The organism is Acinetobacter sp. IK31, from assembly GCF_035615195.1.
Classification (GTDB): domain Bacteria; phylum Pseudomonadota; class Gammaproteobacteria; order Pseudomonadales; family Moraxellaceae; genus Acinetobacter; species Acinetobacter calcoaceticus_C.
This window is the reverse complement of record NZ_JANBOB010000016.1, coordinates 230,686-288,356: the sequence shown is the minus strand read 5'-3', so window position 1 is coordinate 288,356 and position 57,671 is coordinate 230,686. Positions and strand designations below refer to the sequence as shown.

Sequence of the window (57,671 nt, the reverse complement as noted above, 5' to 3'; positions counted from 1 at the left end):
ACTTGCGCATTGCGCGGTCGGAAATAATGTTTAGCCGCCAACTCTTGCCCTAACGGTGAATATAAAAAGTTCAAATAGCCTTTTGCTAAAGTTCGGTTGCCATCTTTATCTACGGTTTTATCTACAATTGCGACTGATGGCTCTGCCAAAATTGAAACTGAAGGGTAAACGATTTCATATTTATCTTTATCAGGTCCTTTAGTCGCCAATAAAGCTTCGTTTTCCCATGATAATAAAACATCACCAATGCCACGTTCGGCAAATGTTGTTAGCGAACCGCGTGCTCCTGAATCAAGTACTTTTACATTGTGATAAAGTTTTTTAACTAACTCACGAGCTTTGGCATCATTTCCGCCCGGTTGTTTTAAGGCATAACCCCATGCCGATAAATAAATCCAACGAGGAGCTCCCCCTGTTTTAGGATTGGGTGTAATAATCTCGACGCCCGGTTTGGTTAAATCATTCCAGTCACGTATATTTTTGGGATTACCTTTCCGCACTAGGAACACAACAGTAGACGTATAAGGCGCAGAATTATTTGGAAATTCTTTTTGCCAATTTGGCTGAATAAAACCAGCTTTCACAATCTCATCAATATCATTAGCTAACGCTAACGTTACAACATCGGCTTCTAGACCCGTGGCTACTGCCCGAGCTTGTTTACCAGAGCCGCCATGTGACTGTTTAAACTCAACATCCTGCCCTGTGCGCTGTTTCCAGAACTTACCGAAAGCCTGATTATATTCTTGATAAAATTCTCGGGTCGGATCATAAGAAACGTTTAAAAAAGAAGTAGCAGCCTGAGCTGCTGTTACCGCCATTCCTAAGTACACAGCTACAGCCATTATTAATATTTTTTTCATTTACAAAATCCATCATTGGTTTTAGTTTTACTATATTTTTAATTTTATAATTTACAATCAATTACTTATATTAATATATTTTTTATTAATCTCTTTAAAATATATAGATAAGGATGTCTAAGTTATTTCATTTTTGAAATTTTTTGTAATTATTCTTACAACATAATGAGGGCCTTCACTTTATCTACACATTAATTTGTTAAATAATAAAGCGCAAAGGATACATATGGCCTACATTTGGGCCGACTAGATTTAAATATAGATAATTTTTGTAAAAAGTGTGACACAGTTCCACTTTTTTATTAAGATTTATGTTTAAATCGTAGCATTACCGTAATTTTACATTTCGTTAAACTCAAAAAATAGATGAAATGTAATGAACAGAGGGGATGATTAATAATGAAAATTCATTATGGAAAAGCGTTAAGCTTAAGTTTGGTGCTGAGTTTGGCATCACAGTTTTCTGCAGCAGCGGCACTTAAAGATACTCCAAATAAAATTGGGGCAGATAAGCAGACTTCACTTATTGAAAAAGCTTTAGATCAGCAAAAACGTAATCCTATCGTGTTACCTTCTACAAATGATGAGCTTAAAGTACTCAATTCAATTCGGGTTACCCCAACTCAAAACTTTCTTGCGGCTCAACACGAACGTTTTTCACGTTTTGTTCAGGCAATCTTCCAGCCGCATGCATCTTAAATTCTGAAACACCCCTCACCGTTTCAGCTTTAGCCCAGTCTGATGTTAAATAAAACGTCAGAATACTGGGCTTTTTCGTTATAATAGTTTCAATTTTTATTTTGACCCATTAGCTATGAAAGTTCGTACTCGTATTGCACCTTCCCCTACAGGTTTTCCTCATGTCGGCACCGCCTACATCGCCTTATTTAATATGTGTTTTGCGAAACAACATGGCGGAGAATTTATTTTAAGGATTGAAGATACAGATCAGCTTCGCTCTACTCCTGAGTCTGAAAAAATGATTTTGGATTCATTGCGTTGGTTAGGTCTAAATTGGTCGGAAGGTCCAGATGTGGGTGGTCCTCATGCACCGTATCGCCAATCTGAACGTATGGGAATTTATAAGCAATACGCATTAGAACTTGTTGAAAAAGGTCATGCTTTTTATTGTTTCGCTACAGCAGAAGAACTAGACCAGATGCGTGCTGAACAACAAGCACGTGGTGAAACACCAAAATATGATGGTCGTGGGTTAAAACTTTCTCAAGAAGAAGTGACACGTCGCTTAGAATCGGGTGAACCTCATGTCATCCGTATGAAAGTACCTGAAGAAGGTATTTGTAAATTTAATGACTTATTACGCGGGGAAGTTGAAATTCCTTGGGCTCAAGTCGACATGCAAGTTCTTCTTAAAAATGATGGATTACCAACTTATCATTTGGCCAATGTTGTCGATGACCATTTAATGGAAGTCACTCATGTATTACGCGGTGAAGAATGGCTTCCATCTGCACCAAAACATCAGTTGCTTTACCAATATTTTGGTTGGGAAATGCCAACACTCTGCCATATGCCATTGTTACGTAATCCAGATAAATCAAAATTATCTAAACGTAAGAATCCGACATCAATCAACTACTACCGTGATATCGGTGTATTACCAGAAGCCTTGTTAAACTATTTAGGCCGTATGGGTTGGTCAATGCCGGACGAAAAAGAAGTGTTCACACTACAAGACATGATGGATAACTTTGATATTCAACGTGTTTCACTTGGCGGTCCGATTTTTGATGTTGAAAAATTAAACTGGCTTAACGGTCAATGGATCAAAGGTTTAACTCCCGGCCAATTGTTAGACCGTTTACTCACATGGAAGAGTGATCGAAGCACTTTAGAAGATATTGCGGCTGCCATTCAACCGCGTATTAACTTACTTTCAGAAGCTGTAAATTGGGCTGGTTTCTATTTTAATCATATGCCACAAATTACCGCGGAAATGTTTGAAAGTAAAAAATTAACTCAAGAGCAAGTTCGCCAAAGTTTACAATTTGCAATTTGGCGTCTTGAAGGCCAGTTCACTTGGAATAATGACACTGTTAGCCAAACCCTAATGGATCTTGCGAACCAGATGGACATTAAATTACGTGATTTTATGCCAGCATTCTTTATCGCAATTGCGGGTTCAACCAGCTCAACACCAGTAATGCAGTCGATGGTCACTCTTGGACCTGATTTAACTTTCGCTCGTTTACGACGCGCTTTAGAAATTGTGGGTGGACCAAGCAAAAAAGAAGTTAAAAATTGGGAAAAACTCAATGAGAGCTTAAAATTGCCGAAAAATGAAGCAACTAGCGAAGCTTAATTCATTTTTTTGTTGACGTGTGAGCGCATTCACCCTAGTATTGCGCTCACACAAACTGGGGTCATAGCTCAGTTGGTAGAGCGCTACAATGGCATTGTAGAGGTCAGCGGTTCGATCCCGCTTGACTCCACCACGCTCCTTTGTGTTTGCCTCATCAAGTCCCTATCGTCTAGAGGCCTAGGACATCGCCCTTTCACGGCGGTAACCGGGGTTCGAATCCCCGTAGGGACGCCAAATTCTGCTTTAAAAATTATTAAAAGACTCTATCGTCACCTTACTGTTTATTCTTTATCTCTTTCTAGATTGCACATTTGTCTATTTTATCTAAAATAGCGTCTTTCTTAATTCTCTCAATGTGTAATATGCAGCCATCTGACAATCAACTAGATGCTCATCAGCATCAGAACAGTACTGCACCTTTAAAAAGAGCCATGAGTACTCGCCATCTTGTTATGCTATCACTAGGCGGGGCAATCGGAACTGGTTTATTTTTAGGTTCAGGGGAAGTCATTTCACAAACTGGGGCTATTGGCGCAATTATTGCCTACATTCTTGGTGGCGCGATCGCTTACATGGTCATGCTCTGCCTAGGAGAACTTGCCGTACACATGCCTGTTTCAGGCTCTTTCGGTGCCTACGCCAAAAAATATATTAGTCCTAGTACAGGCTACATGATTTCTTGGATGTACTGGTTGACATGGACTGCAACGCTTGGAACTGAATTTACAGCTGCGGCATTACTCATGCAGGAATGGTTCCCTCATATTTCAATGTGGATCTGGACAATTGTTTTTGCAATCACTATTTTTGGTTTAAATATTAGTTCAACTCGCATTTTTGCTGAGTCTGAATTTTGGCTAGCGCTTATTAAAGTTATTACCGTTATTGCTTTTATTGTGCTGGGCCTATTAGCAATTTTTGGTTTAATTCCTTTTGATGGTAGCCAAACTGCACCGCTATTTAGCAATCTTACAGCTCAAGGCTGGTTCCCACATGGTTTAATTCCTATTTTTACCACCATGCTAATTGTTAACTTTGCTTTCTCAGGCACTGAATTAATTGGTGTTGCAGCAGGTGAAACCAAAGATCCCGCTCAAAATGTACCCAAAGCAATTAATGCTGCAATTTGGCGTCTTCTTATTTTCTTTGTAGGGACCATTATTGTTATTAGTGCTTTACTTCCTTTCCAGCTTGCGGGCTTAGGTAGTGAAGGCGTTAGTAGCAGTCCATTCGTTACAGTATTTAATTATATTGGTATTCCATATGCGGATGACATTATTAGGTTTGTAATTATTACAGCTCTGCTTTCGGCAGCAAACTCAGGACTTTACGCCGCTTCACGTATGATGTGGTCACTGTCGGAACAAAAATTACTACCTAGCGTATTTGCTACACTCTCAAAAAGTGGAACACCTATTGTTGCCCTAGTTGTAACAATGTTTGGAGCAATTCCAGGCTTGTTATCAGAGCAATTTGCACCAGAGACTATTTTTAAAAATCTGCTTGGCGTTGCAGCATTTACTATGGTTATTGTCTGGATGAGCATTTGTTTAAGTCAATTTAATTTCCGTCGCCAATGGTACAAATCTGGCCATACAGTTAAAGACTTACAATATGCTGCTCCATTATTTCCTATCGTCCCGATTTTAGGTTTTATTTTCTGCTTTATTACCTGTTTAAGTATGGCAGCAGACCCTGAAATGCGTGCTGGTTTCGTAGGCTGCCTTATTTTTACAGCTTTATGTTATGTCAGCTATTTTATTTTTTACCGCAATAAAGTCTAAACCACTCTTATTCAATGAAAGTGTAGCAAAAAGCTACACTTTTTTTTGTCTACACACTAGTTTTATATAACATACCGTTGTAGATTAAAATTTATATTAAAAACAATTGCTTGTATAGAATGAAAATTATATTTATCCATGGGATGAATCAACAGAATTACACATCACACCGCTTAAAAGAGCATTGGTTAAGAGTGTTTAAACTCGGCCTAAAACAGATGCCTTGTAAAGTTAATGTACGCGATCTTCATATTCATATGCCATTTTATGGCGATTTGATGAATAAATATCAATTAAGTAATCAATTAGATCTTACAACCTTGTTACCTAAAACATTTTTAAATAATTATTTACCTATTCATTTACATGAGAATAATCCCCCAACCAAAGAACACACTCCATTTATTCCTTTATTGTCGCCATCAGCGGATCAAGCTGAAAAAAGCTTTTCAGAACGACTCTATCTCACCTCTCAGCTAGTAAAGGATCGAGTACTTAAAGAATTGGTTGTTCTTTTAAACAACTTTCCAAAATTGCATGAGAGTTTGATACAGCAGTTTCTGATTGAAACTTATATGTACTTATCTAATCCTGAATTTATGCAAGAAGTAAATCAACGAATTTTAAAGAAAATACGAGAAGAGGAAGATTATATTGTCGTTGCGCACTCCCTCGGTTCAGTCATTGCTTATCGGCTACTTTCAGACCCTTCTTATCAATTTTCAGTTAAACGATTTATAACTTTAGCATCCCCTTTATCTTTTCGCGTCATTCAAAGTAAGCTCCCGAGTCCAATTGTCAGACCACCCCATATTGACGGTGAATGGTTTAATTTCTACTCTCAAGATGATTTTTTGACTGCATTTCCATTATGCGAACCACCATTTAACTTTGATCCACCTATTATTAATCAGAAAATTTTTACCTTTGCCAACCAGCCACATGAGATTTTAGGATATTTACAACACCCCTCTGTTATAAAGGCAATTATTGAACCTTTTCAGAAAAATGATGTCTAAATGTATATATTTTCTACAATTTGGGTTATTTTTAATCGCTTGATCGCTTTTTTTAATATTTCTTCAGAAAACTATTTGACAGTTTTATTAAATCGACCTAATATACGCCCACCTCTGAAACGTCCCTATCGTCTAGAGGCCTAGGACATCGCCCTTTCACGGCGGTAACCGGGGTTCGAATCCCCGTAGGGACGCCAGTAATTTTTTCAGATGTAATGCCTCACATATGTCCCTATCGTCTAGAGGCCTAGGACATCGCCCTTTCACGGCGGTAACCGGGGTTCGAATCCCCGTAGGGACGCCAAATTCTAAAAAGCCACTGCATAATGTCAGTGGCTTTTTTTCTTGCCTAAAAAATGAAAAGCCAATCAATGACTAGCTTTTTCTATGCTCTGTTAGCTCGCAATTCCCACTTGCACTTCAAGGCGACCCGACTGTACTCGTAGTCCTCTAATTTCAAATTGATCTACCAATTGCTGGACCAGCTCTCGGCTTTCTCTCAAAATATTCAAACCCGGTAAAATACTGAAATCAGTCAAACTCAGAAGCTTTTCAACCATCCATGAACGGTTATTAATAAAGTCAATAAATCCTGCTTGCTCTAGGTCAATAAACCACATACGGTGACCATCGCGCTGGATACCAGGAATATCGCCAATCAAATGATTAATAAGTGATGGAATCGGTAACATATTCACGACTTCAAAACCAACTCGACCAATACGGCGCACAGCCCAATTTGATAATGTTCCTCCATGCCGAATCTGGACATCGAGACTTTCATCCATTTGACGTAGGCGCAAAAACTTTTCCTGCCCAATACGACATTCCAATACCTTAAAATCTAAACTTAAACGATACATGAAGCGATGGTAATGCCCATCGATCTCGACTTGAAAACTGTCATTACCACACTTGATTTTAATATCATCAATTTCAGAGCGGTCTATGCGCTTACGAATTTGATTGTTTAATAGCATTTCCGGTAAATACAGCGTTAAGGTGCTCTTCCCCAAAAATGTACGTGCCATGATCAACGCGACTTGACGTGCAGTTTCACTGGTTTCAGACACCATATCTCGTACAGTGCCTGCCGCCAGATTTGTCATTCCGACAACTCCACGTCTGGTGTGAGTGGTCACTTGGTCGAGCGCATCTAATGCAGCATCCGCGACCCCTGCAATATTACGTGTCGTATCACTAGCGAACCCGACCGCATCTTGGGCATGTTGCAATGTCTTATGCAGTAATCGACGAGATAATGACTGTTTTGCGGTATCTGGGGTGACTACAACTGATGCTGTCGTTGTAGGCTTCGACTCATTGTCATCTTGTTGACCCAAGTCCCTATCTCCTTTTTATATTTATTCCACGTCCTATTTACGAGTATTTAAGCTCATTTATAGTGCTAATTACACTTCATTTTTCTGTAGATTAGCACGCTCTACACTATTATTTTAATTTTTATGTGTACGTATAAATCATCTGCTTTTTCTATTTCATTGTTTATTCAAAATTAATTGTTTGCTCATTCAAAGTACTTCATCGATATCTTACAAATTTTTTTCTTTTTCGACATTTCCGTTAGAATAGATTCAAACTGAATGTGGAGTTCCTATGCAATACCGTTGCCCTCAATGTCAAAGTGTTAAAATTATGCCTGTAAGCCAAGGAATAAACAGCGTAAAACCAGCAGTTCCTAAAAGCCTTGTTATCTTAATTCCTGCAATTTTCATACTTTTACTCTTGGTTGTTATTAGCATTTTTATGTGGATTTTTGGCAATGGTGCAGGCAGCTCTCTTCAAATTGCAACAGTCGTTGTTTTTGTTGTGGCTGTAGGGGCAGGTTTTATGTTCTGGCGTGATTTGCCAGACTTTAAACTGTCTATGCAAGCATTTATGCAGTCACAAAAACATTGGAAATGCCGTGACTGCAATAATGAGTGGGAAATCTAATGTATTATTCACATCAGTTTAATGCTGATGTGAATGTTTTTCCTCAGCATGTTCATGTGGAGCATGCTGGGCAGTGTGTTGACAATTAATTTCTGCATCATCTTCAATTTGCAAAGTAACCTCAGCAATCCCATGTTCGTGAGAAAGCATTTCAACTGCATCTTGATACAACTTGGTACGGTCCGCTTGAGGCGCAAATAAGTGCACCGTTAAATGAATATTTTTAGACGTAATTGCCCATACTTTAAGTTGGTGAATGCTCTCCACACCTTTTAAAGAAAGCAGATCTGTACGCAACTTCTCAATATCCACTTCTTCTGGTACCCCTTCGAGCAAAATATTAATGCTCTGTTTAAGCAAAATCCATGTACGCGGTAACACCCAAAAACCAATGAGTACAGCAATAAGCGTGTCAATCCAATACCAGTTGGTGAAGTAGATAACAATTGCACCAATAATAACGCCAACCGAACCTAGTGCATCGCTTAGAACTTCTAAATAGGCACCTTTAACATTTAAGCTAGAGTTGGCATTCGACATTAGAATTTTCATTGAGATGAGATTAATCATCAAACCAATGGTCGCCACAATGAGCATACCCACGCTCTGAATCTCAGGTGGTTTAGAAAAGCGGATATAGGCCTCATATAAAATATAAACCGCCACCACAAAAAGCATGAGCGCATTAAATAAAGCAGCCAGAATTTCAAAGCGCTGATAGCCAAAAGTACGTTTATTATCGGCTGGACGTTTTGAAATTTGAATGGCAACTAAAGCAATTGCCAAAGCAGCTGCATCTGTAAACATATGCGCAGCGTCAGAGAGCAATGCCAAACTTTGTGTGATTAAGCCTGCAATGACCTCAACAATTAAAAACGTTGTAGTAAGAGCTAAAGCAATCGTTAGTTTCTTAGCGTTACCTTCAGTCACTACGGCATGACTATGATCGTGTTGTCCACCCATGTTGCGGACTCCTTATTATTTATCTTTATGGTGAGGTAAAAGTAACAATGAATGCATCATTACTTTTACCTCTTTCAAACACTTTTTTGACTCAGATTCTGTAATCAAAAAAGATATCTCAAATCGATGACATTATGAATGCTCAGCACTTTTCGCCTTGCTTTCATTCATCCATCGATAAATGACTGGTAATAAAACCAAAGTTAATATCGTAGATGAAATAATGCCACCAATGACAACCGTTGCCAAAGGTCGCTGAACTTCTGCACCAGTTCCAGTTGCCAAAGCCATTGGAATAAAACCGAGTGAAGCAACACAAGCCGTCATTAGAACGGGTCTTAAGCGTAAGATCGCCCCATTCCAAGTTGCAGTTTGAATATCAAATTGCTCTCTAAGCTCTTTAATAAAGCTCAGCATCACCAGACCATTTAGAACAGCAACACCCGACAAGGCAATAAACCCGACACCCGCCGACATTGAAAGTGGAATATCTCTCAGCCAAAGTGCAATAAGCCCACCCGACAAAGCAAACGGAACACCGCTAAATACCAATAAGCTTTCTTTAATATTATGGAATACGGCCATGAGTAATATGAAAATCATAGCAAGCGCTAATGGAACAACTATTTTCATTCGTGCGGCAGCAGAGGCTAGATTTTCAAACTGACCGCCATATTCCAACCAGTAACCCGCTGGCAACTGTTCTTTTGCGAGCGTTGTTCTTAACTCTTGAACAAATGAACCTAAATCACGCCCTTCTACGTTAGCGGTAATAATGACACGCCGCTTACCATTTTCACGTCCTACCTGATTTAAGCCTGAGGTACGTTCAACTTTAGCGACATCTTGAAGCTGGATTAGACCGCCATTTGGTAGCTGAATCGGAAGTTGGGCTAAGTTTTGAATGGTCCTTTGCTGATCCTCTAAGCGAATTTCAAAATCGAATCGTCGATCACCCTGTAAAATCTGACCTACATTTTGCCCACCAACACTTGCCGCAACAATATCTTGAATGGCTTTAGCAGATAACCCGTATTGCGCAGCCAAAGGACGGTTAATTTCGATACTTAGCACAGGCAAACCACTCGTTTGTTCTACCTTAACCGCTGTAGCACCAGAAATCGTCTGTATCTTTTGGGCCAATGTCTGAGCCTGCTCATTAAGCACTTGCATATCATCGCCAAAAATTTTGACGCCAATATCACTACGAATGCCCGAAATCAGTTCATTAAAACGTAGTTCAATTGGTTGAGAAAATTCGCTGTTATTGCCCGGTAATGTCGCCAAGAAAGCTTGCATACGCGAACGCAGCTCATCTAGCGTCTCTTTAGAGTTTGGCCATTGATCATGAGGTTTAAGCAAAATGACCGCATCAGAGATGTTAGGTGGCATCACGTCAGTTGCGACCTCAGCCGTTCCTGTTCGTGCAAAAACAGCCTTTACCTCTGGAAAATTCTTCAAAATGAGCTTTTCAGTATTTTCTTGCATTCGCAGTGATTGCTCGAGTCCGGTACTAGGTGAACGCATTTGCTGTAAGGCGAAATCACCTTCACTGAGTTGCGGAGCAAATTCACTGCCCATTTGGGTCGCTAACACGCCTGTAAGTACTAAAATACTTAATGCAAAGCTCAGAACAACGATCTTAAGTTGATAAGCCAGATCAAGAATATCTCGATATTTCTGCTTTAAAGCTTGCATCCAACGTGTTTCTTTTTCTTTCACTTCACCCGTAACAAAAAGAGCAACTGCCGCAGGTACAAATGACACAGAAAGAATCATGGCACCCAATAACGCCATGACCACAGTCATTGCCATTGGATGGAACATTTTCGCTTCAACGCCAGATAAGGCAAAAATAGGTAAATAGACCACTAAAATAATCATTTGCCCGAAAATAAGCGGTCGACGGGCTTGTTTCGCTGCAAGAAAAACTTCTTTGAATCGCTCAGTTCGCTTAAGAGGTCGATGTAAAGCATGCTGTGCTTCTGCTAGACGCCGAATACAGTTCTCTACAATAACAACTGCCCCATCTACAATAATCCCGAAATCAAGCGCTCCTAGGCTCATCAAGTTAGCACTAATGTTTTGCTCAGCCATACCAGCAAGGGTAAATAACATTGAAAGGGGAATAACACAGGCAGTAATTAAAGCGGCTCGGAAATTTCCTAGAAAAATAAATAAAATCACAATAACCAGAATTGCCCCTTCTACAAGGTTCTTCTGTACTGTGGCAATTGCTTTATTCACTAGAATCGTTCGATCGTAAACCGTTTCTATTTCTACCCCTTTGGGTAAAGTAGATTGAATTTCCTTAACTTTGCTATCAACTGCCTGAGCAACTGTACGGCTGTTTTCTCCCATCATCATCATGGCAATGCCAAGAACAGTTTCTTCACCATTGTAAGTTGCAGCACCTGTTCTTAAATCATGTCCAATAGAGACATTCGCCACATCTGCCACACGAATTGGTAAACCATTTTTGGTGCTTACAGGAATGTTTTGAATATCCTCAACACTACTTAACATGCCTGGCACACGAACAGTAAGTTGCTCACCGTTCTCTTCAATAAATCCCGCACCACGGTTTTCATTGTTTTCTTGCAAAGCAGTCTGAAATTCATTGATTGAAATCTGAAGTTGCTGCAAACGTTTTAAATCAGGCGACACAATATAGGTTTTATTGTAGCCACCAATACTGTTAATTTCGGCTACGCCTTTTACACGCTGCAATTGAGGACGCACAATCCAGTCCTGAATTTCACGTAAGTCCATAGCTGTATAGGCAGTGCCATCGGCTTTTTTAGCACCAGCTTTTGCTTTTACAACCCATTGGTAAATTTCACCCAGTCCAGTTGAAACAGGAGACATGACTGGATCAACCGTTTCTGGTAGCTGTCCATCTGCCTCTTGTAAACGCTGGTTAATCAGTTGTCTTGCCCAATAAATATCAGTTCCGTCTTTAAAAATAATGGTGACTTGAGAAAGTCCATAACGGGAAATGGAGCGAGTCTGTTCCAGATTAGGAATTCCGGCCATCGCATTTTCAATCGGATAGGTAATCCGCTGTTCAACCTCTAAAGCGGTATATCCATTCGCTTGTGTATTAATCTGGACCTGCGTATTGGTAATGTCTGGAACGGCATCAATAGGAAGCTTCTGATAACTCCATATTCCCACTCCAATCCATGTCAGTACAAAGAGCATGACCCAAATAGCATTTTGAATAGCAAACTGAATAACTCTGTCAAATAGTCCTTCGGGTTTGGGCAGTTCGGGTTTATTAATGTCCATGCTCCGCCTCTCCTTTTTCCAGTTCGGATTTCAGCAAGAAGCTGCCTTCTGCAACATAGCGCTGGCTTGGATTAATACCTTTTACAACCTCGACCCATTGACCATCTTTAGAAGGTTGTCCCAACTGCACTGTGACCGGTTCAAACTCAAAGCCTGTTTTGACCATTTTTGGCGTAAAGATAACGTCTTTACCTTCAACTTGCTGGATCGCTTGTGCTTTTACACGTATCACTTTTTGCGTTGAGCCTGAATTTAGCTCAACGTTCACCATAAGGTTTGGACGTAATTCGCTGTTATTAGCCAAAACTTTCGCACGAACTTGCAAACGCCCCGTTTGAGCATCAGCCTCTGTTGTTAAGCTTTGAACCTGTGCAGTAAATACATTCCCAGTTTGCAAAGATTTAAATTCAATCTGCTGGTTAGGCTGTACATTCACATTACCAGTGCTCGGTAAGATGAACTCCAGCCACAACTGATCAAGCTGATTAATAATAAAAAGCTGATCTGCTAGCTGTACGTTTTCACCCACCACAATATCTTTATTACTGACCATGCCAGCAATTGGAGCTGTTAAGGTGTAGCGTCCCCCTGAGACCGAACCTGCGCCAAATGCACTCAAGCGTGAACGAGCTGCTTTAACTTGAATTTGGGCTTGCTGATAAGCGTTATAAGCTCGTTGATAATCTTGTTTGGCAGAGATTCCTTGTGACCATAAACTGCGTTCACGTTCATAGTCCTGACGCGCTAAATCAAGATTAGACTGTGCAATTTGCAAATTAGCTTGTTGATCGACTAAATCTGGCACCAATAGGCTTGCAAGGGCCTGACCTTTTTTAACTTGTTGTCCAAGCTCTACATACACTGCTTCTACATGGCCACTAAAACTTGGCGAAACATGAGCTTGACGGTCTGTGTTGACAACCAGTTTTGCTGGATAAGTTTGAAGTTGAGCAACTTCGCCCACTTCGGCTTGTTCAATTTTTAAATTTTGTTCCTGCATTTGCTGAGCAGTGATTAGTAGCGGTTTTTCACCCTCGTCATGATGTCCTTCACCCTCTTCTTCTGCATGCCCATGACCTTCTGAGGCTTCAGAAGAAGCAGATTTATTTTTTGAATTTAAAACGAGTAGACCAATTAATATTGCAGTGATTGCTACAATCACTCCCACCCAAAGCCACTGAGAATTTTTCTTTAAATTTACCGACATTTTTATTCTCCTGTCTGAGTTGGGAATGTTTGACTTTGTTGCCAAGCACGTTGATTCAATTGCATTAAGGCATCTTTGACCATGATTTGCTCTGGCTCCAACCCTAGACGCAAACTTTGAATTTCAATTGAATTTTGCCAAGCCTGTTTTAATAGCTCGACTTTACGTAACCGAACATCTTGCAATTGCATGGTGGCTTGCTGAACATCGGTTACGGCGAATTTACCCAAACGGAAACCTTGTAATGTTTTTTGCTGAACTTGAATGGCAAGAGGAACTTGTTGATCACTCAATTGTTTAAACTGCATTTGCAAGCCTTTCAATTCAGACATTAGGGCTTCAATATCAATCTGATTTTGCTTTTGATAAAAGCTTTGCTGGCGTTGAGATAACTCTTGCTTGGCTTGAGCAATCTTGATTCCATACTGCTGTCGGTTAAAAAGATTTAAAGGAATTGCGACGCCTAAACGAATTTGGTTATCGGTACTTTGTTCAGGTGATCGAGTGTTATTCACACCTAAAGTTACCGTAGGTAATGGTTTAGCTTTTGCTTTAAGTTGTTGAATGTTGGCTTGCTGAGCAAGGGAATCTAATTGGAAGGAACGCTCTAACAAATTATTTTGTGAATCTTGACTTGGTTCTATATTCGCTGCCAGTGCCCATAACTGGTTTGGGCGTTGGAGTAGTTGAAATTGACTTGAACCACCACCCCACAAGTTCACCAGTTGTTGCTTCGCAACATTTAGTTTTAAACTGACTTGTTGATATAAACGCTGATTTTCCAAGTGATTCATACGTACTCGGTCTACATCAACCTGAGCAATACTGCCTGCCTGATAACGTTTTTGAGATGCAAGTAAATTTTCTTGGCTGACGGATAGCTGCTCTGCAATAAGAGACTTTTCAAGCTCAAGTAATGCAACTTGTGACCAGAAATATTTAACAATTAAATCAAGCTCAGCCTTATAACGCTGTTCCGCCAAATCAATTTTTGATATTTCCACTTTTGCCAAGTTTTGCGCAGCCTTACGCTGCCCAAAGATATCCAAAGGCTGAGAGATTCCAATTGCGAGTTCTTTTTCTTGATCACTCTGAAAACCTGTTTGCTCAATGGAAAGACTTGGGTTAGCCCATAAACGACTTTGCTTTAAATTAGCCTCAGCCATTTGCTGCTGTGCTTGCCAAACACCTTGCTGACTTTGATATTTTTGTACCTGCTCTAAAGCTTGCTCAAAAGTAAAGGCGGCTTTTTGAATATAACGTTCTTGTTGAATATCAGACTGAGCCATCGTTACTTGCCCAGCCAATAGCATGGCAATAGATAGGCTTGAGATGGTTAAAACTTTTTTTAACGTTATCTTAACGTTACTCTCTAAGTGATAAATAGAACTCACTCGATTTGAAAAAATAGAAGACATGTTTTTGCCCCGCAATAAATAAGAGATGCGGTGGGCTTATTTTGGCTACCCCACCTATAGCGGGGTTAAAACAGGAGGAGGATTTAAAGCAGTAAGATGTGGCGACTGGTAAGAATTAGACCAGTAATAAATTGGCGTTAATACTTGTATATGTACAACAGGCACCTCGGCTTGTTTTGCAATTTCAGTCATTACTATATGAAAACATGAAGGTAAATGATCATGATGATCTTGCAAGTTCAAAGGAGCCTTATGAGAATTTTCTACTATACTCGTCTGTTCAGTATGAGCTTGATGTGAAGATTGATATACATTCAAAGCCGCATGATGTCCGAAATGATGCAATGCTTTTTCCTGATTTTCATGCATGCAAAATGCCGCTGCCACATTCCATAAACTCTGAAATATGAGCAAACAAAACAAGACTGACATAAAAATCGCAGAACGTGGCAACAGCACACCATTAAGCTAAAAGTTGAACCAAGCCACTATAACAGGCACGAGCTATGTAATAAAATTACAAAAGGCTGATTCGTCAATTCTTCCATTTTTTTAATTTAGAACCCATCACACCTTATTTGGGACAAAAATAATTTCTTCTTGAGTAACGATTATGTATAAACTTTTTTCTGCTTCTATATTAACCATTTGCCTTGGCTTAACGGGCTGTGCCACTTCAATACTATCATCGGCTTTACCTGATGAAACAACTCAAGTTCAAACAAATACTTTAAAAAAAGATCAAATTATTGCGCTAGGTCAGGCAGTTAAAAATCAGCAAGAACAAGGACTCGTATTTATAGGTCAAGACTATAATTATTTAATGACAGATGGTAGTTCAAACCTTCTAAATATTATCAAAAGCATTCCAGCAGAACAAAGAACAATAAAAACACCATCACCTCTTGTACTTGAGATGGATGATTCCACCCATTTCCATGGAGAAATAACGATTCGTTATAATATCCCTATGTCTAAAATAGATGAAAAACAAAAAGAACTTTTAAAGACGTTAGGTTTTAAAAATCAATTCATGGCTATGGAAAATCAACAACAAGTTTTTTATCCTTTCACCATAATCCGCTTTAAAGGACAGATTTATCAAAAAGCAGATAATCAAAAGATTCAACAACAAATCCCAACCCCTTACTCAATTGAATTACAAGAAAAAATTGAAACCACCACAAAGCACCCATTTAAACGTGTTACTCGTAAAGTTTTATATCCATTAGCAATGACCTTTGATGTCATTGTTATTGCACCATCTTTAATATGGTCAGATTTACATGGTGATTTTAATAAATAAACTCTATAAAGATATAAAACAAAAAACCAGCCCTGAGGCTGGTTTTTTAAATTAACAGAGATTAACCGCTAATTTTTTTGTATTTCGTACGTTTTTGAGCAGCGTCATCACCTAAACGTGACTGGCGATATGCTTCGTATTCTGCATAGTTACCTGCATAGAATTCTGGCTGCTCATTTTCAAATGACAAGATATGTGTCGCAATACGGTCAAGGAACCAACGGTCATGCGATACCACCATTACCGTACCTGGGAATACAAGAATTGCATCCTCAAGCGCACGTAAAGTTTCAATATCCAAGTCGTTTGATGGCTCATCCAGTAAGATAACGTTTGCACCTAACTGTAAGATCTTCGCCAGTTGTAAACGGTTACGCTCACCACCAGACAATTCGCCTACACGTTTTTGCTGATCTTGACCTTTAAAGTTAAAACGGCCGATATAAGCACGTGACGCGATTTCGTAATCACCGATTTTTAAGATATCTAAACCGCCAGAAACTTCTTCCCAAACAGTTTTATTATTATCTAAAGTGTCACGGATCTGACCAACATAAGCAACTTTAACTGACTCACCTAAGGTCACAGTACCTGTATCAGGTTGCTGTTCGCCGGTCATCATACGGAATAAAGTCGTTTTACCGGCACCGTTCGGACCAACGATACCAACAATCGCTGTTGGCGGTACAGTAAAGCTTAAGTTTTGGTACAGTAAGCGGCCGTCAAATGATTTACTGATGCCTTCCACTTCCACAACTTTGTTACCCAAACGTGGACCAGGTGGAATATAGATTTCAGACGTTTCATTACGTTGCTGGAATTCTTTAGAGTTAAGCTCTTCAAAACGTTCCATACGCGCTTTGTTTTTCTTTTGCTGACCTTTAGCATTTGAACGAACCCATTCAAGTTCTTTTTTCAATGCTTTAGCAAAAGATTCTTCTTGTTTATTTTCCTGCTCTAAACGAGCATTCTTTTGTTCTAACCAAGAAGAATAGTTCCCTTGATAAGGAATACCCATACCACGGTCAAGTTCAAGAATCCACTCAGCCACGTTATCCAAGAAATAACGATCATGCGTAATCGCAACGATAGTGCCAGGGAAATCTTTCAAGAAACGTTCTAACCAAGTTACAGATTCTGCATCCAAATGGTTCGTCGGTTCGTCCAGAAGTAACATATCTGGTTTCGAGAGCAATAAACGGCAAAGTGCAACACGACGGCGCTCACCACCAGAAAGTAATGATACGTCTGCATCCCAAGCTGGAAGATTCAATGCATCCGCAGCAATTTCAAGCTGGTTGTTTAGGTTATGTGCATCCCAAGCATGAATAATTGACTCTAATTTTTCCTGCTCTTTTGCAAGTGCATCAAAATCTGCATCAGGCTCAGCATATTCAGCAAAAACTTGATCAAGACGAGCTAAAGCATCCAAAGCCTCACGCACGCCATCTTCAACGTTACCACGAACGTCTTTAGTTGGATCAAGCGGTGGTTCTTGCTCTAAATAGCCGATTTTAATTCCAGGTTGTGCACGAGCCTCACCAGAGAAATCTTTATCTACGCCCGCCATAATACGAAGCAAGGTAGATTTACCTGCACCGTTCAAACCGAGCACACCAATTTTGGCACCCGGGAAAAATGATAAAGAGATGTCTTTTAAGATTTCGCGCTTTGGCGGAACCATCTTAGACACTCGGTTCATCGTATAAATATATTGGGCCACGCAGGACTCCTCAATTGAAAAACCAGTACATCGCAATAAGCGATAAATAATCGCGCGTATTATACGCTGAAAACCTCTTTGACTTGAAGTTATGATTTCCATCGTACGGATTTATCAAACAATTTTCTTTTTCAATAAGTTGCAAAATGTTTATGTATAAGATTTATACAGCATTTCAGCGTATATTTTTCTATCTTTATTCCTAAAAAAGCAAAACAAACCAGAATTTCAGCAATTTTTTCTATTCGTTTTAGGCTAGACTCGCTCAATATTTAACTCACGAAGATGAAGTAATCATGACTTATAAAGATGAAACCTTAGCAATTCATGCTGGCTATTCACCCGAAGCAACCACAAAAGCTGTTGCAGTCCCTATTTACCAAACCACTTCTTATGCATTTGATAATACCCAGCACGGCGCTGACCTCTTCGATTTAAAAGTTCAGGGTAATATTTATACCCGTATTATGAACCCGACCACTGCGGTACTTGAGCAACGTCTTGCAGCACTAGAAGGCGGAATTGGCGCTTTAGCTTTAGCATCTGGCATGGCAGCAATCACCTATGCTATTCAGACGATTACTGAAGCGGGAGACAATATTGCTTCTGTCTCAACCTTATATGGTGGAACCTATAACTTATTTGCTCACACCTTACCGAAACAAGGAATTGAAGTCCGCTTTTTTGATTACCAGAAACCCGAAAGCTTGCGTAACTTAATTGATAATAAAACCAAGCTTGTTTTTGTTGAGTCAATTGGAAATCCACTTGGGAATATCATTGATTTAGAGGCCATTGCGAAAATTGCCCATGAATATGGGGTTCCTGTGATTGTAGACAATACCGTTGCGACCCCTGCCTTATTAAAACCTTTTGAATATGGTGCTGATATTGTCATTCACTCTCTCACCAAATATATCGGTGGTCATGGCAATAGTATTGGCGGCGCGATTGTAGATAGCGGTAAATTTCCTTGGGGTAAATATCCGGAACGCTTTAAAGTTTTGAACACACCAGACCCGAGTTATCACGGGGTTAATTATGTCGAAGCTTTAGGTGAAGCTGCATATATTGCCCGTGCACGCGTCGTTCCATTGCGCAATACAGGCGCAGCAATTAGCCCATTAAGTGTATTTTTAATTTTACAAGGTTTAGAAACGCTAAACCTTCGGATGGAACGCCATACTGAAAATGCTCAAAAAATTGCGGAATATCTAAAAAATCATCCTAAAGTAAAATGGGTGAATTATGCAGGCCTCAAAGATCACCCACAGCACCAACTGGCTCAGAAGTATGTAAAAGGTAAACCTTCTGCAATTTTATCTTTTGGCGTGCAAGATGGTCTCGAAGGCGGTACTCGTTTTATCGATGCCCTACAACTGTTTACTCGTCTCGTAAATATTGGCGATGCAAAAAGTTTAGCTTGCCACCCTGCTACAACAACTCATCGCCAGCTCAACGAACAAGAACTTAAAGCTGCTGGTGTAAGTGAAGATATGGTTCGTCTTTCAATTGGGATTGAGCATATAGATGACTTAATCGCCGATTTAGAACAAGCGCTTTCAGCTGTGTAATTTTTAAACTACTCAACAAGCCTCTGGAAATAGAGGCTTTTTTCTTTTTTACGCACTATACCACTACAATCAATTAATGGATTAAGATACTATTTTAGAGTTTTTACTCTAAATAAATTGTTAAATTTCATATATTTACAGACTAGACAATTTTTAAACATCTATTAAGATATGAGCAATATTTATGAGTTCATCTGGATGAACCTACGGTTGTAAAAAATAAAAATTACATACCGGAATAAATAGTCCCTGCCCCTACTTAGGTAAAATGCTGTGAATAAAAAATTAGAAGCTCTGTTCCAGGAAAAGGTACAAGATAAAGTCATTTTAGTGACAGGCGCCTCAAGCGGAATCGGTTTAACCATTTCAAACAAACTTGCTGATGCGGGTGCTCATGTCTTATTAGTTGCACGTACTGAAGAAACTTTGGAAGAAGTGAAAGCAGATATCGAAAGTCGTGGTGGTAAAGCATCAATTTTCCCATGTGATCTCAACGATATGGATATGATTGATCAAGTGTCTAAAGAAATTTTAGCAACGGTTGATCACATTGATATTTTAATTAATAACGCAGGTCGTTCTATTCGCCGTGCCGTACATGAGTCTTATGACCGTTTCCATGACTTTGAACGCACGATGCAGTTAAATTATTTTGGCGCAGTGCGCTTAGTTCTCAATATTTTGCCTCACATGATTCAACGTCAAGATGGGCAAATTATTAATATTAGCTCGATTGGTGTGTTAGCAAATGCGACTCGCTTCTCTGCCTATGTCGCATCTAAAGCTGCTCTTGATGCATTTAGCCGCTGTCTATCGGCCGAAGTTCATGCACATAAAATCGCAATTACTTCAATTTATATGCCATTGGTTCGTACCCCAATGATTGCGCCAACCAAAATTTATAAATATGTACCAACACTTTCACCTGAGCAGGCTGCTGACTTAATTGCTTATGCAATTGTGAAACGTCCAAAGCGTATGGCAACCAACTTGGGCCGTTTAGCTTCAATGACTTATTCTGTCGCACCAAGCATCAACAATATGTTTATGTCGATTGGCTTTCGCTTATTCCCAAGTTCGGATGCAGCAAAAGGTCAAGAAACCGAGAAATTGAACTGGGCACAAAAAGCATATGCACGAATTTTCCCAGGTGAACACTGGTAATTTCTGGCTAAAAATATAGTTTAGAATTTAAAAAGCGCCTCACTTAAGGCGCTTTTTTTTAACTGAAAATACTATCCATCAAGAAACTGAACATGTCCTGTTTTTACATCATAAATTGCGCCTACAATTGTAATCTCACCTCGCTCAACCATATCTTTTAAAACGCTACTATGGTTAATGATGTATTGAATGTTGTAGTGAACATTCATGGCAGTCACCTGATTGATAAAGGCTTTACTTAGATCACGTGGCTGCATAATGTCATATACACTATCAACCGAATGCATTAAAGGCCCAAGCACATATTGAATATGTGGCATTTCCTTCACGTCAGCCACTTGCTTATGTTCTAGGCGTAATTGACATGCGCTCGTCACTGCACCGCAATCGGTATGCCCTAAAACGACAATTACTTTAGAGCCCTTAGCCTGACAAGCAAACTCAAGCGAACCTAATACTTTTTGACCTGCAATATTACCTGCAATTCGTAAGCTAAACAGATCACCAATACCCACATCAAAAATCATTTCTGTAGGTGCACGTGAGTCCATACAACCAAGGACTGCTGCGATCGGGTGTTGTCCTTCATCTGCGGTAACTCGAATTTGACGATAAATATCGCGTTGCAGGCGTTCGTTTCTTACAAAACGTTCATTACCCTCTTTAAGCAAATTCACGACTTGCTGTGGACTCAATTTTTGTTGTAAATCTCTTGTACTAATATCAATATCAAGTACTGCATCGTCCACATCTTGATAGTGTTGCTTAAACCCAACAAGTTTAAGGTTTACCTGACGTTTAATGGCAGTTTCATTTTGATAATCTTGAATAACTTGGTAGATGTCAGGATCAATCGAATCACATTGAGTTGCATCAATAATGAGTTGTTGATGTTTATGTACATGTTCTAATGCAGAAATAAGTGCAGAACGATTAAGAAAGGTGACTTGTGACGGAAGTTCAATACGAGTAACTACGCCGTGCAAGCGCTTTTCTCTATAAACACGAATTCCCTTATTAAAATTGCCATAAAGAATAAAAGCACTACTGGTGAACAGACCAATTAAAATTCCCATTAAAAGATCGGTCTGCAAAATTGCAACTAAGGTAATAATAAAAGGTAAAAACTGTTTCCAACCCTTTTGATAAAGCTGTTTAAATAGTTTTGGATGAGTAAGCTTAAACCCTGTCACGATTAAGATCGCAGCCAATACTGACAAAGGAATCATGTTCATTAATGGCACGAAGAACAAAACCGCCAATAGCAATAATACGCCATGAATAATGGTAGAGCATTTACTACGCGCGCCTGTATTTGCATTCACTGAACTACGCACAATCACTGAGGTTACAGGCATTCCACCAATTAAGCCTGAAATAATATTACCTGTGCCTTGTGCCCAGAGTTCACGATTAGGGGGAGAAGAGCGTTTTTGAGGATCGATTTTATCTGCCGCTTCCAGATTCAATAATGTTTCTAAAGAGGCCACGACAGCAAGCGTAATTGCTCCTGTATAAATCATAGGCTCAGCTAAATAGCTAAAATCAGGGAAAATCAATACTTTTTCGGGTGCTTGCAATATATTCGGCAATTGAATGAGGTTATCAACTTGCACTGCCCATGGAGAGCCAATACTCACCAAAATAAAATTTAAAACCGCTGCCAACACAACTGCAATCAGAGCAGAAGGTAAAGCTAGTTTTTTGAGTGGACTGCTATCCCACGCTAAAATTAAGAATAAACTGAGTAAACCAATGAGTGCAGCGCCTCCATCAAAACGCTGAAGAAATGCGTCTGGCGTTGAAGTCCAAACCTGTTTCCATGAAAAATCAGAAAGCCCAAACAGATAAGGTAATTGTGTCGCAATCAGGATGACACCAATGGCCGCCAGTAATCCCAAAATGACATTATTTGGAATAAAGTTTGCAAAAAAACCTAATTTGAATAATCCAAAGAGAATTTGTAGAACACCAGCAAAAATAATACATAATAAAAAGGCGGCATAATTGCCGCCTAATTGTTCTAACTGTACAAGAATTACAGCAGTTAGTCCCGCTGCTGGTCCGGCTACACTGATGTGGGAGCCACTCAGTAAGCCAACAATAATACCGCCAACAATACCAGCAATAATGCCAGAGATAATGGGAGCTCCTGAGGCTAAAGCGATACCCAAACACAGCGGTAATGCTACAAGGAATACGACAACTCCGGACAGGAGATCTTTTAAATGAAATCTATTTTTCAGGTTTAAAACCGACATAAAACAACCATTTATAATATAAAGAAATAAGCAAAGTTGTACTATTACAGCCTGAAAGTGATTAATTGCTTCAAGGCTGGGTTGATGATGTCGGACAACTGAATCTCATTAAAGTTGAGTTATGCTATAACGTTGTATAGTTGATTGTAGATTTAACAACGTTTTTGTTGATCTTAAGATTCACCTCATCTTTACGACTGCGATTTTTTTCTTATCTGCTTTTATATAATTGTTAAAAATAATTTTTAACCCATAAAAAAAGCCTCCGATTGGAGGCCTTTTTATCAATTAAAAACTCTTATTTAGAGCCTTTAATCCCTGCTTGTAGTAACAATGCGCCTAAACCGCCAATCTTTTGTTCTTGTGGTTTATCTTGCTTGCTGCGCTGAGGACGTTCAGCTTGATCTTTACGCGGTTGAGGACGTTTACCTTGAGGTTTACGCTCAAAACGTTGTTCTGTATTTTGCTCGCGGCGTGGTGGACGCTGAGCTTTTACAGGTGCAGAACCTTCAGCACGCATACTTAAGTTCACGCGGTTACGTTCAACATCAACCTGCATAACACGCACTTGTACGATCTGGCCCGGTTTTACAACTTTATGTGGATCAGATACGAATTCATTTGCTAATTCAGAAATATGAACTAAACCATCCTGATGCACACCGATATCAACAAAGGCACCAAAGTTTGTGACATTAGTGATCACACCTTCAAGTTGCATGCCTTCTGTCAATTGACCAACTTCAGTAATATCTTCACGGAATTTAGCAGTACGGAACTCTGGACGTGGGTCACGACCCGGTTTTTCAAGTTCAGCTAAAACGTCTTGAATTGTTGGTAAACCAAATTTGTCATCAACAAATTCATCAGCTTTTACTTGACGAATGATTTCAGTATTACCGATGATGTCTTTAACAGTTGTTGCTTTTGCTGCAACAATTTTCTCAACAAGACCATAACTTTCTGGGTGAACAGAAGACGCATCCAAAGGTTCAGAACCATTTTGAATACGTAAGAAACCAGCCGCTTGTTCAAAAGTACGCTCGCCTAAACGTGGTACGCTTTTCAACGCTTGACGGTTATCAAAACGGCCATGCTCTTTGCGGTATTCAACAATCTGTTGAGCAATTGCTTTGTTTAAACCAGCAATATAAGCCAAGATTGCTGGTGAAGCGGTATTTACATCAACGCCTACAGCATTCACACAGTCTTCTACTACTGCATCAAGTGTTTTTGCCAAACCAGTCTGGTTCACATCGTGTTGATATTGACCCACACCAATTGATTTCGGATCAATCTTAACAAGTTCTGCAAGTGGATCTTGTAAACGGCGAGCAATAGAAACTGCTCCACGAATTGAAACGTCAAGCTCTGGGAGTTCTGCTGAAGCAAGTTCACTTGCAGAGTAAACAGATGCACCCGCTTCACTTACAGTGATTCGTGTTAAATTCAGATCAGTATTCGCAGCCATCATTTCAGCTACAACAGCTTCTGTTTCACGGCTAGCTGTACCATTACCAATTGCAATGAGCTCTACATTATATTCACGACATAGGCGTGCAAGTTCAGCAATTGAGCCTTCTTTATCTTCTTTTGGAGCAAATGGATAAATCGTGCTGTGAGCAAGTACGTCACCTGCATCGCTGATCACTGCAAGTTTCACACCTGTACGAATACCAGGGTCAACACCTAAAGTAGTACGACTACCTGCTGGCGCTGACAATAATAAATGACGAAGATTTTCAGCAAATACCTGCATTGCTTCTGCTTCGGCAGTAAGACGTTTCTCTGTCAGCAATGAATGCTCAATTTGAGGACGAATCTTGCCTAACCAGAATAATTTTGCAGTTTGCTTTAAGAAGTCCTGACGTGCTTGAGGCTGAATTTGCTCAAGGTTGTATTCAGTTTCAATACGCGCCAATGGTGCATCATCTTCACCATCTACTTTCAAACCCAATACGTTTTCTTGACGACCACGTAACATCGCCAATAAACGATGAGAAGGTAATTTGTTTAGACCTTCAGAGAATTCAAAGTAATCACGGAATTTTTTACCAACTTCTTTCTTTTCTTCAGATGCAACATTACTTTTTAAAACCGCAGTTTTTGCAAAAGTTGTTTTTAATTCTGTAGTAAGTGAAATATTTTGTGCCCAGTCATCAATCAGAATATGCTGAATCGCATCTAACTGACTTTCAACATCTGGATAGTCTTCATGACTGAATCCAGCCAATGCTTCTGTCGGGTCAACTTGTTCTGCAATAATTTTTTCAGCAATTGGTCCTAAACCTGCTTCTTTTGCTTTAAAAGATTTACTTGTACGCTTAGGGCGATACGGTGCATAAAGTTCTTCTAAAGCATTTTTTGTTTCGGCTGCATTCACCCGCGCCAACAAGTCATCATTCAATTTATTTTGTTCTTGCAATGACTGAATGACTTTTTCACGGCGCTCATATAAATCACGTAAATACGCTAAACGAGTATCTAATTGGCGTAACTGCGTATCATCTAAACCTTGTGTTACTTCTTTACGGTAACGGGCAATAAATGGAACACTGGCACCCTCATCAATTAAGCGGATGGCAGCTTCTACTTGGTTTGGACGTACGGCAAGCTCACTTGCCAACTGCTGAACTAAGTCAGTCATCGTGTTTGATCCCACAAGGATAAAGTTTAAAAGCAATGATTATAAAGACCAAGCCCATAAAATCCACACTTGTTTGCGTATTCAAAACGTTTTTTTTTATTGACTCTGGATATTTATGCTTTTTAGAGCGACTAGAGCACATAAAAACAGGTATTTAAGTCTAAAAATTTTAAAGCTGCCTTCTGCCGTTAGTCTTTATAAAATTACAAACGCGTAACTTATGTCATGAAGGTGTAAAAATTTTATTATAATTTATGAGAAAATGATCATATTGATACACTCCTGAAAAGTTAAAAAGATAGAGTTGCAACAATATTTTATTCGTCTCATCTTTTATCAAACCCAGCTACTTGCCTACTACAACAATTAAAAGCGCTATAACAACCGAGTTCATCTACCTAAAATAAACTATTTGAAACAATTAGTTATTAACATTTAATGTTTAAAAAATTATCAAATATTTAAGTATTTGTTTTTTTAGATCAGTCTTTGCTAAATTATGGGCTTAAGATGTTGTTTTTTGGTTTCAAACCACCTTGAAAATTGTAATTTTGAGCAAATTGATACATAGTCTTAACGAGAACATCAGCATTATACTGAGGGCTTGCTGGCAATAAGCCTCACCGACCCAATAATATATAAATTATGACTTTAAAAGGGAGTACATCATGAGTTTAGTTGTACCTGCTGAACATCCTGAAACCGTACACAACGAAACGGATCGTGTCGAACGTATTTTAGTGGTCGATGACGATGTGCGTTTACGTACCCTCTTGCAACGTTTTTTGGAAGATAAAGGCTTTGTTGTAAAAACTGCCCACGATGCTTCGCAAATGGACCGTTTATTACAGCGTGAGTTATTTTCACTTATCGTACTCGACTTTATGTTGCCAGTTGAAGATGGCTTAAGTATTTGCCGTCGTTTACGCCAATCAAATATTGATACGCCTATTATCATGTTAACAGCACGTGGTAGCGATTCAGACCGTATTGCAGGTCTTGAAGCTGGTGCAGATGATTACTTGCCAAAACCATTTAATCCAAATGAACTTTTAGCTCGTATTCGTGCTGTATTGCGTCGCCAAGTTCGTGAAGTTCCGGGTGCTCCAAGCCAACAAGTTGAAGTTGTGAGCTTTGGTCCATGGTCTTTAGACTTGTCTACCCGCACACTGACACGTGAAGGTCAAATCGTTACCTTAACGACTGGCGAATTTGCAGTATTAAAAGCATTGGTACAACACCCACGTGAACCATTAACGCGCGACAAACTTATGAATTTGGCTCGTGGCCGTGAATGGGGTGCAATGGAACGTTCAATTGACGTTCAAGTATCTCGCTTACGTCGTTTAATTGAAGATAATCCTGCACGTGCACGTTATATCCAAACGGTATGGGGCGTGGGTTATGTATTTGTTCCAGATGGTGCGGAATAAGATTGAGATAAGATAGAGTGAGTTTAGAACCAATCGCGCCACAAAACTTTACTGACTACACCACCTACTCTGAACGGAAACGAACTCGGTGGGAACGTTTTCTCGACAAAATTAAGCCACGTTCTGCTGCCATGCGTACCACTATTTTGGTACTGCTGGTGGTGTTTTTTAGCTTATTTATGTCGTTATGGTTCTTTTGGCGCACTCTTTATTTACCTGAAATTCAACAACACGCTCGTTATCTTGCAGTTGAACTTGAGCTCGTCAACAATCCAGATATACGGATTTTTCATCGCGAAAATGAAGTTGATGTTGATGCGTGGTTACGTAATCGTGTTGGTATTGAATATGTTACCAACCCTAAAGAATATCCAAGTGTCCGCGAGAAAGTTATTGCCGAGTTTTTTACCAATCAGATCGAACAAAAACTGGCAAATGAGATTGGGGCTAAGGATGTTACGGTTTACTTCCAGTTTAAACCTAGTCCACGTATCTGGATTCAAACACCTGAAATGCACGGGAATTGGGTCCGTGAGCCTTTAAAAACCTATGCCAATTATAGCCCTGAGCTATTAATCGGTTGGATCGTTGGTGTTCCATTACTTTCAGCTATTATTATTCTGATTTTAGTTAGGCAGATGAACCGTCCTTTACGTCGTTTGCAAAATGCTGCCAATGAATATAGTAAAGCTGGAACAGCACCTTACTTAGATACCAATCACGGTCCCTTAGAAATTCGTCAGGTGAACCAAGCCTTTAACCGCATGGTTTATACGCTTGACCAAACCGAGCGTGAACGACGTATTATGTTGGCTGGAATCTCGCATGATTTAAGAACTCCTCTAACACGCATCCGATTAACAGCAGAAATGTTACCCGATGAGTTTTTACGTGAAGGTCTGGTCTATGACGTAGATGATATGGACGCAATTCTTAATCAGTTCATATCTTATATGCGTGATGGCTCAGATGAAGAGTTGAAAGACACCAATATCAATATGCTTTTGCAAGAACTTGTTGTTCAGTTCAAACCTTTAAACATTCAATTCGAGATGCAGGATGTCCCGATTATTCCTGCACGCAGCCTTTCTCTAAAACGGCTGATTGCCAATCTAATTAACAATGCAAAGCGCTATGGCGCTGAACCAATAGAACTCAGTGCAAAACTTGAAAATGAACATATTTTAATTACGGTTGCCGATCATGGTGAAGGTATTCCAGCAGATCAAGTTGAAGAGTTAATGCAACCGTTTGTTCGCGGAGATTCAGCAAGAACAATTCAAGGTAGTGGACTTGGACTGGCCATTGTCAAACGTATTGTCGATATTCACCACGGTGAAATTCATATTCATAACCGTGAACAAGGTGGTTTAGAAGTTATTATTACTTTACCCATCCCAAAACCAGTCACTGAAGAAACTAGTTCAATCAATCCATTAGAAAAAATAAAACAAACTTTGAGTGAGCGCTTTTAATTTAACCAGTTAGTGATTAAAAGCCTCATTTCAAAGTTAAATAAAATAATTAAAAATCAATAAAATAAAAACCATAAATATAATTTATACCACCATTTATTTACAAAATTAGACCTTAGCCTAACACCTATGCACTTTTCAATTTTTCATAGCTAAAATCCCGTATGTTTTGACAATTCTGAGGATGTCCAATGTCTTTAAGTCGTATTCGCCTAGCTTCTCTTCATGACAAGGTCATCAGTGCTGAACGAGCTGCGCAATTCATCGAAGATGGAATGACCGTAGGTATGAGTGGTTTTACTCGTGCTGGTGAAGCCAAAGCTGTTCCACAAGCACTTGTAGAACTTGCCAAGAAAAACCCGTTAAAAATCACGTTAATTACGGGTGCCAGCTTAGGTAACGACTTAGACAAACAACTCACGGAAGCAGGTGTTTTATCTCGTCGTATGCCATTCCAAGTGGACAACACTTTACGTCGTGCCATTAACAACGGCGAAGTTATGTTTATTGACCAACATTTGTCTGAAACTGTTGAACAAATGCGTAACCAACAGCTTAAACGTCCAGATGTTGCAGTGATTGAAGCAATTGCAATTACTGAAGATGGCGGCATTATTCCAACAACTTCTGTAGGCAACTCTGCAAGTTTTGCTATTTTTGCCGAGAAAGTTATTGTTGAAATCAACACATCTTTAAGCGAAAGTTTTGAAGGTTTGCACGATATCTACATTCCAACTTATCGCCCAACACGTACGCCAATTCCATTAACAAAAGTGGATGAACGTATTGGTACAACAGCAATCCAAATTGATCCGGCAAAGATTGTTGGTATTGTATTTAACGATACTCATGACTCACCATCAACAGTAACTCCGCCAGATGATGAAACTCAAGGCATTGCAAACCACCTGATCGCGTTCTTTAATAAAGAAGTTGCAGAAGGTCGCTTACCGAAAAGCCTTGGCCCATTACAAGCAGGTATCGGCTCTATTGCCAATGCCGTATTAACTGGCTTAAAAGATTCTGACTTTGAAGACCTCATCATGTACTCAGAAGTATTACAAGACTGTACTTTTGAACTCATTGATGCAGGTAAAATGAAATTTGCTTCTGGTAGTTCAATTACGCTTTCTGCAAAATGCGGCGAGAAAGTTTTTGGCAATATTGAAGCTTACAAAGACAAATTAGTACTTCGTCCACAAGAAATTTCTAACCACCCTGAACTGGTTCGCCGTTTAGGTATTATCGGCATTAACACTGCCCTTGAGTTTGATATTTACGGTAACGTGAACTCGACTCACGTGTGTGGTACGAAAATGATGAACGGTATTGGTGGTTCAGGTGACTTCGCTCGTAACGCTCACTTGGCGATCTTTGTGACTAAATCAATTGCTAAAGGCGGCGATATCTCTTCTATCGTGCCAATGGTGAGCCACGTTGACCACAGTGAACATGACGTTGATATTTTAGTGACAGAACAAGGTTTAGCGGACTTACGTGGTTTAGCACCTCGTGAACGTGCTCGCGTTGTTATCGACAACTGTGTACACCCACTTTACCGTGATGCATTAAATGATTACTTTGATCGTGCATGTGCTAAAGGTGGACATACTCCTCATTTACTTCGTGAAGCATTGTCTTGGCATGCAAACTTTGAAGAGACAGGCCAAATGCTTCAAGCAACACCAATTGCAAAATCAGCTTAAATAACTGATTGAATTCAAGCACTCCTACGGGGGTGCTTTTTTATTTGTTTAAATTATTAATAAATACTGCTCAAGCTCGAATTTTTATTTTATCTTTTCAGCACATCAAAACAAAAAGTAGAAATCCATATGTTTATTATTCGTCAATTTGCAAATGCGGATCTGGAAGATGTCGTCATTTTATGGGAAAGCTGCGGCCTGGCTCGTCCTTGGAATAATCCTGAAACCGATATTTTCAGAAAACTCTCACAACAAGATGATTTATTTTTGGTTGCTATTAAAGATGAGCAACTCATTGGCACGCTAATGGGCGGCTACGACGGCCATAGAGGCTGGATTAATTATTTGGCTGTTCACCCCCACCAACAACGCTTAGGAATAGCCACAGCGCTTGTTCAGCAGCTTGAAAAGCGACTAATTGCTCGAGGTTGCCCAAAACTTCAATTATTGGTGCGTAAAGATAACCTCAATGTACTGAATTTTTATGAACAGCTCGGCTATGACGAAGTAGAAGCAGTGTGCTTAGGAAAACGCTTAATTAGCGATAGTTCACATGATTAGAACCTTATTTATTATCACTTTAGCATGACAAGAAAAATAATCTGAGCTTGGGGATAAATGGCTATGCTTGTGGATAAATCTCATTTTACCCACAAGTAAGAAAATGAATTGTTTAAATAAAATCATAAGCGCGAAAAAAACCTCATACGTTATGTATGAGGTTTTTTTGGAATATGGTGGCGAGACCCAGGATCGAACTGGGGACACACGGATTTTCAATCCGTTGCTCTACCTACTGAGCTATCACGCCGATGGCCTGTATTAAGCCGTATCTCAGAAGAATAGTCAACTATTATCCTGAGTTTATGATTTAAATGAGTATTTTTTATACTCAAAAAAAATCCCTGATGGGATCAGGGATTGAAAACACATATAGTGGTGGCGAGACCCAGGATCGAACTGGGGACACACGGATTTTCAATCCGTTGCTCTACCTACTGAGCTATCACGCCGAAGTGGGCGTATTAAACAATGTTTATATGATCACGTCAAGCCACTTCCGTATTTTTTGTAACAAGTGATTATTTTTAAATCACTCCTACCTATTTAGCATGGATATTTAGCTATGTAATTTACCAATATGGGCCAAACAACGATGAATAGCCCCACAACCCGGCTCAAAAATCTTTACACCTTTTGACTCTTCTATACGGCAAGCTTCTTCAACCAAGCGCTCTGCTACCCCACGACCCCGGTTAGCAGGATGCACCACAATATATTCAAGTACTTTGCTTTCACCTTGTCCTGAAGACCAGATTGCCCCTATAATTTTGGTGTTAAATTCAGCAGTGTATAGCGTGGTATACTGTTGTAAATCTTGTTCAAGTTGTTCAATCGCATCGTGCCCGTCGCCAAACTCCGGACTTGTATCATACAGTCGCTCAAGCTGATCGCGGATCTCTGAATTATCTAGAGAACTATAAGCGTGTACGGTAATAGGCATTGATTAACCCTCCTGAGCAAACTATGATGCTGTCACGAATTCGTCACAGCGAAATTGTCGTTAACATCCAATCATTTTTGACGTTTTTTTGAGGAACGTGTCCATGACGCAACGTATCAGTGAAGTGGTTAGAAATACCAATGAAACCAAAATTCGAGTTCGTTTAAATCTCGATGGTACTGGTCAAGGCACACTAAACACCGGAGTTCCATTTTTAGACCATATGATTGATCAAATCAAGCGACATGGCTTATTTGATATCGATATTCATTGTGACGGAGACCTCGATATTGATGATCACCACACCGTAGAAGACTGTGGTATCACGCTTGGACAAGCTTTTGCACAAGCTTTAGGCGATAAAAAAGGCTTAAAACGCTATGGTCATTTTTATGCACCATTAGACGAAGCCTTATCTCGAGTTGTTGTAGATTTATCTGGTCGCCCGGGTTTATTCATGGACATTCCCTTTACACGTGCGCGTATCGGTACATTTGATGTCGATTTATTTTCCGAGTTTTTCCAAGGTTTCGTAAACCATGCGCTTATGACCTTACACATCGATAATTTGAAAGGTAAAAATAGCCATCATCAAATTGAAAGTGTGTTCAAAGCGCTAGCTCGTGCTTTACGTATGGCATGTGAAGTTGATCCACGTGCAGAAAACACGATTGCATCGACAAAAGGTAGCCTCTAATGACACGTATCGCGTTACTTGATTATGGCATGGGCAATCTACACTCAGCAGCTAAAGCACTTGAGTATGTGGGCGCTACAGTCGATGTGACCAATGATCCAAAATTAATTGCAAAAGCCGACAAAATTGTTTTTCCAGGTGTTGGCGCAATGCGCGACTGTATGCAAGGTATGCGTGAAGCGGGCATTGATGAAGTAGTACGTCAAGCTGCTTTTAATAAACCAGTTCTTGCGATTTGTGTTGGCATGCAAGCCTTACTACAAAGCTCAGAAGAAAATGGCGGTGTAGATGCCCTAGGTATTTTTGATGGCGTAGTAAAACACTTCCCTCAAATGGAAGGCTTAAAAGTGCCGCATATGGGTTGGAATCAGGTTCAGCAACTGGACCCAAGCCACCCAATGTGGAACAACATTGAGCAAGATGCACGTTTTTACTTTGTACATAGCTACTATGTCGAACCTAAAGATGAAAGCGTTGTGGCTGCGACCTGTGACTATGGTGTGAACTTCTGCACAGCAATTCACAAAGAGAATTTATTTGCGACTCAATTCCACCCAGAGAAAAGCCACACTGCTGGTTTGCAGTTACTTAAAAACTTTGTGGAATGGAATATTTAATTTCATTTAAAACTAAAATAGATCAGGTCGTGATGGCCTGATCTATTTTTTTATTTATAATAACAATCTAGTCATTTATAAAATGATTTTTTATTCAACAAAATATTGAAGATTCAAACTTTTATATAAAACCAAATGATCAGGAAAATAAAATGAATTCACCTTTTGAAAATCAACCGCTTCAACAAGATTCACCCTTTAAAGCAAGTGGTCGTTTTGGACGACTCTCTTATGCTGCATGGACCCTCTTATTTACACTCGTAATTGTGATCGCAGTTCTTATTGTCGCTTTCACTTTTGGGCTAACAAATAGTGAAGATCTATCCGGTCTTTCCACCGCAGGAATGATTGTTATAGGTATTGTTTATATTGCCTGTATCTATGTCAGCTTTGTATTTACTATTCGCCGCCTACATGACCGCAATAATACGGGATGGCTGTCATTACTGATGCTTATCCCTGCTGTAAACTTTATTTTTATGATTTATCTATTTGCAGCAAAAGGTACAGAGGGCACTAATGATTATGGTCCACAGCGCCCAACTCTTGGCTGGGAGCGTGTTTTAGGCTGGATCTATATTGTCCTGATTCCACTTGCTTTTGTTTTTGCAATTATTGCGACAATTATGGCTCCAACCTATGAAGGTTATGTTGAGAAAAGCGAAAGCGTTGTCATTGGTACGCCGTCTCAGTCTCAATAGTTTTTTAAAGACACTCATAAAGCCTAGTCCTCTAGGCTTTATTCATATATAAAGCTAATAAGCTCAATTTGTATGCTGTTAAATATGTCCGAAGCCTCTCCCCTCCTTGATAAAGCCTCTATTCAGCAGCTTCCTCCTTTCGAAAATCTTAACCACAAAAATATAGTGGTGATTGAAAATATCGAGCAATGTAAAAATATTGAAAATGAATTAAAAGCAGCCCATTTTCTAGGATTTGATTCCGAATCAAAACCCACGTTTCGGGTGGGCGAAGTCTCAACTGGTCCACATCTTATTCAGTTAGCGACTGAACAAAAAGCATATCTGTTTCATGTAAATTCATTCACTTTAAAATTCTTACAGCCCATTTTATCTAACCCAAAACAAATTAAAGTCGGTTTTGGCCTAAAAAATGATAAGTATATTTTTCATAAAAAAGGCATTGAACTCGAAGGTTGTGTCGACCTCGCCAAAGGCTTTAGCCACTTTGGTTTTACACAGCAAATGGGGGTGCAAAAAGCGGTTGCGCTATTATTTAGGCAATATCTAGCAAAGTCGAAAAAAGTTGGAACTTCAAATTGGGCACGAAAGCCGCTTAGCTCTCAGCAAATCAGCTACGCCGCCGCCGATGCATATGCTGCTTTATTAGTATTTCTAGAGCTCAGAAAACAAAAACTATTACCCGCTCACATTTCTCAAACTATTCAAACCGCACTTCAAGCGTAAAGTTATAAAAGTCTTTTCTAAGGCTTAGCGATTGATCAATACTTTGCTAAGATGTGCAAAATTTCATAATCATGATGAAGCAAGGAGCGGAAGCATGCTAATCATTCCTGCAATTGACCTGAAAGATGGTAAATGTGTGCGTTTAAAACAAGGGCGTATGGAAGACGATACTGTTTTCTCTGATGATCCGGTTGCAACTGCCCAACATTGGGTAAATGAAGGCGCACGTCGTTTGCATTTGGTCGATTTGAATGGCGCTTTCGCAGGCACTCCAATTCATAAACCTATTGTTGAAGCAATTGCTAAAGCTCAGCCAGAATTACCAATTCAAATTGGTGGTGGTATTCGCTCATTAGAAACAATTGAACATTATTTAGAAGCTGGCGTGACTTTTGTCATTATCGGTACTAAAGCAGTTCAAGAGCCTGAATTTGTAGAAGAAGCTTGTAAACGCTTTGCAGGCCACATCATTGTGGGTATTGATGCCATGAATGGCATGGTTGCAACTGACGGTTGGGCCAATGTAACTGACGTTAAAGCAACTGATTTAGCAAAACGTTTTGCTGATGCTGGCGTATCTAGCATTGTTTACACAGACATTGCTCGTGACGGCATGATGCAAGGTGTAAATGTTGAGCAAACTGTAAACTTAGCTCAATACTCAGGTTTACCAGTAATTGCATCTGGTGGCGTAACTAACCTTGATGACGTTCGCAACCTAATAGGCCAACCAGGCATTTTAGGTGCGATTACAGGCCGCGCAATTTATGAAGGTTCACTGAATCTTCGTGAAGCTCAGCTTTTGTTAGATGAAAATCGTCTTTAATTTTTAAGATGAAAAAAAGAGCCGCTTTAGGCTCTTTTTTTATAATCTTTAGCTTAATAACTTTTCTAAATCGATAACCTCATCTGCAAGTTCCATTGCATAGGGTGAATGCGTAATCATAATTACGGATGGAACGACTTGCTGAATATATTCAAGTATATTTTTTGCAGTATCTACATCTAAAGCTGCAGTCGGTTCGTCTAGAATGATGAGCTGAGGGCGAGCTAAAAGGCCTCGAAGGATGCAAATTCTTTGCTTTTCTCCTCCTGAAAAATTCTTATAGATTTCAGTTAAATCATCATCAAGTGTCAGCTGATGCTTTTTCAAAATATGTAACAGGTTAAATTGATCAAGCATCTGAAGTAAGTAAGAATCCTCATATATATGTTGAGAGTTATAAACTAAATTATCTCTAAGAGAATAAGGAAAAATAACTGGTTGCTGTGCAACGTAGACAACCTCATCAAAAATATGCTTAGAAAAATTTTGACTAATATCAATATTCTTATACAAAAGCTGCCCTGATTGAATCTGATAGACGCCCATTAAATAATTCATGAGAGAAGTCTTTCCCAAGCCAGTTTGCCCAATCACTACATACGTTTTATTGGCTAATATTTTTAAATTAAAATGATCTACGGCTCTTTTCCCAAGTGAAAATTTAGCATTTATAAATTGAAAGAGAATATTGGAATCTTGAACGATAGAATGCGTATAATTTTCTTTATTAAGATTAAAGTATTTTCGATATTTTGCTAAGGCGACAAAGTTGCCATTTAAACGCATCAAGCTTTGGGAAACCGCCAGAAATGGATTGGTGAGTTGAATAATATAGGTACTTATCAATACAAAAGCACCCGCTGTAAGCTGCTTTTCCGTTGAAAGAAATACTGTAAATAACATAAAAACGAGTAAAAATAGAAAGATCAGGAACAATTGAGAAATCATCAATAGCCCTATTTTTTTGTTCCTATCTTTAGCTGTTGTAATGTATAAATTTAGTGTTTCATTAAACTTTGACAACTGAAACGGAACTGCATTTTTTACTTTAATTTCATAGGAGTTGGATATTTGATGTATCAAATGACTATTCACCAGATTATCTTGTTCATACATGGCATTAAATAGTGAACTACTTGTTTTATTTATATGAAAGGAAACTAAAAAAATAACGATAGCGACCAATAAAAAACTGATACTAAAAATTAAGCTAATGGTCGTAAATAAAACTGCAAAAATCATCACTAATTGAAAAATAATTGGTCCCAAATGAAGAAGCAATGTTAAATTAATCTCACTAAAAGCAGAACTTCCTCTTGCAAGATCACTGATTACTGTTCCAGCCTCAATTTGATCTTGTTCATTTTTTTTAAGATTTAAATAATTTTTTAAGCCCGCAAAGATTAATGCACCTTTGAAATCAACCATCAAGTAAGCACTAAAAATATTTTTAGTCCAATTACATAACTCATTCGCTAACCATGCTGCAGCATATGCAAGTACGATTAGATATAAAAAATTAAATGGGAGCTGAATATCTAGTGAAAAATTATATTCCTGTGCAGAATAATCAATAATAATTTTTAACAAGTATGGCAATAATGTCGTAAAGAATGCTGCAAACATCACTAATAAAAACATGAGAAACATACTAACCTTCTGTTTCTTATAATTTTCTTTAGAAACTTGCCATAAAAATTTATAGTTTTGAATATCTTGCGAACTTAATAAAAACTTCATTTCTGTATCTTTTTTCTATTAAAATGGGTTAAAAATAATTTCATTACATAAGAAATATCATAGCTTGCCTTCTTTATTCATATTCGTGTTTTTTGTTTAAATAACACTGATAGCTATTTAAAATAGCCTATCTTACATTGCATAGTTCTTGATGGCCGATGTAACTGTTAAAGACTCTTTTTATTAAAAAATTAAGAGTTAAGCAATCAATACACCACATTACGAATAAACTTAAGGACTTGATTACCACTATTGATATAGGTGTAAGTCACTGAACTAGCAAAACTAAAAGATGAACCAGCAGCAATGATTTTTGTACTGTCGGTAAATTGTATGGTCAGCTCACCTTCTAATACGTAAATAAGTTCTTGCCACCCTTCTGCATCAGCTTCGGCAATATAAGATTCCCCCACCGCCAATGACCATGTCCAAAGCTCAACTTGAGACCGAGATGGAACTGAAGCCAGTAAAGTTGCTTTGCTTTCTTCTTTGTCTCCCTGCCAAGCAAGTACATTCACTAAAGCTTGTTCTTTGAGCTCTGGTGCACTCACAATCGTTCTAAAATCTACGCCCAACACTACCGCAATCGCATCGAGTTTAGCCAAGCTAATATTGACCAGCCCTGTTTCCAAAGCTGCGATTGTTCGTCTGCTTACACCCGCTTGATCGGCCAAGTCCTGTTGGCTTAATCCCTGCTCATCTCGTAATGAACGAATGTTTGTGCCGACATGCTGTAAAACGGTGCTGGACTGGATCATAAAATAAGTAACAAAGAAAATATGAGCAATATATTGCACAAAACATAGGAATACTGCAATATGTGCAGTATATTGCACAATTCCTCCTGATCAGATATGCCATCAATTTCTCTGAGTTCAAGCAAAGCCCCCCATTTAGCTCTTATCCTCATTACAATTATTTGGGGCGGAACATTCCTTACCGTGCAATATGCACTGAATTTTTCTTCACCTATGTTTTTTGTGGGCTGCCGCTTTGCAGTAGCTGCCTTAACGTTACTGCTTATTTCATTAAAAAGTATGAAAGGCGTAACATTAAAAGATTTAGGTGCCGGTAGCGCGATTGGTCTTGTGATTGCGGCAGGTTATGGAACTCAAACGATTGGCCTGCAAACCATTCCAAGTAGTGAATCAGCGTTTTTAACGTCACTTTATGTGCCGCTTGTCCCTCTTTTAATGTGGCTTATCTTTAGAAAAACTCCACATATTATGACTTGGGTTGGAGCAGCTCTAGCTTTTGCTGGTCTTGTTTTGTTGACAGGTAATGGTTTTAAGCAAATTTCATTAAGTTTTGGGCAGCTTTTAACAGTGCTTGGTGCATTTGCGATTGCTTTAGAGATTATTTTTATTAGCTACTTTGCTGGAAAAGTAAATTTACGCCGTGTCACAATCATTCAACTCGGCGTCGCCTCTCTACTTTCTTTTGCCATTATGCCTGTGGTCGGTGAACATTCGATTCCAGCATTTTCATGGTCTCTGGTACTGATTGCCGTTGCATTAGGCTTAGCCAGCGCACTCATTCAATTTGTGATGAACTGGGCTCAACGCGTAGTTGATCCTTCACGTGCTGCAATTATTTATGCAGGAGAACCTGTTTGGGCGGGCATTATTGGTCGAATTGCTGGTGAGCGTTTACCAGTCATAGCCCTATTGGGTGGTGCTTTAGTTGTATTAGGTGTTTTAGTGAGTGAGTTAAAAATTAAGTTGCCGACCAAAAAAGTCGAAAGAATTCAAGAATAAAAAAGAGAGCGAAATGCTCTCTTTTTTATCTATTAAGGTTGATACATCGGACGGTTATCATTTAAAGCAATCAAGCCGCGAATTGCACGATATACAATCCAGATCCACGCAGCGCCAATTACACCTACACAGAATACGGTCGATGAGACTGCAACCCCTGCAAACAGATCGGTATTTTCACCAGTAAAGAACAAGAAAATAAACGGCAGAAACGCAATAATATTCCAAACGAGATACCACCAGAATGTTCTGATTTGCCATGTAAAGTGGCTCGCAAAAATTGTACCTTGTACATCAGAGCGTTTTACGTAGTTAATAATTAGAGCAATAACCGCAAGTAAGCCACCAGTAAAAATAGCAACAATATAAAGTACATATAAAACAAGTGTTAAAATACGATTTGAATCTTGGTCGATAGAACTATTCATTTTTATACCTCTCAAGTTTAATAAAACAATTTACTTTTATGAGCCCCGCAATACGTTTAAGGGAGAAATTAGCCATAAAATCAAAAGTAAATGAAGGAATATGGTACAAAAATAAATCTTACGAAAGGGTTGTTTTTGTGTTTTATGTCTCAGTTTTTGTTGTGCCCACCATGCAGCAGGCCAGCCCCCTAAAAAACTGACAATATGCAATGTTTGTTCAGGCACACGGCGATTACCCAATTGTGCAGCTTCCTTATCTTGTGAATAGAGCCAATAACCCAGCACATTCATCATTAAAACAAACAATAGGGTATAAGCTGGCAAAGTATGGATAAAGCTCATAATGCCCATTAAAATAAAATAAACGACGATCCCCATTTGCATGGCAGACCAGGGTTTAGCTTGAAAAGAAGATTCTGTTTTTACAGGTTTTGACGTTTTACGAGTTTGAGATGCTTTTAGGTAGGTCACCTGCTGGGCACGAAAGCGACCTCGTTCATCGAGAATAACCAGATATTCCAGTGCACAGCCAATAATTGGCCGAGGTCCGGGGCGCGCAAAATCTTTAATATGCAAAAAGACTCGCTCTTTTTCAGCATCATCTGGCTGAATAAAGCCATAACCTTTTTCGTCGAACCATTCGACTAATCGCCCCTGATCTCGCATCTCTATTCCTTTTATGCTTTTACATGACTTAAACGGTCTTGCATCATTGCTCGCATTTCTAGCGGGTCTTTTTGCAAAATGTCGTCGCCTGTACGTCCTTCTTCTTTATTTTTTTGAGCAACTTGCAAACGCATCGACCAAAAACGGCACGCCGCCATTGCCAAGAATACATCTAAACATTCAAGTTCATCTGAAGTAAGCGCACGAACTTTTTGATATGCATCTAAGTAAGCTTCTACTTTTTCTAAATTTAAATGTGCCTCTGGATATTCGGTACAAAAATCATTAATGGTAATCGCAATATCAAACAGCAACTCATCTTGGTTTAGCTCGTAAAAATCTAGAATACCTTGTAATTGTTCGCCTTCAAACAAAGTATTGTCGCGGAACAAATCTGAATGAATAAAACCTGTTGGTCGATTTGAATATTGTGCTGTTTTCGCATTAAAAGCTTGATAGACCTGTTCAAGTAAAGTTTGGTCCTCTGGAGTCATGCTTGGTTTAAGCTGCTCGGCCACGCTCGTCCAATATTGGTGATCACGTCTATATTCACGCTCAAGCGGAAAATCTTGCAAAGCAACATGCAGCTTTGCCTGTGCGTCTGCAATAGCAGCAACCTGTGCAACTGTAGTTTGCATGGGATGGTGACCCATTAAACGTGGTGCAATCTGTGCAGGCTTTTCTGCAATCACATGAACCGCTTGTCCGCTATGTTTTAACGGCACAGCCACTGGTACATCATGCGTTCCCAATTGTTCAAGAATTGGAATGAGTTCGCCTGCCCCTTGCGCATCTAACTCTTCAAATACAGTGAGTACATATTGCTTACGGTTTACATCAACCAAAAAATAATTGGTGTTTTGAATACCTCCCTGAATTGGGTTCAGCTCCAACACCTCTAATCCATAAGGTGCAGCAAAGGCGCGAACTTCATCTAAACTCAAAGTGGTATAAACCGACATGGAAAACCTGCAAAAAACATCTGTGAAGTTTGATAGAATACCTCTTCCCTCCATGAAGGTGTAGCGCCTGTGTAGGAACTTTCACCAACGGCGATTATTTTTGGAAAAAGCTATGCTTGCTAAACGTATTATTCCTTGCCTAGACGTTGATAACGGACGCGTAGTTAAAGGCGTTCAATTCCTCGATATTCGTGATGCTGGCGACCCTGTTGAAGTGGCACGTCGTTATAACGAACAAGGTGCAGACGAAATTACCTTTTTAGATATTACCGCTACACATCATGGACGTGATACTACTTACCGTACTGTTGAACGTATGGCAGAGACTGTATTTGTGCCATTAACTGTTGGTGGTGGTGTACGTAAAGTTGAAGATATTCGTGCGTTATTAAATGCAGGGGCAGATAAAGTGAGTATTAACTCAGCTGCCGTATTTAACCCAGAATTTGTTCAAGAAGCTTCACAGCACTTTGGCGCGCAATGTATTGTGGTTGCAATTGATGCTAAAAAAACTGGTGATAACAAATGGGAAATCTTTACCCATGGTGGACGTAAACCAACGGGTATTGATGCGATTGAATGGGCTGTAAAAATGGCTGACTATGGTGCGGGTGAGTTACTCATTACCAGTATGGATGCCGACGGTACTAAAGCGGGTTACGATATTGCTTTAATGCGCGCTATTAATGACCGCGTTACCATTCCAACGATTGCATCTGGCGGTGTAGGTAACTTACAACACCTTGCAGATGGTATTTTACAAGGTGGTGCCGATGCAGTATTGGCAGCAAGTATTTTCCACTTTGGCCAATATACCATTCCAGAAGCTAAACAATATTTGGCTGAACAAGGCATTGAAATGCGCTTATAAGCATATTGATATTTAAAGGGGCGATATGCCCCTTTTTTTATGCAGCACCGTCTACAACATTCACATCACCGATGAGTTTAGGTTTTTCTTTTTTCTCGACCCATTTTGCAGGAAATATTTTTTCTATTGCTTGAGACAATGGTTGAGCGAGCGCTGCTGGTAACCTTATGCCCAAAGGATTTTGTTCTTTTAAATCTGCCGAAGAAACAACGCGGGTTCCCATGACATAATCAAACCAAGGCTTGGTCACACACCAGTTGGCATCTTGATTAGAGTTCATGTGGTGGTCGTAATGCCACGGAATTTTACGCTTCGCCCATTCAGGCTCCAGATGTGCACGGCGATGAATATAATAATAATTACCGGCACTGTACCAAGCTGCAAGTGCCATACCTTTTGAAAATGGATAGAAAATTGCGCTTGAAACAGTTGCCACCACCGCTAGTGAAATTAACTCATTTTTAGTCCGCCAGTTTCCAACACCTTCCACATAACAATCATCATGAAATTGCTGTTTGCGTACTTCACGATGATGTGCCCAATGCGACTCCATACTTTTTGGCACAGGGCTATATCTCGGTTGTCCAGCACGATGTACCCCATGCAAAATATATTTATGAGCGACCCATTCAAATGCGTTAGCCACCGCAATTCCAGCAATAAACCCTTTTAACATCGCCTAACTCCTTTTTCTTTTTATTCAGAATATAAAATTCGATATGCTATGTATTGACCAGAATTTATGGTTTGATTGACAAATCACGACAAGAAAGAGGTGGTCAGGGATGCCACAACTAAAAAATTACACAGGTTCTGTCTATGGAGGATTGGGACACCTGTTAAAAGCTTATTGTGTGGCCAATCAGTTAGCAGTTCCTGAGCAATTAGAAAAAATTCAAAATCTGGAACGCTTTGACTATGTGGTTTGGCGTGATTTATTAGAAGTCATTTATCAGCTAGATCCGAAGCCCGCATTAGGCCTCGAAATTGCAAAATATGTACAGCCTAAACACTTAGGGATTATTGCCTACCTTGCTTTATCTTGTGACAACTTAGGTGAAGCATTAACTCGTTATTATGATTTTCATCGCCTGATCTATGACGGTAGCCCTTTAGCTATTGAACTACATGGGCAATATGCTTCTATTCGTTGGGAAGCAACCGAGCTTCATCCGACCCAGTTGACCGATGAAATTGCGATTGCCTTAGTCGTCCAATTTTTACGGCTTTTCATGTCACATCAAGATGTACATTTACATGAGGTGCATTTTTTAAATTCTGCACCTAAAAATATGATGGTCTATGAAAAATATTTTCAATGTCGGGTTAAGTTTAATCAACCACGTACCGAACTGTTAATTCCTCTTACTGAAATTAAAAAGCCCTTAAGTAGCGCAGACCATACATTACAACAGTTACTTGTTCAGCAAGCACAAGCACTATTAGACAAATTACCCAGTTCGACTCAAATAGATCAACGTCTTCAATATGCCATTTTAACGGGCCTACAAAAAAACCAATATCAAATCGAATCAATCGCAAATTCTTTAAGCCTATCTATTAGACAGCTACAACGACATTTGCAGCAGCAAAACACCACCTTTCAGGAGCGAGTACAACAAGTGAGATTTATGTTGGCGACTGAATATTTAAAAGATCCGCATTTAAGCTTACAAGAGATTGCTCTTTTGCTTTGTTATTCAGAGCAAAGTGCTTTTCAAAGAGCTTTCAAACATTGGACAGGTCAAACACCCCAACAATGGCGAGATTATTTTTTGAACAATAATTAACCTACCAAAACTTACAATTCTTTTCTTGATTAAAACAACACTGAAAACAAAAATTTCATATAGTCACATGCTTCAAATTTGTGTGACGTAATTCACATTAATTAAAATAGACGAATAGATGAGTAATCATAATGAATAAATATTTTGCTGAGTTTCTAGGTACATTTTGGCTTGTCTTTGGTGGTTGTGGTAGCGCAGTGTTAGCCGCAGCTTTCCCCGAACTTGGTATTGGCTTTGCAGGTGTAGCCCTTGCCTTCGGTTTAACCGTACTGACAGGTGCTTATGCTCTAGGGCATATCTCAGGTGGACATTTTAATCCCGCGGTAAGTGTTGGCCTTTGGGTCGGCGGCCGCTTCGATGTTAAAGATTTAATTCCATATATTGTTGCACAAGTGGTTGGTGCGACCGCTGCTGCATTTGTTCTTTACATTATTGCTCAAGGTCAAGCTGGCTTTAGCGGCGTTGGTGGTTTTGCTTCAAATGGTTTTGGTGATTTATCACCAAATAAATTTGGCTTAGGTTCTGCTTTCTTAATTGAAGTGGTACTTACTGCTTTCTTCTTAATCATTATTTTAGGTGCAACTGACCGTCGAGCGCCTGCTGGCTTCGCTCCTATCGCAATTGGTTTAGGCTTAACGCTTATTCACTTAATCAGTATTCCAGTAACCAACACTTCGGTGAACCCTGCACGTAGTACAGGCGTTGCATTCTTTGCTGAAACTGCGGCTTTAAGTCAATTATGGTTGTTCTGGGTGGCTCCAATTTTAGGTGCTGTGATTGGGGCGATTATTTATAAAGTGGTTGCTGGGGATAAGGATTAACTTTTCTTAGACTCAATCTACTATCGCGGTGGGTGACATGGATGTCACCTGTTGAGCAGGGGTACATGGATGTACCCTCTGATCAACAAAGCCTTTTGTTTACTTTTGGGCTTTCAAAAGTAAGAAATGTCTATACAAACTCAATAAGACCTAACGTGGTATTAAAGACTGTATGGCAGCACGGCCATGCTAAATATAAGACATAGAATGCATAAATTATAAAAACGGATTATTAATTTCTTGTTCAGCTGGACGTTCAATTTTCTCAGGCAATTCTTCTTTTTCCAAAGCCGCAACTACATCGTTTAAAAAGCTCTGTAATGCCTTCGCTTGTTCTAAACCGACTTTGTCTTTAGTAATTTGCAAGTTGCCATAAATGCTGACGCAATCGACATCATTTTCTAATGTTAAATCTTCAATTGAAGAAGACTCTGTACCCTTTTCAAATGGCTTAAACATAGGTGTTGTCTCGTTGTTATATGTTCACAGTGTAATACGACCAATTTAAAAAAAATCAATCAAAATTAAAAGTGCTGATAAAATTAAGAATGCTCCCATCAAGATATTAAAATATTTCAAACGGTTGCCATGATTCAGTACCACCGAAAATTTATCGCCACATAGTCCCCAAAAGAACAAACATGCATAACAAGTGAAGAAATAAATAATGATAAAGATGGGCAACGACTGTGGGTTTTCAATGCTTGTAAACATGGTAATGCCAGACACGCACGCTAGCCAAGCCTTGGGGTTAAGCCACTGTAACAAGAAGCCATCTTTAAAATTGGGGATAATAATATGCTCTACAGGAGCATTTGAAATGGAAATGTTGGCAGCAGAAAGAATAATTTTTATACCGATATAACAAACAAATAAGATGCCACAAATCGCAAGAATTTTTAATACCACAGGAAATTGAGTTAATAAACTCTGAAGCCCAAATGCCATAAAAATCAAAAGTAAGGTAAAGCCAATGGTCGCGCCTGAAATGTAAGGAAGCGACCTTTTTAAACCATGATTTAAACTGGTTGATAAAATTACGGTATTTACGGGACCGGGGGTAATAGACATTGCAAATGAAAAAAGAAACATCGAAGCAAACATTGTTATTGTCCTTATTAAAATAGAATCCATAGACAGATCTGTCTATGGATTCTATTTTAAACAATTACTGTGTTGCAATAACAATCAAAAAAGCTGCTTACTTCAAGATTTGCAAGAAATAGTTCACCAAGGCTTCAACCAATTGTTTCACAATCGCTTGGCGTGTTTCTTCATCAATGCTTGGAACTTTTGCTTCCATTGGTTCTGACGAGCCACTTTTTTGCTTTTTAAACTGATCTTGTAAAGCTTTAATTTGATCAGCGTTTAAGTCCTGTTCACATTGGCTCTCACCATCCCAATGTAAATAGTCTAACTTCTGATTTGGCTTAACCGATGTGACCGTTAAAGGTAGACGATAGACATTACGCTTTTGCTGCTCAGTTAACTGCGGGAACAGGTTAACGCCTAATCGTTCTTCAAGGTAGCAAACACTCACCACTCTCACTTGCAGAGAATTATTGTTGGGTGCGTAGTAAGCCCCAATAGCACCTGTTTTTGGTATATATACCGCTTTATAAACGGCGGTTGGAACAATTACACCCTTTCCAATAGTTTTAAGACGTTTACCCTCAAAAACAGGGCCTGTAACCACATATACATCTTGTTTCTGCTTAGTGGCAAGGGCACGTGTGGCTTCTTCAAGTTTACGCCAGACTTCCTGATTATTTTTAGGGGCTTGCGGCACCATGTTACTCAACGAGAAGCTATCAGACTGTGAGTTTTTATTTGGCATATCGCCATTCGGTGCCATATGACCACGGTCATAACCTGAGCCACGATAGTCACTTAACAGTGAACGGTGCTTTAGATCAATACGGGTTTCTTCATGAAAACTATCTTCACGCTTAATTTTGACACTTAAACGTTCCGGACTTAGATGTTCAGCCGACCATAACGGCGTTTTAGAAATGCCTGAATACAAGACATTAAAGCCATTAAAGCACAGCGGATAACTGTCTTTTTTTAAGCTTTCTTTATTTAAAGCGGGTGGTACTTCACGATAAAACTGATTAAGACAAGTTGAATTGGTACTTAAAGGCGAAAACCACTGCGAAATTTTTTCACTACCAAAAGCAATTGCAAAGCTTCCGGCCGCAATACAAGCAAGAATAATCTTGCCGAAATGTCCACTTATAGAAAATTGGTTTGTACCCTTACTACGTTTTTTAGTTGCCATGTTTATATCAATACCACTGTCCACCCGCAGCTTAACAATCCTGCTTTTTTAAGTATATCTCTTATCTTTCAAATGGTTAAAACATAGTCATATTTTTTGTAACTCTACTCCACTATACGTAACAATTTGTTGGGCTTCTTAGAGGCTTTGGCTATTGAATTACGTCAATTGCGTATCTTTCATTGAAAAGCACTGATTGCTTATGACATGGTTAGCTCCACAAATTTGGATAAAAATATAAACGGAGTCCACTTAATGATCCATTCAAAGATTATTGGTATTGGCGTAATCACGGGATTATGTAGTATGGCCGCTTTGGCTGAACCAGCAGTCCAGCCAGGAGATACTTTAGAAAGTTTGTCTAAAGTAAAAGTTACAACAACTGTAAATGGCCAACCCGGCTCTATTAGTGACTTAGTTAATAGCGGACAAGTACAGCAAGTTTCTGCTGCACCAACAAATGCAGCGCCTACAGGTGCTCCTATTCCGGCAGATGTTCCACCAGCGCCTCCAGCAGGCGGTGAAATGGCACCTCCGGCTGCACCAATGGATGCTCCTGCACCAAATCAAGCGTCTCCAGCGCCACAAGACCAAAATATGACACCACCTCCGGCGGATCCAACTCAGTCGGCAGACCCAATGGCAAAAGATGGTCCTTTGCCAGCAGATGCACCTGTTCAAGCTCAATAAACAGAGCCATAAAAAAACCAAGACATGTGTCTTGGTTTTTTTATTTCATGAATTTTTATATTTCGATTTGACTACCTAACTCAACCACACGGTTGGTTGGAATTTGGTAGAAGTCACTCACTGGACTGGTATTGCGCTGCATAGAGATAAACAGTTTCTCTCTCCATGGAGACATACCATCACCCACTGTATGCACAATACGGTCTCTTGAAATAAAGAAACTCATTTGCATCATATCAAATTCAAAATCTAACTCTTTATAAGCTTGTTCCAAAGCATTTGGAATATTCGGTTGATCCTTAAAACCATAGTAAACAAAGATGCGATAGAAATGATCATCAAGTTTCTCTATTTTTAAGCGGTCAGCCTCAGCTACATAAGGAATATCTTGCGTATATACCGTGAGCATCACATTACGATTATGCAGCACTTTATTATGTTTAATATTATGCAACATTGCATGTGGAACTATATTTGGAGTACCTGTTAAAAAGATTGCTTCACCGGGAACAAAATGTGTCTCTTTACTCATCCCAATGCTTTTTATGAATAACTCGATCGGTAATGCATTGGTTTCCATACGGTTATATACGATTTCACGCCCACGTTTCCATGTCATCAAAATCGTATAAACCACGACACCAATTAAAATTGGCACCCATCCACCAGCTAAAATTTTAAGCGATGTTGATGCAACAAAAACTAAATCAAGGAATAAGAATGGAATAGTAAATAATGCGACTTTCCACCACGCCCAACGCCAAACCCCATAGGCCAATGTTGAGATTAAAATCGTACCGCATAACATGGTCATGGTAACCGCGACACCATATGCACTAGCAAGCTCTGCACTACTTTCAAAAAGTAAAATCAGAATCACGACAGAAATAAATAATACCCAATTAATAAAAGGTAAATAAATCTGCCCTTGCTCTACGTCTGATGTATGGTGAACTGTCAATCGAGGTAAATAACGCAATTGAATTGCCTGATTAGCAACTGAAAATACACCTGTAATCACGGCTTGTGAGGCAATCACTGCCGCGGCTGTGGCTAATCCAATCATTGGGAACAAAGCCCATTCTGGAACTAAGATATAGAATGGATTTTCAATCGCTTGAGGATTACGCAATAACAATGCGCCTTGACCCGCATAATTCAACAATAGACATGGCAATACAATAATGAACCATGCCAATTTAATTGGCATACGTCCAAAGTGCCCCATATCAGCATATAGCGCCTCACCACCTGTCATCGTCAGTACAACAGCACCCATGGTGATAAATGCAATGGCTGGTTGTTCAAATACGAAATTCAGTGCCCAGTAAGGATTAATCATCATCAATACATATGGCGTTTGGATAATACTCCACAGACCAATCAAGCCGATAGAAATAAACCAAAGTAAGGTAATTGGACCAAAGAATTTCCCCATTGTCGCTGTACCATGTCGCTGTACCATAAACAGTGCGGTTAAAATTCCTAATGCAATTGGAACCAGCCATTGATCTAAAGCAGGTGTAATTAAACTCAAACCTTCAATCGCAGAGAGTACAGAAATTGCAGGTGTAATGATTCCATCGCCAAAAAATAAGGATGCGCCAATAAAACCAAGGGCAATGAGATAGATCTTATTTTTATCTGAAAAGACCGAAGAGCGAAGATTTAACGCCAACAGCGATATGATCCCCCCTTCACCATTGTTATCGGCACGCATAATTACGGAAACATATTTATAGCTGATACTTAAATTCATACACCAAAAAATCAGTGACAATATACCTAAAACAGATGCTTCGCTAATTGGCATATGCCCCGTTCTGAAACACTCACGTATGGCATACAATGGACTTGTTCCAATGTCTCCAAAGACCACCCCTAAGGCTGCCAGTGTCATCACTGGCAATGCAGCTTTTTTTGCAGTGCTTTGCATATGTTGTCTTCAAAATAGAACGATATATGCCGCAATATTATCATTAGCTAGAAAGTTTTTCTGCAAATCTGTTTGACTACAACTTGGCATATTGCTTTTTTTTAGTTACTATCGCACACCTTGGTGAGGTGTCCGAGTGGCTTAAGGAGCACGCCTGGAAAGTGTGTATACGTTTGCGCGTATCGAGGGTTCGAATCCCTCTCTCACCGCCAGAATTGAAAAAAGGCCTAAATCGTTTAGATTTGGGTCTTTTTTATTGCACGCTTTTTATTGAATCTAAATAAAATCACTCTAATCAACTATAAGTAATTTCGCACCATTCAGGCTAAAAGACTGATGTGGCTCTGAATTATCTCCTACTTGATAACTCATGCCTGAAGTTAAAGTAAATATTCGTCCGTCTTTCAATCTACTTTCCAACGCACCTTCTAGGCAAAATAATATGTGCCCTTTTTCACACCAATGGTCCGCTAAGTAATTTGCTGAGTACTCCACAAGTCTTACCCTAATTTTATTTGTTTCTTCACCAAAAAATTGAGTTTTCCAGTAAGCTTTTCCAGTTTCACCGCTATATTCAGTGACTTCAATTTCTTCCCAGTTTGTAATTTGAAATGGAAAAGGCGCGATATTCATAATTTTTCCAAAGACGTATTATTGTATTTTCAACTTATAGACAAATTTGATTTTTGCAAATGATTTATCAAAAATTATAAAGATGGGATAAATATTTTCTACTTTGAAAAGACCCAAACCCTTACGCTTAGGCCTTCCTACCTTAAAAATTACTCAGACAACGCTAACAACTTCTGAACATACTGAATCGCATTATTATCTATGTCTTGGTGAGTCGGAATAACGTCGTCTTCTGACGGGTTTGTGTCTAAACCATAAAATGCATGAAGTGGTTGGTAAACTGCTCCTACATATAAAGCAGTGAGTTCAAATGGGGTAAAAATCTTCTCCAAAGAAATTTGATACTCTCCATTTTCTGAATAAACTTGTTCTTGGCCACCAGCAGACAAAGCCAACATAAACTTTTTATTTTTGAGCTTGTCGCCTTCTGAACCGTAAGCCCATCCATACGCCAAAACATCATCAAGCCATTGTTTCAAAAGCGGCGGACAGTTAAACCAATACACTGGAAATTGGAAGACTAAATTTTCATGTTCTTCTACAAGCGCTTGTTCTGTTGCGACATCAATCACCCCGTCTGGATAAGCTTGATAAATTTGGTGAACCGTAAATTGATCAGGATGTTTTTCTAATTCCTCGATCCATCTTTTATTTACAACAGACTGGTCTATGTGAGGATGGGTAACAATGACTAATGTCTTTTTCATTATGAAAACACGCTTATCGAAATGTAGATAAATCGATTATAGAAGTATGCTTTCCTAAATATAAGTACGGTAATTTATGTTATATACTATACTAAAAGATAGTATGGATTTTAAAAATGGATGACTGCATTCCAACATATACACCATTAGAAGACACGGGTTTTGGCTACACCCTTTCTTTGATTAATGGCAAATATAAGATGATTATTATGTATTGGCTTTATGGAAAAACCGTCATGCGTTTTAATGAACTGCAACGCTGCATTGGCAATATTTCGTTTAGAACACTTAGCAATACACTTAAAGAATTGGAAAGAGATGGACTGATTCATCGTAAGGAATACCCTCAAATTCCACCAAAAGTTGAGTATCGGCTTTCAGAAAGAGGACAGTCTTTAATTCCTTTGTTAGATATGATGTGTGCTTGGGGCGAGCACAATAAGCCGTCTTAGTTTTATAGACTTGAAGTGATACTAAATATGAGAAATGAATTAAGAGAAATTTTTATTAAGGGATGCGACGATAAAATTGAAAAAAAGGGAGACAATGTCGGTCTATCTTTTTACGCTTTTTTTAAAAATAAGAATGATAACCCTGAGCTACTTATGGAAGCAGCCCATTGGTGGATTATGTTGCATAAGCTAGATCACTTCGAGAAGGCAGTTAAAATTAAACAGTTGGTTTTGAGTGAGCAGTAAAATTAGAGTTATTCGAAAAGGCTTAAATTTAAGCCTTTTCATTATTTTAAAATTAGAAATTAATTATTTAACATATGGCCAAACATCAGGATCTGTATATTCTTCATCGATATGATAGCCTTCAGCCTTAGCTTTTATCTCTTCCTTTTCCCTATATTTTTTATTTTCAGTTAATCTCTTTTTAAACGCTTGCTCGAATTCACTAGGTGTCATTTTATCAGAGTCAGTAATTGAATCTCTTTCGTTGTAGCGAACACTCTGGGAGCTAAATCTAAGCATATATTGTTCTTCATTCTGCTCATTCTTAGCTGTTCTTTTTAAACTTATATCTAAAATAACCCCATTAGCGTACAATCTATAACCCAATGATTTTGTAGGGCTATTGTTTATTATATTTTTCCACTCTTCAAAACTAAAAATATAACTTGGATCAATGACATCACGACTTTTCGATAGATGTTTAATATTATCTTCTTTAGCGATACGCGGAGCATCGGTGAAGAAATAGTTTTTCCAGCCAGCCTGATTAATACGTTTCATTAAAGCTACATAGCTTTGATATATCTGCTCTGGGGTAGCGAACTCTTCTTTTGTTAGTCCGGCATCAATATCTAAAACTTGAATCCCTTCATTTTTATCGTATTGAGTACCTAATACAGAAAAAACATGCTCGATTAATAAACTATTAGCACCATTCTCTATTTTTAATTTTCCTAAATGAAGAAGTGAAAATTGAAGTTCTCTAAAGCTAACGCCAGCTGGGTGATTGTCGACATCGCCATCACTATACTTTAAAAAATCTTGAATACCTTGTTCACCCATATGCAAAGTGTAGGCCTGCTGATTCAGACTCAAATTCTCATTATGTTCTGATGTTGGCTGACAAGCAGACAGTAATAATCCAGAAATAAAAACAATTGAAAAAATAAATATTAATTTGCGCTTCATTAGAATTTTGCATCTACTCTAAAATACATTAGAAATTTCATATTTCTAATTCTAAATCTTTCGAATATTTGAACAGCTGTTCCAAAGTGACTGTTGCCCCACCACATACAATAACTAAAACATTATCAATTGGAGAAAAGGATAATTTTTTATTGTATAAGGCTGATAAAGTCGCACCGCAAGCTGGCTCAACTAATGTTCTATGATCATCTAAAAAATTAAAACAAGCTGCTAGAGCTTCTTCATCAGAAACAGTCAAACTAATAACCTGTTCAGCCTGCGAAACTCTAAAAGCATTTTCACATACTTGTTTAGCAGCGAGTGTTGTGGCAATTCCAGTTACTTCATCCAACTTCGCATGCTGACCAGTCTTTATAGAAGTATTTAGAGAAGCTGTTCCCTCTGTTTCTACAGCATAGATAGGAATATTAAGTAAATTCTTTATTAAACCTTGGCTAACTCCTGAAAGTAGACTTCCACCGCCAACAGATAAAATAACTGCATCTGGTCTTACCCCATCTGAAATTACTTCATCAATAATATGAGCAACACCGTCCCATAAATATTGGTCATCAAAAGGATGAATGTATACAGCTTCCGAATTTACATAAGTTAGAGCGAGATCATTGGCTTCAACCCAAGATTTCCCATGAACAATGACTTCTGCATTTTCTTGCTGCATGAGATTTATGGCTTGTGATGAAGTTGTTTCAGGAACAACAACCGTTACAGGAATACTTAATTTATTTCCCATGTAAGCAGCTGAAATCCCAGCATTACCCCCAGAAGAACTAATAAATTTTTTTGCACCTCTTTTTGCATATTGCTGACAAGCATTACCAATACTTCTTTGCTTAAAAGAACCTGTTGGCTGTGAAGATTCCATTTTTAGCCATACATTACAATTATTTAGTTCACTTAATTTATTTGATTTAATACAAGGAGTTTTTGTGTTCATATTTAATAAATTTTATTGAAAAATAGGAATTAATATCCTTTGTGTTTTACCATTTATTCTACTCTTAAGCAAAAACGAGTTTCGCCGTCTTTAATTTAGAAACATTCTTTTCTCCAAAAGCCCAACTCCCGTCAGGCCTTTCCCCCTATCAAACCCGACTTAAAAAGTATTCAAGTAATACATCCCTTTCATCGGTGTTATTGGTTCCCAAAAGCTGAACCATGGCCCCATCAATCACAAACAAAAACATGTGCGCATCTTCAACTGTAGAGGCAGGCTTTACGGTTAAAAGCAGTTTATGAATTTCTTTAATGAACCAGTTTCGGTAGTCAATCACGAGTTTATATGCTGCTGGATAAATCTTTTCAATTTCAAAAATAGCTTTAAATGGCAACCGATAAAAGCCATCTAAGTTTACATGTAAGAGATAAATTTTCTTGAGTTTATCGAATGCCATGAGTTCACGGTACGAATGAATAATTGAAAACACCTCATGTTTTAAGGCATCTATTTGAAAAGTTAAGCTCATCTGAATGAGCCTTTCTTTTGAGTGAAAATAGTTATAAAAAGTGGCTTTGGGGATTTTGGCTTCCTCAATAATCCGATCTATCCCGATGTAAAACCCATTTTGATTAAATAAATCTTTTGCTGCGTGGAGCACGCTTAATGCTCTAAATGAAGCTTCTAAATTTGGCATTTTTATACCGTTTAAAATAATTTTTTGTTGTATGTAAAAGAGATAGAAATGCCGTCACTCTTAAATTGAGCGCTAAAAACAGGCATGCAAAAGCGGCACAAAAATGGTGTGCTCGCCTATCTCAGGTTTTATTGTTGCTATGATTTTTTAGTCGTAATGACCTATGGCTTAAGACCTAAAGTCGGTTAAACCTTTTTAAAGACCAGTTGGGTATAGAGGTAAAGATTTTGGCAAAGGTTGCCAATGAGAGAGATGAAATAGTACGCATAACGGCGGACTCCTTTTGATTTAGAAGAGTCTTACCAATTACTGTCAAATAATGGTGGCAAGACTAGAAGGGTTGACAGACTGGTACAAAAGGAAACCAGCGCACGCAAGCGTGCCCCTCCTAGCCTCACCATAAAGGCGTGACTTAAGAGAACGCACAAAACGAATAATACGTTGTTGTGCGCCTTTTGTTCCAGCTCTGTCAAAAGCTAACTGGCAATGTAGGCCAGCACGCAAAGGATAATCCGCACGTTTTTGAGTGTCAATGTAAGGTTGAATAGAAATTAGTTAAATAATTATTGTTGTTTATTCAATTAGATATTTAAGCTAAAAAGATCTTCAACTTAAATTTAAAAATATCATGATAATAATAAAAATGGTGGCAGAACGAAAAGAGGTTAGCAGACTGGGTACAGCACCAGCACACTTGAAAGTGTCCCCTTATCGTTCTACCCTAAAGTAGTTTGCAGGCAAAGAATAATTCTCAAGATTTTAAGTGTCAATGTTCATATATTATTAATTTATAAAATATTTTATTTCCATTGGCTCGTTTTTTCATTGTTAATTTATCATTCATTTTCAAAACTGCTTAAATGAATCGATTGATCACGCTATAAATAAAAGCTACAGTAAATAAAGTTTGAATTTTATAACTTTAAATAAATTGATAACGCATGCAGGCAAAGACATGGAAACCATACATGATTTTTATCGCCGCTTTTCTTTAACCAGAGATAGCGATTACTCGGTTCCATCGACTTCGTTTGGACATTTTAACGTGTTCCAACGCGATGCCTGCTCGTTTCTCACGCCTTATAGCCGCCGCGATTATTATAAAATTTCACTGGTTTTAGGCACAGGCGACCTTCACTACGCCAACCGCTGGATACGGGTAGACCGCCCTGCTTTACTGTTTTCAAATCCAATGGTTCCCTACGCATGGGAAATTAATTCGCCCGAACAGGCAGGCTGGTTTTGCCTATTTACCGAAGAGTTTGTAAACCAAGAATCAAGACAAAGCTTTTTAAAAGACTCACCGCTGTTTAAAGTCGACGGCGACCCACTATATTTTTTAAACGACCAACAGGTTGATGAAATTTCATTTATTTTCAAAAAGATGATGACTGAAATAAATTCAGACTATATTCACAAATACAACGTTTTAAGAAACTATTTGCACCTGATTGTGCATGAAGCCATGAAAATGCAACCGACCCAACAGTTTGAAAAACATAGCAATGCTGCGGTTCGCATTTGCCATTTGTTCTTTGAATTATTAGAGCGTCAGTTCCCAATCGACTCGCCACATTTTCAGCTTAAACTCAAAACGGCAAATGACTATGCCTATGGTTTATCGGTGCATGTAAACCATTTAAACCGAGCCGTAAAAGAAGCCACAGGCAAAACCACCTCTGAGCATATTAGCTCGCGCATTACGCAAGAAGCCAAAGCGTTGTTGCAGCACACCAGTTGGAATATTTCTGAAATTGCCTATAGCTTAGGCTTTGAATATTCAGCGTATTTCACCAATTTCTTTAAGAAAAATACGGGCTTTTCACCTAAAAAGTTCCGCGAAGACTGTGTGGCCTAAAAGCACATTGTTTGAATTTTATAATTATTGGTTTGAATGTTATACGTCAGTTTGAGCCAAAGCATTTTATAGTTTTTCTACTCAAGTGATTTTGCAAAAAAGAGTGTGAAAAATGAAATATAGAACTTTAGGACAAACAGGCGAAAAAGTATCAGCACTTGGTTTAGGTTGCATGGGAATGAGCTTTGCCTATGGTGCCTCAGACGACACACAAAGCATTGCCACTCTAGAAAAGGCCTTAGACCTCGGCATTAACTTTTGGGACACCGCCGACATGTACGGCAACGGCGCAAATGAAGTTTTACTCTCAAAAGTTTTAGAAAAACACCGCGACAAAGTATTTTTAGCAACAAAATTTGGCTTCCGCTACAAAGAAGACAACCTCAACCCACAAAACTCTTTAGAGTCTTATATCGACGGTTCTCCAGAGTGGATTAAAGTTGCGGTCGAAAACAGTTTAAAACGCCTAAATACAGACGTAATTGATCTGTATTATGCGCACCGCATAGACCCAAATATTCCAGTTGAAGACACCATTGGCGCAATGGCTGACTTAGTCCAACAAGGTAAAGTTCGCTACTTAGGCCTAAGTGAAGCTTCGGCTGAAACCATTCGTAAAGCGCATGCGATTCACCCGATTGCAGCGGTTCAACATGAATATTCGCTCCTCACCCGTGAGTTTGAGCAAACCCATTTGCAAACCATTCGCGAGTTAGGCATTAGCCTTGTGCCGTATTCACCGCTATCACGTGGTTTAATTACCAACACGCTTGATGTCGGCAACCTAGAAGAAAACGATTTCCGTCGCCAGTTACCACGCTACCAAGGCGATAACTGGAAAAATAACCAAAGTTTGGCGCAAGCATTTAGCGAATTTGCTCAAAGTAAAAACGCGACTGCGGCTCAACTGGCTTTGGCTTGGATTTTGGCGCAAGGTGAAGACATTATTCCAATTCCGGGTACGCGTAAAATCGAGCGACTTGTGGAAAATGCTGGCGCTGTAGACCTTGATTTAACAGCGGTAGATTTGGCAGAAATTGACGCGATTATTGCGAGATACCCAAACATGGGCGCACGCTATAACGCTGAGCAACTTGCTGCGGTGAATCATTAAAATATGAGCTGTAAAAAAGTCCGACTTAGTGTCGGACTTTTTTATTTAGTCTTTGCTATAACTGCCCTGCTGGCGTCCATCGTTCCAAGTTACGTCTAACGATTTTTCAGAAATCGTCAGGCTTTCAGGAAATATACTTAAATTCTTTTTAAATTTAGAGTCTGGTTTTAAACCAATACAGTTGCCATTTTTCCACCATGTGCCTTCTGCATATTGGTCTAAAGCGCCATAAGCTAGCATCCATTTAAACTTACCGTCTGGCTGAAGTAAAAGTTCCGAACCGACTTCCATCACACCATTTAAATAATAGTGTCCGCCCCAAGCCTGATCGGCTTGCTGAAATTTCGCCTCTTTACATACGCTCGTTGGCTCTGCATAAATTTGAGAAGAAATCGCAATCGTAGAAAGTAATAGCAACCGTGCAAATATATTCATTATTTAATTCCCTATATTTTTAGTGTTATTTTCCAGACTCAACTTTTAAATAAGTTCCGTCTGCATAGACGTTGTGTCCAAAGCCACAACCCGAGTTACCCTCATTTTGCTTGACCTGAATATAATTTCCTAATTTCGCATTGGTTTTAAAATCAAGCTGAATGCGGCAGTCTTGATCTTTATAGACTATTTGCTTTTTATTGCTCGGCATTGTGGTGCCAAACTCACCCATGTTCGGGCCGTAAATTAAACTTCTAAGGCCCATATATAAACCAGCATAGCTGATTGCATATTGCCCCTTCTCACGGCTTACCGTGATGTGGTCCCACTCACCAAAACCTGAGTAACGCACATATTCACCCGACAAATCATTTGATGCTTTAGGTGCAGGTAATTGCTTAAGGTTAAATTGGCTCGATTTTGATTTGTCATCGAGCATAAACCACGATCTTGCCCAAAGTGGCTGACCCAGTTTTGCATAGGCTAAACCCACGTTA

General features: G+C 39.0%; 56 protein-coding genes, 7 tRNA genes and 1 pseudogene (2 of these 64 only partly in view). 33 read left to right on the top strand and 31 right to left on the bottom strand.

Annotated features, from left to right (window positions below):
* A protein-coding gene (locus tag MSG66_RS10020; RefSeq protein WP_324653969.1) for a sulfate ABC transporter substrate-binding protein crosses the window boundary here: on the bottom strand, positions 1-863 show its 5' portion. 139 nt of this gene lie to the left of the window's left edge; the window shows 863 of its 1,002 coding nt (coding positions 1-863); the start codon lies at positions 861-863; its stop codon lies off the left edge, out of view.
* Between the two features lie 399 nt (positions 864-1,262).
* Between MSG66_RS10020 and MSG66_RS10015 the strand changes: the two genes are divergently transcribed.
* The 8 genes from MSG66_RS10015 to MSG66_RS09980 all read left to right on the top strand — a co-directional run bounded on the left by MSG66_RS10015 (position 1,263) and on the right by MSG66_RS09980 (position 6,293).
* The gene (locus MSG66_RS10015) at positions 1,263-1,562 is read left to right on the top strand and encodes a DUF4179 domain-containing protein (protein WP_202743363.1); all 300 of its coding nucleotides are present in this window, start codon (positions 1,263-1,265) and stop codon (positions 1,560-1,562) included.
* 115 nt (positions 1,563-1,677) lie between these two features.
* Positions 1,678-3,186, top strand: coding sequence for a glutamate--tRNA ligase (gene gltX / locus MSG66_RS10010; protein ID WP_324653967.1), 1,509 nt, complete (start codon positions 1,678-1,680; stop codon positions 3,184-3,186).
* 57 nt (positions 3,187-3,243) lie between these two features.
* Positions 3,244-3,319 (top strand) — tRNA-Ala (locus MSG66_RS10005).
* A 25-nt stretch (positions 3,320-3,344) separates the two neighbouring features.
* Positions 3,345-3,420, top strand: a tRNA-Glu gene (locus MSG66_RS10000).
* Between the two features lie 128 nt (positions 3,421-3,548).
* Positions 3,549-4,970 (top strand): amino acid permease, encoded by a 1,422-nt coding sequence (locus MSG66_RS09995; RefSeq protein WP_324653965.1) that lies wholly within the window; start codon positions 3,549-3,551, stop codon positions 4,968-4,970.
* A gap of 119 nt (positions 4,971-5,089) precedes the next feature.
* The gene (locus MSG66_RS09990) at positions 5,090-5,989 is read left to right on the top strand and encodes a hypothetical protein (protein WP_324653963.1); all 900 of its coding nucleotides are present in this window, start codon (positions 5,090-5,092) and stop codon (positions 5,987-5,989) included.
* A gap of 121 nt (positions 5,990-6,110) precedes the next feature.
* Positions 6,111-6,186 (top strand) — tRNA-Glu (locus tag MSG66_RS09985).
* 31 nt (positions 6,187-6,217) lie between these two features.
* Positions 6,218-6,293, top strand: a tRNA-Glu gene (locus tag MSG66_RS09980).
* A 91-nt stretch (positions 6,294-6,384) separates the two neighbouring features.
* Here MSG66_RS09980 and MSG66_RS09975 read toward each other — a convergent pair.
* Entirely contained in the window at positions 6,385-7,332 is a 948-nt protein-coding gene (locus tag MSG66_RS09975; protein WP_202743367.1) for a hypothetical protein, read from the bottom strand.
* A gap of 274 nt (positions 7,333-7,606) precedes the next feature.
* Here MSG66_RS09975 and MSG66_RS09970 point away from each other — a divergent pair, with 274 nt between their 5' ends.
* Positions 7,607-7,945: a hypothetical protein gene (locus tag MSG66_RS09970; protein WP_133971465.1), complete on the top strand. Its 339-nt coding sequence runs from the start codon at positions 7,607-7,609 to the stop codon at positions 7,943-7,945.
* 18 nt (positions 7,946-7,963) lie between these two features.
* Here MSG66_RS09970 and MSG66_RS09965 read toward each other — a convergent pair whose 3' ends face one another.
* The 5 genes from MSG66_RS09965 to MSG66_RS09945 all read right to left on the bottom strand — a co-directional run bounded on the left by MSG66_RS09965 (position 7,964) and on the right by MSG66_RS09945 (position 15,277).
* Positions 7,964-8,908 (bottom strand): cation diffusion facilitator family transporter, encoded by a 945-nt coding sequence (locus MSG66_RS09965; RefSeq protein ID WP_262473369.1) that lies wholly within the window; start codon positions 8,906-8,908, stop codon positions 7,964-7,966.
* 132 nt (positions 8,909-9,040) lie between these two features.
* The gene (locus tag MSG66_RS09960) at positions 9,041-12,199 is read right to left on the bottom strand and encodes a CusA/CzcA family heavy metal efflux RND transporter (protein ID WP_324653959.1); all 3,159 of its coding nucleotides are present in this window, start codon (positions 12,197-12,199) and stop codon (positions 9,041-9,043) included.
* Positions 12,189-13,406 carry an efflux RND transporter periplasmic adaptor subunit gene (locus tag MSG66_RS09955; protein WP_324653957.1) on the bottom strand — a complete coding sequence of 406 codons (1,218 nt, stop codon included), beginning with the start codon at positions 13,404-13,406 and terminating at the stop codon, positions 12,189-12,191. The genes MSG66_RS09960 and MSG66_RS09955 overlap by 11 nt, the downstream gene beginning before the upstream one ends.
* A 2-nt stretch (positions 13,407-13,408) precedes the next feature.
* Positions 13,409-14,824 carry a TolC family protein gene (locus MSG66_RS09950; RefSeq protein WP_324653955.1) on the bottom strand — a complete coding sequence of 472 codons (1,416 nt, stop codon included), beginning with the start codon at positions 14,822-14,824 and terminating at the stop codon, positions 13,409-13,411.
* Positions 14,825-14,878: 54 nt separating this feature from the next.
* The gene (locus MSG66_RS09945) at positions 14,879-15,277 is read right to left on the bottom strand and encodes a cation efflux protein, CzcI-like (protein WP_324653953.1); all 399 of its coding nucleotides are present in this window, start codon (positions 15,275-15,277) and stop codon (positions 14,879-14,881) included.
* Positions 15,278-15,437: 160 nt separating this feature from the next.
* Between MSG66_RS09945 and MSG66_RS09940 the strand changes: the two genes are divergently transcribed.
* Positions 15,438-16,130: a hypothetical protein gene (locus tag MSG66_RS09940; protein ID WP_324653951.1), complete on the top strand. Its 693-nt coding sequence runs from the start codon at positions 15,438-15,440 to the stop codon at positions 16,128-16,130.
* 61 nt (positions 16,131-16,191) lie between these two features.
* On the opposite strand, the gene ettA is transcribed toward MSG66_RS09940, so the two are convergent.
* Complete coding sequence (gene ettA, locus MSG66_RS09935) at positions 16,192-17,853, bottom strand: energy-dependent translational throttle protein EttA (protein WP_133971454.1); 1,662 nt, start codon at positions 17,851-17,853, stop codon at positions 16,192-16,194.
* Positions 17,854-18,149: 296 nt separating this feature from the next.
* On the opposite strand from ettA, the gene MSG66_RS09930 reads away from it, so the two are divergent.
* Both MSG66_RS09930 and MSG66_RS09925 read left to right on the top strand, forming a co-directional pair.
* Positions 18,150-19,427 carry an O-acetylhomoserine aminocarboxypropyltransferase/cysteine synthase family protein gene (locus tag MSG66_RS09930; protein WP_324653949.1) on the top strand — a complete coding sequence of 426 codons (1,278 nt, stop codon included), beginning with the start codon at positions 18,150-18,152 and terminating at the stop codon, positions 19,425-19,427.
* A gap of 273 nt (positions 19,428-19,700) precedes the next feature.
* Positions 19,701-20,591: an SDR family NAD(P)-dependent oxidoreductase gene (locus MSG66_RS09925; RefSeq protein WP_133971450.1), complete on the top strand. Its 891-nt coding sequence runs from the start codon at positions 19,701-19,703 to the stop codon at positions 20,589-20,591.
* A 71-nt stretch (positions 20,592-20,662) separates the two neighbouring features.
* On the opposite strand, the gene MSG66_RS09920 is transcribed toward MSG66_RS09925, so the two are convergent.
* Together MSG66_RS09920 and MSG66_RS09915 are read right to left on the bottom strand one after the other, a co-directional pair.
* Positions 20,663-22,852, bottom strand: a complete 2,190-nt coding sequence (locus MSG66_RS09920; RefSeq protein WP_324653947.1) for a bifunctional SulP family inorganic anion transporter/carbonic anhydrase — start codon at positions 22,850-22,852, stop codon at positions 20,663-20,665.
* A gap of 298 nt (positions 22,853-23,150) precedes the next feature.
* On the bottom strand, positions 23,151-25,499 hold the full coding sequence (locus MSG66_RS09915; protein WP_262473353.1) for a Tex family protein: 2,349 nt from the start codon (positions 25,497-25,499) through the stop codon (positions 23,151-23,153).
* Between the two features lie 668 nt (positions 25,500-26,167).
* Between MSG66_RS09915 and ompR the strand changes: the two genes are divergently transcribed.
* The 5 genes and pseudogenes from ompR to MSG66_RS09890 all read left to right on the top strand — a co-directional run bounded on the left by ompR (position 26,168) and on the right by MSG66_RS09890 (position 30,674).
* A complete protein-coding gene (ompR, locus tag MSG66_RS09910) occupies positions 26,168-26,932 on the top strand; it encodes a two-component system response regulator OmpR (protein ID WP_000060753.1) in 765 nt (254 codons plus the stop codon).
* 17 nt (positions 26,933-26,949) lie between these two features.
* On the top strand, positions 26,950-28,407 hold the full coding sequence (locus MSG66_RS09905; protein WP_324653945.1) for an ATP-binding protein: 1,458 nt from the start codon (positions 26,950-26,952) through the stop codon (positions 28,405-28,407).
* Positions 28,408-28,434: 27 nt separating this feature from the next.
* A pseudogene (locus MSG66_RS09900) lies at positions 28,435-28,563 on the top strand (hypothetical protein).
* Between the two features lie 35 nt (positions 28,564-28,598).
* Positions 28,599-30,113 carry an acetyl-CoA hydrolase/transferase family protein gene (locus MSG66_RS09895; RefSeq protein ID WP_324653943.1) on the top strand — a complete coding sequence of 505 codons (1,515 nt, stop codon included), beginning with the start codon at positions 28,599-28,601 and terminating at the stop codon, positions 30,111-30,113.
* Between the two features lie 129 nt (positions 30,114-30,242).
* Positions 30,243-30,674, top strand: a complete 432-nt coding sequence (locus tag MSG66_RS09890; RefSeq protein WP_324653941.1) for a GNAT family acetyltransferase — start codon at positions 30,243-30,245, stop codon at positions 30,672-30,674.
* A 174-nt stretch (positions 30,675-30,848) separates the two neighbouring features.
* On the opposite strand, the gene MSG66_RS09885 is transcribed toward MSG66_RS09890, so the two are convergent.
* The 3 genes from MSG66_RS09885 to MSG66_RS09875 form a co-directional block, all read right to left on the bottom strand.
* Positions 30,849-30,924, bottom strand: a tRNA-Phe gene (locus tag MSG66_RS09885).
* Positions 30,925-31,050: 126 nt separating this feature from the next.
* Positions 31,051-31,126, bottom strand: a tRNA-Phe gene (locus MSG66_RS09880).
* Positions 31,127-31,233: 107 nt separating this feature from the next.
* A complete protein-coding gene (locus MSG66_RS09875; protein ID WP_042895552.1) occupies positions 31,234-31,617 on the bottom strand; it encodes a GNAT family N-acetyltransferase in 384 nt (127 codons plus the stop codon).
* A 103-nt stretch (positions 31,618-31,720) separates the two neighbouring features.
* Between MSG66_RS09875 and hisB the strand changes: the two genes are divergently transcribed.
* The 5 genes from hisB (at position 31,721) to hisA (ending at position 35,184) form a co-directional block, all read left to right on the top strand.
* Positions 31,721-32,314, top strand: coding sequence for an imidazoleglycerol-phosphate dehydratase HisB (gene hisB / locus MSG66_RS09870; RefSeq protein ID WP_004639787.1), 594 nt, complete (start codon positions 31,721-31,723; stop codon positions 32,312-32,314).
* Entirely contained in the window at positions 32,314-32,931 is a 618-nt protein-coding gene (hisH, locus tag MSG66_RS09865) for an imidazole glycerol phosphate synthase subunit HisH (RefSeq protein ID WP_324653937.1), read from the top strand. Before hisB ends, hisH begins: the two co-directional genes overlap by 1 nt.
* Positions 32,932-33,083: 152 nt before the next feature.
* Positions 33,084-33,632: a DUF805 domain-containing protein gene (locus tag MSG66_RS09860; protein WP_324653934.1), complete on the top strand. Its 549-nt coding sequence runs from the start codon at positions 33,084-33,086 to the stop codon at positions 33,630-33,632.
* An 84-nt stretch (positions 33,633-33,716) separates the two neighbouring features.
* Complete coding sequence (locus tag MSG66_RS09855) at positions 33,717-34,358, top strand: 3'-5' exonuclease (RefSeq protein ID WP_324653932.1); 642 nt, start codon at positions 33,717-33,719, stop codon at positions 34,356-34,358.
* Between the two features lie 94 nt (positions 34,359-34,452).
* Entirely contained in the window at positions 34,453-35,184 is a 732-nt protein-coding gene (gene hisA, locus MSG66_RS09850; protein ID WP_042895563.1) for a 1-(5-phosphoribosyl)-5-[(5-phosphoribosylamino)methylideneamino]imidazole-4-carboxamide isomerase, read from the top strand.
* 48 nt (positions 35,185-35,232) lie between these two features.
* Here hisA and MSG66_RS09845 read toward each other — a convergent pair whose 3' ends face one another.
* A complete protein-coding gene (locus tag MSG66_RS09845; protein ID WP_324653930.1) occupies positions 35,233-36,924 on the bottom strand; it encodes an ABC transporter ATP-binding protein in 1,692 nt (563 codons plus the stop codon).
* A gap of 206 nt (positions 36,925-37,130) precedes the next feature.
* Positions 37,131-37,682 (bottom strand): XRE family transcriptional regulator, encoded by a 552-nt coding sequence (locus MSG66_RS09840; RefSeq protein ID WP_324654137.1) that lies wholly within the window; start codon positions 37,680-37,682, stop codon positions 37,131-37,133.
* A gap of 96 nt (positions 37,683-37,778) precedes the next feature.
* Here MSG66_RS09840 and MSG66_RS09835 point away from each other — a divergent pair, with 96 nt between their 5' ends.
* Entirely contained in the window at positions 37,779-38,681 is a 903-nt protein-coding gene (locus MSG66_RS09835) for a DMT family transporter (protein ID WP_202743380.1), read from the top strand.
* 32 nt (positions 38,682-38,713) lie between these two features.
* On the opposite strand, the gene MSG66_RS09830 is transcribed toward MSG66_RS09835, so the two are convergent.
* From MSG66_RS09830 to MSG66_RS09820, 3 genes are read right to left on the bottom strand one after another with little or no spacing between them, the layout of a single operon-like run.
* Positions 38,714-39,109, bottom strand: coding sequence for a hypothetical protein (locus MSG66_RS09830; RefSeq protein WP_324653927.1), 396 nt, complete (start codon positions 39,107-39,109; stop codon positions 38,714-38,716).
* Positions 39,110-39,145: 36 nt separating this feature from the next.
* Positions 39,146-39,775 carry a DUF1294 domain-containing protein gene (locus MSG66_RS09825; protein WP_262473160.1) on the bottom strand — a complete coding sequence of 210 codons (630 nt, stop codon included), beginning with the start codon at positions 39,773-39,775 and terminating at the stop codon, positions 39,146-39,148.
* 11 nt (positions 39,776-39,786) lie between these two features.
* The gene (locus tag MSG66_RS09820; protein WP_324653925.1) at positions 39,787-40,737 is read right to left on the bottom strand and encodes a homoserine kinase; all 951 of its coding nucleotides are present in this window, start codon (positions 40,735-40,737) and stop codon (positions 39,787-39,789) included.
* 112 nt (positions 40,738-40,849) lie between these two features.
* On the opposite strand from MSG66_RS09820, the gene hisF reads away from it, so the two are divergent.
* Positions 40,850-41,608, top strand: a complete 759-nt coding sequence (gene hisF, locus MSG66_RS09815; protein ID WP_000880078.1) for an imidazole glycerol phosphate synthase subunit HisF — start codon at positions 40,850-40,852, stop codon at positions 41,606-41,608.
* A 37-nt stretch (positions 41,609-41,645) separates the two neighbouring features.
* Here hisF and MSG66_RS09810 read toward each other — a convergent pair whose 3' ends face one another.
* Entirely contained in the window at positions 41,646-42,284 is a 639-nt protein-coding gene (locus MSG66_RS09810) for a hypothetical protein (protein WP_324653923.1), read from the bottom strand.
* Between the two features lie 109 nt (positions 42,285-42,393).
* Here MSG66_RS09810 and MSG66_RS09805 point away from each other — a divergent pair, with 109 nt between their 5' ends.
* The 3 genes from MSG66_RS09805 (at position 42,394) to MSG66_RS09795 (ending at position 44,425) form a co-directional block, all read left to right on the top strand.
* A complete protein-coding gene (locus MSG66_RS09805) occupies positions 42,394-43,398 on the top strand; it encodes an AraC family transcriptional regulator ligand-binding domain-containing protein (RefSeq protein ID WP_324653921.1) in 1,005 nt (334 codons plus the stop codon).
* A gap of 131 nt (positions 43,399-43,529) precedes the next feature.
* Positions 43,530-44,219 (top strand): aquaporin Z, encoded by a 690-nt coding sequence (gene aqpZ / locus MSG66_RS09800; RefSeq protein WP_202743386.1) that lies wholly within the window; start codon positions 43,530-43,532, stop codon positions 44,217-44,219.
* Between the two features lie 41 nt (positions 44,220-44,260).
* A complete protein-coding gene (locus MSG66_RS09795; protein WP_133971416.1) occupies positions 44,261-44,425 on the top strand; it encodes a hypothetical protein in 165 nt (54 codons plus the stop codon).
* A 10-nt stretch (positions 44,426-44,435) separates the two neighbouring features.
* On the opposite strand, the gene MSG66_RS09790 is transcribed toward MSG66_RS09795, so the two are convergent.
* The 3 genes from MSG66_RS09790 to MSG66_RS09780 all read right to left on the bottom strand — a co-directional run bounded on the left by MSG66_RS09790 (position 44,436) and on the right by MSG66_RS09780 (position 46,500).
* Positions 44,436-44,678, bottom strand: coding sequence for a hypothetical protein (locus tag MSG66_RS09790; protein ID WP_000476055.1), 243 nt, complete (start codon positions 44,676-44,678; stop codon positions 44,436-44,438).
* 45 nt (positions 44,679-44,723) lie between these two features.
* Positions 44,724-45,323, bottom strand: a complete 600-nt coding sequence (locus tag MSG66_RS09785; protein ID WP_324653918.1) for a LysE family translocator — start codon at positions 45,321-45,323, stop codon at positions 44,724-44,726.
* A 97-nt stretch (positions 45,324-45,420) separates the two neighbouring features.
* Positions 45,421-46,500: a DNA/RNA non-specific endonuclease gene (locus MSG66_RS09780; protein WP_042895588.1), complete on the bottom strand. Its 1,080-nt coding sequence runs from the start codon at positions 46,498-46,500 to the stop codon at positions 45,421-45,423.
* 255 nt (positions 46,501-46,755) lie between these two features.
* Here MSG66_RS09780 and MSG66_RS09775 point away from each other — a divergent pair, with 255 nt between their 5' ends.
* Positions 46,756-47,190, top strand: a complete 435-nt coding sequence (locus MSG66_RS09775) for a hypothetical protein (RefSeq protein WP_324653915.1) — start codon at positions 46,756-46,758, stop codon at positions 47,188-47,190.
* A 55-nt stretch (positions 47,191-47,245) separates the two neighbouring features.
* On the opposite strand, the gene MSG66_RS09770 is transcribed toward MSG66_RS09775, so the two are convergent.
* On the bottom strand, positions 47,246-49,126 hold the full coding sequence (locus MSG66_RS09770) for a potassium transporter Kup (RefSeq protein WP_324653913.1): 1,881 nt from the start codon (positions 49,124-49,126) through the stop codon (positions 47,246-47,248).
* A gap of 122 nt (positions 49,127-49,248) precedes the next feature.
* On the opposite strand from MSG66_RS09770, the gene MSG66_RS09765 reads away from it, so the two are divergent.
* Positions 49,249-49,338, top strand: a tRNA-Ser gene (locus MSG66_RS09765).
* A 79-nt stretch (positions 49,339-49,417) separates the two neighbouring features.
* On the opposite strand, the gene MSG66_RS09760 is transcribed toward MSG66_RS09765, so the two are convergent.
* Positions 49,418-49,759 carry a DHCW motif cupin fold protein gene (locus tag MSG66_RS09760; RefSeq protein ID WP_324653911.1) on the bottom strand — a complete coding sequence of 114 codons (342 nt, stop codon included), beginning with the start codon at positions 49,757-49,759 and terminating at the stop codon, positions 49,418-49,420.
* Positions 49,760-49,908: 149 nt separating this feature from the next.
* Entirely contained in the window at positions 49,909-50,466 is a 558-nt protein-coding gene (locus MSG66_RS09755; RefSeq protein ID WP_324653909.1) for an NAD(P)H-dependent oxidoreductase, read from the bottom strand.
* A 116-nt stretch (positions 50,467-50,582) separates the two neighbouring features.
* Between MSG66_RS09755 and MSG66_RS09750 the strand changes: the two genes are divergently transcribed.
* Both MSG66_RS09750 and MSG66_RS09745 read left to right on the top strand, forming a co-directional pair.
* Entirely contained in the window at positions 50,583-50,918 is a 336-nt protein-coding gene (locus MSG66_RS09750; protein ID WP_003653931.1) for a winged helix-turn-helix transcriptional regulator, read from the top strand.
* Positions 50,919-50,945: 27 nt separating this feature from the next.
* Positions 50,946-51,164, top strand: a complete 219-nt coding sequence (locus tag MSG66_RS09745; RefSeq protein ID WP_042895615.1) for a DUF6500 family protein — start codon at positions 50,946-50,948, stop codon at positions 51,162-51,164.
* Between the two features lie 63 nt (positions 51,165-51,227).
* On the opposite strand, the gene MSG66_RS09740 is transcribed toward MSG66_RS09745, so the two are convergent.
* The 4 genes from MSG66_RS09740 to MSG66_RS09725 all read right to left on the bottom strand — a co-directional run bounded on the left by MSG66_RS09740 (position 51,228) and on the right by MSG66_RS09725 (position 54,271).
* On the bottom strand, positions 51,228-52,112 hold the full coding sequence (locus MSG66_RS09740) for a hypothetical protein (RefSeq protein ID WP_324653905.1): 885 nt from the start codon (positions 52,110-52,112) through the stop codon (positions 51,228-51,230).
* A 37-nt stretch (positions 52,113-52,149) separates the two neighbouring features.
* The gene (locus MSG66_RS09735) at positions 52,150-53,070 is read right to left on the bottom strand and encodes a pyridoxal-phosphate dependent enzyme (RefSeq protein WP_324653903.1); all 921 of its coding nucleotides are present in this window, start codon (positions 53,068-53,070) and stop codon (positions 52,150-52,152) included.
* Between the two features lie 148 nt (positions 53,071-53,218).
* Positions 53,219-53,767, bottom strand: coding sequence for a TetR/AcrR family transcriptional regulator (locus tag MSG66_RS09730; RefSeq protein ID WP_324653901.1), 549 nt, complete (start codon positions 53,765-53,767; stop codon positions 53,219-53,221).
* Positions 53,768-54,079: 312 nt separating this feature from the next.
* A complete protein-coding gene (locus MSG66_RS09725; RefSeq protein WP_324653899.1) occupies positions 54,080-54,271 on the bottom strand; it encodes a hypothetical protein in 192 nt (63 codons plus the stop codon).
* A 451-nt stretch (positions 54,272-54,722) separates the two neighbouring features.
* Here MSG66_RS09725 and MSG66_RS09720 point away from each other — a divergent pair, with 451 nt between their 5' ends.
* Together MSG66_RS09720 and MSG66_RS09715 are read left to right on the top strand one after the other, a co-directional pair.
* Positions 54,723-55,625 carry a helix-turn-helix domain-containing protein gene (locus MSG66_RS09720; RefSeq protein ID WP_004639845.1) on the top strand — a complete coding sequence of 301 codons (903 nt, stop codon included), beginning with the start codon at positions 54,723-54,725 and terminating at the stop codon, positions 55,623-55,625.
* Positions 55,626-55,737: 112 nt separating this feature from the next.
* Complete coding sequence (locus MSG66_RS09715) at positions 55,738-56,739, top strand: aldo/keto reductase (RefSeq protein ID WP_324653897.1); 1,002 nt, start codon at positions 55,738-55,740, stop codon at positions 56,737-56,739.
* Positions 56,740-56,784: 45 nt separating this feature from the next.
* On the opposite strand, the gene MSG66_RS09710 is transcribed toward MSG66_RS09715, so the two are convergent.
* A complete protein-coding gene (locus MSG66_RS09710; protein ID WP_231765271.1) occupies positions 56,785-57,177 on the bottom strand; it encodes a hypothetical protein in 393 nt (130 codons plus the stop codon).
* 22 nt (positions 57,178-57,199) lie between these two features.
* Positions 57,200-57,671, bottom strand: partial view of a hypothetical protein gene (locus MSG66_RS09705; protein ID WP_324653895.1) — the 3' portion only. Its footprint extends 272 nt past the window's final position; the window shows 472 of its 744 coding nt (coding positions 273-744); its start codon lies off the right edge, out of view — the gene reads right to left on this strand; it ends in the stop codon at positions 57,200-57,202.

What these genes read in the sequence shown, in the direction of transcription:
- MSG66_RS09830 (WP_324653927.1), bottom strand. Translation starts at nt 39,109, where the DNA reads ATGAATAGTTCTATCGACCAAGATTCAAATCGTATTTTAACACTTGTT.
- MSG66_RS09720 (WP_004639845.1), top strand. Translation starts at nt 54,723, where the DNA reads ATGGAAACCATACATGATTTTTATCGCCGCTTTTCTTTAACCAGAGAT.
- MSG66_RS09955 (WP_324653957.1), bottom strand. Translation starts at nt 13,406, where the DNA reads ATGTCGGTAAATTTAAAGAAAAATTCTCAGTGGCTTTGGGTGGGAGTG.
- MSG66_RS09940 (WP_324653951.1), top strand. Translation starts at nt 15,438, where the DNA reads ATGTATAAACTTTTTTCTGCTTCTATATTAACCATTTGCCTTGGCTTA.
- MSG66_RS09805 (WP_324653921.1), top strand. Translation starts at nt 42,394, where the DNA reads ATGCCACAACTAAAAAATTACACAGGTTCTGTCTATGGAGGATTGGGA.
- MSG66_RS09995 (WP_324653965.1), top strand. Translation starts at nt 3,549, where the DNA reads ATGCAGCCATCTGACAATCAACTAGATGCTCATCAGCATCAGAACAGT.
- MSG66_RS09745 (WP_042895615.1), top strand. Translation starts at nt 50,946, where the DNA reads ATGAGAAATGAATTAAGAGAAATTTTTATTAAGGGATGCGACGATAAA.
- hisH (WP_324653937.1), top strand. Translation starts at nt 32,314, where the DNA reads ATGACACGTATCGCGTTACTTGATTATGGCATGGGCAATCTACACTCA.
- MSG66_RS09760 (WP_324653911.1), bottom strand. Translation starts at nt 49,759, where the DNA reads ATGAATATCGCGCCTTTTCCATTTCAAATTACAAACTGGGAAGAAATT.
- MSG66_RS09920 (WP_324653947.1), bottom strand. Translation starts at nt 22,852, where the DNA reads ATGTCGGTTTTAAACCTGAAAAATAGATTTCATTTAAAAGATCTCCTG.
- MSG66_RS09820 (WP_324653925.1), bottom strand. Translation starts at nt 40,737, where the DNA reads ATGTCGGTTTATACCACTTTGAGTTTAGATGAAGTTCGCGCCTTTGCT.
- MSG66_RS09930 (WP_324653949.1), top strand. Translation starts at nt 18,150, where the DNA reads ATGACTTATAAAGATGAAACCTTAGCAATTCATGCTGGCTATTCACCC.
- MSG66_RS09750 (WP_003653931.1), top strand. Translation starts at nt 50,583, where the DNA reads ATGGATGACTGCATTCCAACATATACACCATTAGAAGACACGGGTTTT.
- gltX (WP_324653967.1), top strand. Translation starts at nt 1,678, where the DNA reads ATGAAAGTTCGTACTCGTATTGCACCTTCCCCTACAGGTTTTCCTCAT.
- hisB (WP_004639787.1), top strand. Translation starts at nt 31,721, where the DNA reads ATGACGCAACGTATCAGTGAAGTGGTTAGAAATACCAATGAAACCAAA.
- MSG66_RS09835 (WP_202743380.1), top strand. Translation starts at nt 37,779, where the DNA reads ATGCCATCAATTTCTCTGAGTTCAAGCAAAGCCCCCCATTTAGCTCTT.
- MSG66_RS10015 (WP_202743363.1), top strand. Translation starts at nt 1,263, where the DNA reads ATGAAAATTCATTATGGAAAAGCGTTAAGCTTAAGTTTGGTGCTGAGT.
- MSG66_RS09770 (WP_324653913.1), bottom strand. Translation starts at nt 49,126, where the DNA reads ATGCAAAGCACTGCAAAAAAAGCTGCATTGCCAGTGATGACACTGGCA.
- hisA (WP_042895563.1), top strand. Translation starts at nt 34,453, where the DNA reads ATGCTAATCATTCCTGCAATTGACCTGAAAGATGGTAAATGTGTGCGT.
- hisF (WP_000880078.1), top strand. Translation starts at nt 40,850, where the DNA reads ATGCTTGCTAAACGTATTATTCCTTGCCTAGACGTTGATAACGGACGC.
- MSG66_RS09950 (WP_324653955.1), bottom strand. Translation starts at nt 14,824, where the DNA reads ATGTCTTCTATTTTTTCAAATCGAGTGAGTTCTATTTATCACTTAGAG.
- MSG66_RS09875 (WP_042895552.1), bottom strand. Translation starts at nt 31,617, where the DNA reads ATGCCTATTACCGTACACGCTTATAGTTCTCTAGATAATTCAGAGATC.
- MSG66_RS09970 (WP_133971465.1), top strand. Translation starts at nt 7,607, where the DNA reads ATGCAATACCGTTGCCCTCAATGTCAAAGTGTTAAAATTATGCCTGTA.
- MSG66_RS09775 (WP_324653915.1), top strand. Translation starts at nt 46,756, where the DNA reads ATGATCCATTCAAAGATTATTGGTATTGGCGTAATCACGGGATTATGT.
- MSG66_RS09790 (WP_000476055.1), bottom strand. Translation starts at nt 44,678, where the DNA reads ATGTTTAAGCCATTTGAAAAGGGTACAGAGTCTTCTTCAATTGAAGAT.
- MSG66_RS09840 (WP_324654137.1), bottom strand. Translation starts at nt 37,682, where the DNA reads ATGATCCAGTCCAGCACCGTTTTACAGCATGTCGGCACAAACATTCGT.
- MSG66_RS09855 (WP_324653932.1), top strand. Translation starts at nt 33,717, where the DNA reads ATGTCCGAAGCCTCTCCCCTCCTTGATAAAGCCTCTATTCAGCAGCTT.
- MSG66_RS09795 (WP_133971416.1), top strand. Translation starts at nt 44,261, where the DNA reads ATGTCACCTGTTGAGCAGGGGTACATGGATGTACCCTCTGATCAACAA.
- MSG66_RS09825 (WP_262473160.1), bottom strand. Translation starts at nt 39,775, where the DNA reads ATGCGAGATCAGGGGCGATTAGTCGAATGGTTCGACGAAAAAGGTTAT.
- MSG66_RS09860 (WP_324653934.1), top strand. Translation starts at nt 33,084, where the DNA reads ATGAATTCACCTTTTGAAAATCAACCGCTTCAACAAGATTCACCCTTT.
- MSG66_RS09755 (WP_324653909.1), bottom strand. Translation starts at nt 50,466, where the DNA reads ATGAAAAAGACATTAGTCATTGTTACCCATCCTCACATAGACCAGTCT.
- MSG66_RS09890 (WP_324653941.1), top strand. Translation starts at nt 30,243, where the DNA reads ATGTTTATTATTCGTCAATTTGCAAATGCGGATCTGGAAGATGTCGTC.
- MSG66_RS09845 (WP_324653930.1), bottom strand. Translation starts at nt 36,924, where the DNA reads ATGAAGTTTTTATTAAGTTCGCAAGATATTCAAAACTATAAATTTTTA.
- MSG66_RS09960 (WP_324653959.1), bottom strand. Translation starts at nt 12,199, where the DNA reads ATGGACATTAATAAACCCGAACTGCCCAAACCCGAAGGACTATTTGAC.
- MSG66_RS09990 (WP_324653963.1), top strand. Translation starts at nt 5,090, where the DNA reads ATGAAAATTATATTTATCCATGGGATGAATCAACAGAATTACACATCA.
- MSG66_RS09895 (WP_324653943.1), top strand. Translation starts at nt 28,599, where the DNA reads ATGTCTTTAAGTCGTATTCGCCTAGCTTCTCTTCATGACAAGGTCATC.
- MSG66_RS09810 (WP_324653923.1), bottom strand. Translation starts at nt 42,284, where the DNA reads ATGTTAAAAGGGTTTATTGCTGGAATTGCGGTGGCTAACGCATTTGAA.
- MSG66_RS09740 (WP_324653905.1), bottom strand. Translation starts at nt 52,112, where the DNA reads ATGAAGCGCAAATTAATATTTATTTTTTCAATTGTTTTTATTTCTGGA.
- MSG66_RS09715 (WP_324653897.1), top strand. Translation starts at nt 55,738, where the DNA reads ATGAAATATAGAACTTTAGGACAAACAGGCGAAAAAGTATCAGCACTT.
- aqpZ (WP_202743386.1), top strand. Translation starts at nt 43,530, where the DNA reads ATGAATAAATATTTTGCTGAGTTTCTAGGTACATTTTGGCTTGTCTTT.
- MSG66_RS09780 (WP_042895588.1), bottom strand. Translation starts at nt 46,500, where the DNA reads ATGGCAACTAAAAAACGTAGTAAGGGTACAAACCAATTTTCTATAAGT.
- MSG66_RS09965 (WP_262473369.1), bottom strand. Translation starts at nt 8,908, where the DNA reads ATGGGTGGACAACACGATCATAGTCATGCCGTAGTGACTGAAGGTAAC.
- MSG66_RS09915 (WP_262473353.1), bottom strand. Translation starts at nt 25,499, where the DNA reads ATGACTGACTTAGTTCAGCAGTTGGCAAGTGAGCTTGCCGTACGTCCA.
- MSG66_RS09785 (WP_324653918.1), bottom strand. Translation starts at nt 45,323, where the DNA reads ATGTTTGCTTCGATGTTTCTTTTTTCATTTGCAATGTCTATTACCCCC.
- ompR (WP_000060753.1), top strand. Translation starts at nt 26,168, where the DNA reads ATGAGTTTAGTTGTACCTGCTGAACATCCTGAAACCGTACACAACGAA.
- MSG66_RS09735 (WP_324653903.1), bottom strand. Translation starts at nt 53,070, where the DNA reads ATGAACACAAAAACTCCTTGTATTAAATCAAATAAATTAAGTGAACTA.
- MSG66_RS09730 (WP_324653901.1), bottom strand. Translation starts at nt 53,767, where the DNA reads ATGCCAAATTTAGAAGCTTCATTTAGAGCATTAAGCGTGCTCCACGCA.